The sequence below is a fragment of the Nostoc sp. CMAA1605 genome (assembly GCF_021596505.1).
Taxonomy (GTDB): Bacteria; Cyanobacteriota; Cyanobacteriia; order Cyanobacteriales; family Nostocaceae; genus Trichormus.
Genome location: NZ_PJIZ01000013.1, coordinates 57,672 through 103,995, shown reverse-complemented (window position 1 = coordinate 103,995; position 46,324 = coordinate 57,672). Strand labels below are relative to the sequence as shown.

Genomic DNA, 46,324 nt, shown 5'->3' with positions numbered 1-46,324 from the left:
TGACTAATGACTATTGACTAAAAATTATGAAACGTCGTGATTTTGTGAATTGGGTTGGTTTGGGTTTGTTAGCTAGTAGCTTACCTGTAGCGATCGCAGCTTGTACTAATCAAACAACCGCATCAGGCGAATGGCAAACAGTTGGTACTGTTGCAGACTTAGATAAGGCTGGGAAATTACTCAAGGAAAACTTACCTATTGGTTCTGTTTTAGTGGTGGGGACATCAAAATCAGCTAATTTAGTGGCTGTCAATCCCACCTGTACCCATAAAGGTTGTATTGTGGAATGGAAAGATGCCACCAAAAAATTTGTCTGCCCTTGTCATGGTGCAGAATATGGTGTTGATGGTACAGTACAAAAAGCTCCAGCTACGAAACCACTCAAAACTTACGCCGCCAAGATAGAGGGTGATTCGGTCGTAGTTAAGCCCAGTTAGTAGAAGCAAGGGGGCAGGGAGCAGGGGAGACACGGTAGACAAGGTAGAATTTTCCCAATCCCCAGTTCCCAATCCCCAATCCCCAATCCCCAATTTAAGAATTCAAGCAAGGTTTTGTGAATAATATCGGGCAGCTTTTGGTGCAAGCGCAGACAGCGCATAATGAGGCTGATTGGTCATCGCTAATTCAAGATTTACAACAATTGATTTTGGTTAATGACTCAAAACATTCAGAGACACTAAATCCAGAACATCTGTTGGAATTAGCATTAAAAATTCTAGAGATGGGAGATTTTCAGCAACGTTGGGATATTACCAAGGTGCTGACTCAATTGGGAACTATCGCCATTCCCTCATTGATTGCCATCTTAGAAGATGAAGATGCAGACGATGAATTACGCTGGTTTGCAGTGCGGATTTTAGGAGAGTATCAGCACCCAGATGCGATCGCTCCTTTAGTAGAATTATTACAAACTACTGAGGATGAAGAACTGCAAGCGATCGCCGCTACAGCACTGGGACGAATGGGAAATTTGGCGATTCCTTACCTTTGTGAACTTCTAAAGCAAGAAGATACTAGACTTTTAGCAGTGCGATCGCTTGCTTATATTCGCAAGCCAGAAACTATCACACCACTATTGAGTGTAGTTAAAGACCCCCAAGTCCCAGTCAGACAAGCCGCCTTAGAAGCCCTCAGCAGTTTTCATGATGAACGTCTACCACCCGTACTTTTGAATGCACTAGAAGATGTTGCTGCTAGTGTCAGATGTGTGGCTGTCAAAGGTTTAGGTTATCGTGCTGATTTAGCCACTCAATTAGATTTAGTGGCTAAATTACAGCCTCGACTCTATGATTTTCATATTGAGGTTTGTTGTACCACTGCTGTCACCTTGGCTCGAATAGGTGGCGATGTAGCGACTCAACATTTATTTACGGTTTTAATTTCACCCCATACACCGATTACTCTACAACTAGAAATCATCCGCGCCTTAATTTGGGTAGAAACATTATTAGGTTTGGAATGTTTACAAACAGCACTCAATCAACTAACTTCACCCACAATCTGGCAAGAAGTTGTCACAGTTTTAGGCAGAGTCAGAAAACCAGAATTAATCACTAAAGGGACACAAATTTTGCTGGAAATGCTGGAAACACAGCATCCAGCCACTAAAATTACTGCTGTGAAAAGTGCGATCGCACTATCTTTAGGTCAGTTGGGTTGTCAAGATGCTACGCCATTATTAACTGCTATGCTGGAAGATGAAGATGAATTTGTCAGACTTCATGCGATCGCTGCACTCACAAAACTAGGCATTCATAGTGTGTAAAAATTTATCGTTTCGCACCCAATTTCGCCATTATGATCAAAGAAAAAAGTAAAACAACATTAATTCAAGCTCCCAGATTTATCTGTGGAGTATTTAATTTTTAATTTTTAATTTTTAATTTTGAATTTTGAATTTTGAATTCGGAGCGAAGCGACGTGACTTTGACTGAACGTGTCTTGGAAGTCAAACAATTTTTACACAAGACACCAATTTTTCAAGATATTTTAGATGAACAATTGCAAGCACTAGCTCATATTGCGATTCCCCAAACTTATCAAAAAGGAGAAACTCTTTTTTGGGAAGGAGACACAGGAACAGGGTTTTTTATTGTCAAATCAGGCAGAATTAAAGTTTTTAAAGTAGCCAATGGAGGTAAAGAGCAAATTCTGCACATTTTTGGTGCAGAAGAACACTTTGCTGAAGTCCCTGCCTTCGATGGCGGAAATTTCCCCGCATCGGCCGCCGCTTTAGAAAATTCGGAAGTAGTATTTATCCCCAGAACAGCATTTTTGATGGTTTTGCAACAACATCCTACACTAGCGATCGCTATGTTGGGAACATTTGCCCGACATTTACGCCGATTAGCGCATTTAGTCGATACCCTTTCGTTTCAGGAAGTTCCAGAACGCTTGACAAAATATTTATTAATGTTGAGCGATCGCCAAGGCAACACTGATATAGTTGAACTCGATTTACCAAAAGGACAATTAGCTGCACTTCTAGGGACAATTCCCGAAACCCTTTCCCGCGCCTTTTATAAACTCTCTCAATCTGGCATGATTGAAATGAATGGCACAAAAATTAAGTTATCTCCTCAATTACGCCAACAATAAAATCAACAGGTTTGATGAAATCCTGTCTTTTTATCTACAAAGTTTCAATAGCTACAGGATGCCATATTTCACCATACTTTGCTTTTAAACCTTGCCAAGCTTCCACTTGTCCTGGTTCGTATTCACCTGGTTTACCCCACTGTAAAAATATACTCAAAGCAGGTTCTTGCTTTTCATCTAAAAAGCGAATTGCATAAGTTGTAAAATTACCTCTTTTTGCTTCTCCAGTTTCAAATTTCACTTGTGTAATTTTGTCCATATTCAAATGAAATTCAAAACCCTCTGTGTGCATATTGGCATATTTACCCTTAGGTAATTCTGCATAAAAGAGTTTTTCTATTTTTCCCCTTGCTTCTAAAACTGCTGCACTACTAGTCACAATTAACCGCAGTGTTCCCAAACTTTCACAAGCTTCTAAAAATTCTTTTAAATTAGACACCTTAATACCCTCTTCTATCAATTCAAAATTCAAAATTCAAAATACTCTACAAGAAAGCTTACGCCTGCAAAATTCAAGATTCTGTTCTCTGTTACCTGTTCCGTAATGACTAATGACTAATGACTAATGACTATTGACTAATGACTAATGACTAATGACTAATAACTACTGCTCATATTTTTCATACGCGCTGACAATGCGCTGTACTAAAGGATGACGCACAACATCTTTTTGCGTAAACTCCGAAAAAGCAATCCCTTCAACGTGCTTTAAAATTTGCAAAGCTACCGCTAAACCTGATTGTTGATTCATTGGTAAATCCGTTTGTGTGATGTCGCCTGTAATTACCATACGTGAACGGAAACCCAAACGAGTCAAAACCATTTTCATTTGCGCGGGTGTAGTGTTTTGGGCTTCATCCACAATCACAAAAGCATGGTTGAGAGTCCGTCCCCGCATATAAGCTAATGGCGCGACTTCAATAATTCCCCGTTCAATTAGGTTAGCTACTTTTTCTTGATCAACAAATTCATAAATGGCATCGTAAAGAGGACGCAGATAGGGGTCAATTTTCTGTTGTAAGTCTCCTGGTAAAAATCCCAGTCTCTCACCAGCTTCTACAGCCGGACGGGTTAAAATGAGTTTCTCAACTTGATTGGTGAGGAGTGCTTGAACTGCAATCACAACAGCTAAATAAGTCTTACCTGTCCCCGCAGGACCAGTACAGAAGGTTAAGTCATGCTTACGAATTTGGTCAATGTACTGGCGTTGTTTAAAGGTTTTGGCACGAACTTCATCGCCACGACGAGTTTTGGCTAATACATCTCGCTGTAATTGTTGCAGTTCTTCTTGGCGATTGGTGTCTAAAGCTTGACGTGCGGTTGCAATATCGGCACTGGAGATAATATTGCCATGAATCCAGATATTTTCTAGCGATCGCACTAATCTAGCGGCTAATTCTTTTTGTGCATCTGTACCAGAAATATATAATTCTTGCCCACGCAGGACTACGTTAGCTCCCGTTTGTTTGGCTAAGATTTTTAGGTTTTCTTCTCTATCACCTGCTAAAGCGATCGCACTGGGAACGTTAGGCAGCTGAATTATTAAGGCATCTGCCATAGTTATTATTTAATGTATGAGGGGCAATTTTTAACAACAGTTGATTAATTGCGTGAGTTTTTTATTATTTTAGTAAAGTCTATTTTTATACTATCTTACAATTAAAAATCTGGCTCATTTTTTAGTTTTATTTAGTTTAAATTTATGAATATTTTTACTATTAAATTCTGATATTTAGACAGTAGAGACGCGATCGCATCTCTACTTTACTTGAGGTTGCAACTAAATTAATTTAGTAGCGTCCACCTCTACGTGCTGTTTCTGCTTTGCGTTTACGGCGCAAGCTGGGTTTTTCGTATCGTTCCCGACGTTTAACTTCCGATAAAATGCCGGCTTTTTGAATTTTTCTTTTAAAACGTCTAATTGCTGAGTCAATAGACTCATTTTCACCTAAACGGACTTCAGCCACTCCCTGGTTTCACCTCCTGAGAGAGATTATCAGAGTTGTGTATCAGCATCACTAACTGTCTATAGTGGTAACTTTTGGAGGAAATTCTCAAAAGATTTTTTCGTCTTTAGAGTTTTCCTGTATTTTTTTGGAAGATTCTGAGCGGAGGCGAGTTAAAAAGGCAAAAGTTCAAGGGTAAAAGGCAAAATAAGAAGTAGTATCACCAGAGTTACAAACCCCTAATTTTATTTCAATTACCTAATTTTCATTACGGTAACTGTCTTTTTCCTTTTTCCTTTTTCCTTTTTCTTTTAACCGCTCAGGCTTCTTATTTATTTTTAACCTAACGGGAGCGGGGTTTAACAACAGGTCTTGATGAATTACGCCGTTCTCGTGTTCTGGGAGTTGGCGATCGCTCTGGCTGATCTTCTTCAGCAGACAAACCTTCCCGTCCAGGGTTGGTGTTGCCATAGATATCCAGGTAAACTGTTTGTTGCGACAGTTGCGCCGCCGCAGCAATCACTGTGCGAATTGCCTGAATATTTCTCCCTCCCCGGCCAAAGACTTTCCCTTTATCGGTACTTTCAAAGGCGATGCGAATCCAAACCCGGTTTAAGGTTTGAGAAATTTCACAATCAACACTTAAAGACTCTGGAAACTCTAAAAATGGCTGCATCAAAAATTTGACTAGCCCAACATAGTTAGGGCTAGCTGTTGCTGCTGTAGGATTATGATGCGGTTGTGGCACTGACCTGTTCAAAGACATTGGCTTTTTGTAAGATGCGACGTACTGTGTCAGTAGGTTGTGCGCCTTGCTGTAGTCGCTTGACGATGCCGGGGACATCCAACCGCACTTCATCTGTTCTGGGGTTATAGAAACCCAGTTCTTCTAAAGGACGGCCATCGCGGCGAGAGAGACTATTCATAGCGACAATGCGGTAGCTCGCTTCCCGCTTTTTACCGTATCGCTTCAAGCGCAATTTGATCATGGTTGAAGAATCATTCTCCTATTCGTGGATAATTTCAGGAAGCAACCCGTTTAAAGTCATAACTTCCCATACTGAAATGCTAATTTTAGCACTTGTCTATGGTTTACGGCTATGATTTCTCAGAGGAAATTAGGTATAGGGTACAGGGCATAGAGCATGGGGCATGGGGCATGGGGCATGGGGCATGGGGCATGGGGCATTAGGGTAAATTTTCCCCTACACCCTTACACCCTCATACCCCTACACCCTTAGCTTAAAGATTCCCAAACCCTTTTTTCTTCTTATCTTTGGGTTTTTTCTTCTTCGCGCCGCCGCCGTTATAGCCGCGCCAACCGGGGGCTGCGGGACGGCCGCCGCCCATACCAGCAAAGGCGTTACCCATACCGCCACCGCCGAACATTCCGGGCATTCCTGGGAAGCTACCTTGACCCATTTGCTGCATGAGCGATCGCATTTTTTGGAAATCAGCCACTAATTTACTTACGTCGGCTTCTCCATAGCCCGAACCTTTAGCAATTCGCCGCCTTCTACTTGGTGAACTCGCAAGTAAATCTGGGTCGCGGCGTTCTTCTATGGTCATGGAGTTGATCATGGATTCACAGCGTTTTAACTGAGTTTCGCCGTGTTTTAGCTGATCATCAGAAAGTTTGCCCATCCCTGGAATCATCTTGAGGATTCCCCCCAATGACCCCATATTTTTCAACAGGCGCAGTTGCTTGACGAAATCGGTAAAGTCAAACTTGGCTGACAGGATTTTCTCCTGCATTTTTTCTGCGTCTGCTAGGTCGATTTCTTCTTGGGCTTTTTCTACTAAGGTGAGAACGTCACCCATCCCCAAAATCCGGGAAGCCATACGGTCTGGGTAAAAGGGTTGTAGGGCTTCGACTTTTTCACCTACGCCCACAAATTTAATCGGCGCGCCGGAAATTTGCCGTACTGACAACGCTGCCCCACCACGGCTATCACCATCCATCTTGGTAAGGATTGCGCCAGTGATACCGATTTGTTCATGGAAGGTACGGGTAAGATTTGCTGCTTCTTGACCCGTCATGGAATCCACGACTAACAGAGTTTCATGGGGTTCGACTGTGGCTTTGATGCGGGCTAATTCCGCCATCATATCCGCGTCAATTTGCAGACGACCTGCGGTATCGATAATAACTGTGTTTACACCTTCCGCCTTGGCGCGTTCCACCCCTTGACGGGCAATTTCTACGGGGTCTGCATCGCTTCCCATGTCAAAAACAGGGACATCAATTTGTTTACCCAGGGTGATTAACTGGTCGATAGCGGCGGGACGATATACGTCTGTAGCTACTAACAAGCAACTACGCTCTAATTTGCGTAAATGTAAAGCTAACTTAGCGGTGGCTGTGGTTTTACCAGTACCTTGTAAACCAGCCATTAAAACGATAGTCGGCTTTTGTGCAGCTTCCGCTAGGGGAACATTCTCTTCCCCCATCACTTGCACTAACTCATCGTAAACAATTTTGATGAATTGCTGGTCAGGACGCACACCGCTAATGACTTCGGCCCCCTGCGCCTTGGCTTCAACTTCGCTAATAAAATCTTTGACTACCTGGAGGTTAACGTCTGCTTCCAACAGGGCGCGGCGCACTTCCCGCAAAGCATCTTGGATATTAGATTCCGAAATTTTATCTTGACCGCGTAGTTTCTTCCAGGCGGATTCTAAACGTTCAGCTAATGCGTCAAACATATCTTAGTTACAGTTATTGAGCCAATGGGGATGTCCGAATCACCGTTTGGGTGCGATTCAGAGGTTAGTGATTTTAATGTACTACTTACCAGCTTAGTAGTTTTTTCCCCAACTTGAGCCTACTGTGTACAAGCAAGTCCAAAATTTTCACGCTAAACCCAGATTCCCACTATCACTATGAAGCATCCCAATGAGTGCAAATTGACTAAGTTAGCAGTTAGTCATTGCGAATGGAGCGTTCGCCCTTGGTGTTCCCGTTCGCGTAGCGTCCCGCAGGGAAGGAGAAGGGTAGCGAAATGAAGCAATCGCAAAGTCTAAATGCTGCGATTGCTTCGCTTCATTTCATTACGCCCGCAATGACAAAATATGTTTTTACGCATTTGGGATGCTACCCTATCACTAAAAGTTCCGGACTAACAGCAAAAGTCTACAAAATGTGAGAGAGGATGTTTGAAAAGTCCCTACGTATGTAGCAAATACTTTCCTAATCTAATTTCTTGTTCACGTTTAATGTTTTCTTGTTTTTCTTTACCAAAAACTCTTCTTTGCTAGTTTTTCTTCTGCTTATTTTTTTGCTTCTTAGTTCGCTATTTTTATTATTTCTACCTGTAAATATTGGAAAAATACATTCCTGGAATTTATACTGCCACAAATCTAATAATTACACGAGTCAATCTCATAAAGAAATTCAACACCTTCTCAGCTTGAATTGCCGCATCAATATCTCGCTTGATGTTTTGCAGTTCGGCAATAATTTGGTCGTGATCTGGACTGATTAAAACTTGTCTCAATGTTGCTGCTGTCACCGCATTGAGTGCATCATCACATTGTTCAATAGCTTCAAAGAGCATATCGACAAATTCCCAATTATCTTCCTCTTGTGCTGACGCGAGTGCAAAGTTTAATTTGAAACTAATGTTTTTTAGAATTTTTTGTGCTTGTTGAAAGACTTGTAGATCGATGGGTTTACCAGGAGACAGACTTGCTATCGACTCAATGCTATTAATAATCTGTTTTATCTGTTCTTTAATTTGGTCGAGGCTAGTTGTGGTAATCATCTTAAACTATCTCCTAATGATGAACAATCGAGAAGTTGAGAATTGCTAGTTGTAGATGGGAAATTCTGTCTTTGTTTGTTTAAAATATCATTCAAGATTGGATCTGTCTGAATTGCTGTTTGAATCTCTTTAGTCCTGACATTTACAGCAGTAATATCTGACCCAAAACTAGAAGCTATTCCTAAAGTTGTGGTGATTTTAGCAACAATTTCGTCAAAGCTTAAGTCTTTGTAGGCTTCGATGAGTTGGGAAAGTTTTGCTCCTGTATCGGCTGTCAGCAAAAGTTTAGCTCTAGCTTGACAAATCATTGTTTTCTCTTGTGTATTAATGCTAAATAACTCATCTAAAAGTTGTTCCCCTTGATTGAATATTTCTGTTTTTTCAGCCTCAGAATTAGCATTCTGAAATTGCTCTCTGAGTTTGTGAAAGCGAGAAAGAATAAGAACTCGATCTGGATTTCTCGGTGAGGGTGGATCTTGAGCAATCAGTTCAGCTAGCAGTAGCATTTTCACGGTTAATCGCCTAGAAGGTTCAGCCGCTCTAGTAACTGCACCTGCTTCAGTGCCTAATAATCCAGCTTGTTCAATGTTGTTAAAAGTTTCGCCTGCTACGATATATTCTTGCTTGAGATCGTTGAGAACAGTATTAACAGGACTTGGTCGAGGATTTGTCCGCAGTTGTCTTTCAATTATTTGTGATACTTGGTCTATATCATCAAATTCTATATTGCGATCGCTTAATAGTCTTTTTACCAATATTCGACGCAGTTCAACTGTTGAACGTGGTAGAGGATTGAGTTGATAGATAGTTTTGACAGCTTCAATTGCATCATTTGCCTGACTTTTAAAGTTCAGTGCTGTCATTCGAAGTACAGCTCTTCTCTCTGGACTGCAACCACTGAGAACGATACTTGCTATCAATAAGATGAGAAAATTTTTTAACTGAACTGAATTTTTCATTAAGTAGCTTTAAATAGTATGGGAAAATTCAATTAGATAATCTGGGAAATAACTCAGCTAAATTTCATATTCACAAAGCTAATGCTGACGCATTCTGAAAAAAAATTTCTCGTTGACTGAAAATTGAGAGTAATTAATACTTGCTTACAGACATTCAATCGGATAGAAATTCCTGAAACTCCTTCACAGCATCGCGTTTTAACCAAGAATTGATTTCCTTGCGTTTCACCGGCCCGTTATGGTTGACGGTAAATCGAAGAAGTCTAGCACAATACTCAATAGCAAATTTGTGGTTACTTTTCGAGACTTTGATAAATGTTTCGCAATCTGTCTTACCCGAAACATCCTTAAGCAACTTTTTCAAACTAGGGTCGAAACCCATCGAATCACCTGAGCATTGAAAAATTCCAGCCTCTTCCGTACAAGGGGTGTTAGAGTTAGGATTGGTGCTATCCCTTCCTTCTTTCCAATTCCATGAACTCTCGAAACCACCAAGTACCCTCAGTACCTCTAGCATGACTGCTTTACGGTGAAGAAGACCATTCCAAGGATCGAGTTCTGGAGCAACACTGACATAAATATCGTTATTGTTATTCTCCTGAAATATTTCATCTGGAGCTTGCCTAGCCCAATCTATCAACTCATTCAGAAACGAATCTGGAGGAAGACCACGATTATAAACGGTTGCTTTACATTCGATAAATTTCCTAGTCATTTAAAGTGCCTCAATAGAATTAATTACCCACATTTGTGGCATTGCTGAATGACTCTCTCGATATCTTGTGGTCAAGTGTATAGTGTTTGATGAAGATTAATGATCTGTTTGCAGGACATTTCCCCATCTCACTTTCCACTAAATTCGAGAAAGCCATTTGAATTAAACCTATAAACCTAGTGCTTTGCGAGTATCAGGCCCAACAATGCCATCGTCAGTTAGCCCAACAGAACGCTGAAAAGCGATAACAGCTTGTCTTGTATTTTCGCCAAAATCACCATCTATTCTTCCAGGAGAAAAGCCTTTATCTGCGAGTTTTTGTTGAAGTTCGATCACATCTTGACCGATTGAACCTAGTTTAAGTAATGGTTGATCATCTTCAAGAGTAGTACCTAATTTATCAGCCACTTCTTGTCGTAAACGAGGTAATTGACTAAATAACCAGTCACCTGGACAATCTGTGTTACTAAACTCTCGATGTCCTCGAATATTCTTAGGATTAATATTGCAAGATTCACACAAAGAAACGCATAATTCAACTAAACTATCCCACTGCTTTTGTCCCATGTTAAAAGTCATGAAGTTGCCTTCATTTTCAATTCCAGGCGATTGATTACCACCAGCAAGTCTATTTCCATCTTGTTTAGCGTGGGCAGAACGAACGCACATTCCTTGTTTGACTGCATTAAGTGTTCCATGTCTTCCTTCTAGAAGAACTCCTCCAGTCGTATTCAAAAAATTATGTCCAGAATCGCTCCATCCGTTGCCATCTATGTGGAATTTCTGAATATCACGGGCTAATTTTTTTCCTCCTTCTACTGTCCCTTTGGAAGAATCATTAGGAGGATTTTGATTGTTGGTATGGTGAATAACTATAAATTTAGGAACTGTTCTTTCAAAAGATCTAGCAGATATTGCACCCCATTCTTCGGTTGTAATAACTTTGGCAGTAAAAGCCATTTCTTTCTTCTCCTGTTTAGAGTAATATAAATTAGAGATTTTAAAGTCCAAGTGCTTTTTTGGTTTTTTCACCAACAATGCCATCAATGGGTTCTAAATCTTCTTTTTCCTGAAATTTAATAACAGCATTAGCTGTTGTCTGTCCGAAGAATCCATCTGCACCGCTTGTACCCAAATCAAAACCCTTTTCAATTAATTTTTTTTGAATGGCTTTGACATCATCTCCTTGCATCAGAGGAGTAGTTAAAAAAAGCAATCTAGGACTAATTTCTGTTCTTATTCCAGGCTGTGTCAAGCCATTTAATTCTGATTGAATAATGGGAAATTTTTGTTTCCAAATATCAGGAATATTAATATTTAAGCCATCATCAATATGTACTGGATCACCAAAATCTCCTCCCCAACGTAAAACAGGATGCTTACGAATCGCTGTAATAAACGCTTGAATTGCTGGAGGTAGTGAATCAAAATTACTAAGCGCATCACTATTAAACAGTTTTCCTCCTATTTTGATATTCATGTCAATTGCATGACCAATAAAGTGATTAGACATCTTCGCCGGAGTAAACACTGCTCCCCCAACAGGAACATTCCAAGCACGAGTTGAGCTAGTCACAAAAATATTTAGTCCGTTGGTATCTGCAAAGTCATTAATTTTTTCGAGATGAGGAATAAATTCTATATCGGCTAAGACGGGTTTACCGATAAATTGAGAACCGATAAAAGTTTTGAGTTCAGTTGTCATAGAAAATTCTCCAGCTTATGTCATTTTGTTGCCAGATTTCTCATGAAAATTTTGCAGTTTGTTGTTGTATTGATGCTCAATCTGAGCATACCTGACCGCATACCTAGTACAACAAAGCATCTCTGAACTGTCTATAACATTTCAGTAAGATTATTGTTTGAGCTTGCCAAATTTCTACAACCAACACCAGCAAATTTTACAAATTTAAGAAAAAAGCTAACTATTTAGCACTAGTAAAGACCCAAAGACTTTATAAATATCGTTTTCAGCTTTCCAAAAGTTTAAACACTTTGTAAATATTAGTGAATTTCATTCTTAACTTTGGAAAAGCACCCAAGTTAAGAAAAATGTTCTGTTTAATTTCTTCAGAGATAATTCTGACCCCAAGGTACATTGAAAACAAAGTTGACTATTCAGCTAATTTTATATAACGGAGTGCTTAATGAAAAATAATTATGGACTATAGTTCTTGCGGCGACTGGTTTTGAAATTTTTAATAGTTTATGTAAAACTGCGATTTTAATGCTCCTGCATAGAAAAAGTAAGATAACATGATTTTTTTGTAATTGTATTTATAAGATTTGTAACTGTGCTGAATAATTTGGACAAGTGCATAAGTAATAACATTGTTCATTTATTCATCTATTACCAAGCACATTTTTATTTGATAGTTAAAATGCAATTACAATTTAAAAGTCATCTACGCCGACGGGGTGCGATTCTGACGGCTCAAGGTTTAAAAAAACTCAATCAGGCAAAGGCTCAGTTAGAAATTGAGCAAAACTTTAAGCGATACACTCTCGAAGACCTCAGTGAAAAAACAGGTTTAACCTCTAATACCCTTAGCAAAGTCTTTAATGGCTCAGTAGGAGTTGATAAGCGAACTTTGGAACGTTGTTTCAATGCCTTGAATCTGACCTTATTAAAGGACGATTATCTTTACCTGTTACCAGGACAAGACAATGTTGCAGAGATTGACTTAATGTCCTCGGTGGAAATCTGCTCAACCATCAAATCAATCTGCGATTCTCCGTTGAATATGCTGCATGATCGCAGCGATACCCCCCAAATCTACAAAATGGAGCAATTGCAAAACAATCCGCAACTTCTTCTGCTCACGCCACCAGGAGGGCTGATGCCTCTAGATTCATTCTTGTACATTGATCGTCCCATTCTCGAATCCCTCTGTTACGAAGGTATCCAGCAACCTGGTGCGCTGCTCAACATCTGCGCTCCTAAGCAAATGGGCAAAACCTCCCTCATGACCCGTATCTTGGCTTATGCTAACTCTTTGGGCGATCGCACTGTTTGTGTGAACTTACAACTGGTTAACGACGAGATTTTGCAGAATCTAGACCGCTTCCTACAATGGTTATGTACTAGGGTCAGTAAGCAGTTAGGCTTGCCAAATGGGATTGTTAATTTTTGGGATAATTCCCTGGGTAGCAAATCCAATACCACTGATTATTTCGAGGATGTGATCTTAAGTAACCTTGTTCGTGGAGAACCTGCGAGGAATAATCGTCTTCTAGTCATTGCATTTGATGAAATCAACCATCTTTTTACCTACCCCGACATTGCTAGTGAATTTCTCCAACTTCTGCGAACTTGGACAGAGCAAGCCAAACAAGGCAACGCCAACACTAATCCTTGGCAGAAGTTACGACTGGTGACGGTTCATTCTACACAAACTCTGATGCCTCCCTCGATTGATCCCTCTTTGTTGAATACTGGATTAGTGATTGAGCTACCTGAGTTTACATTTACTCAGGTACAGGATCTAGCAAATCGGTGCGAACAGGAGATAACCGCGCCACAAACCCAGCATCTGATGAATCTGTTGGGAGGACATCCCTATCGGTTGCAGTTGGCTTTTTATTACCTACAGCAACAGAGAATCAGCGTGGAAGAACTGTTAGAAAATTCTGATATCGTCTTTACCATCTACGTAGACCACCTAGAACAGCAATGGTGGAACTTGCAACGCTATCCCGATTTATTGCCATTGTTTACAGAAATCGTCAGTCAACCAAGTCCTGTAGATTGCGAGGTTGTACAAGGTTTGCAGTTGTGCAAGATGGGGTTAGTGCATCTGCATGGTCTTAAAGCAAGTTTAGCCTGCGAGTTATTTCGCCCGTTTTTTTGCGATCGCCTACAGCAAATCAACAGTTAGGTACTTAGTCGATACTGTTGGGGTGCAATTGCGGCTAACATACCTGGATGCAGGGGAGGATTTAAACTTAGGTAATTTCAGCCGAAGCGATCGCTTCTTTTTTTCCTCGATGAATAGTCGGGTTTTTGGTTGAAGGCATATTTCTATTGCCACATCTCAAGAATGTATTCTTTTAGAGTAAATTAACCCAAGTAAAAATATTTTTTGGGCAAAATCTCCAGCTTTAAAAAAATTATTGATTTTTTTGTAAAAAATTATGAAAACAGATAAAACACTTAAGTGAAAAATCTCAAAACACCACAGGACAGTTAGAACATTTAAAGGTTTTTTGTGACTTCATATACCATTATTCAATGAATCAGCATTATTGCCATTATTTTGTCAATTCGTACATTTAGTAAAAATAAATACGATTTTTTCTGTTTACAAATTTGGCAAATTATCTGATCATAGCCAAACAATAATCAAGACAAATAACTGCGCTTTATGTATTTCAAAACTTGAGTGCGTAAAGCTTTATTTGCAAATCTTTAACTCACTTTATGGGCAGTAAGAAATCTTGACAACACTTGTAATCTATCAAAAATGGAATTGCTTGGCGGATAAATCAATTTCAACGAAACTCTGCCACAAATAACTCCCGACTGATATCCATATTTTACCAGTTATCAACACATCCAACCAAAAAATCATCATGAAAGACTTTGATAATATTCAACTAGCAGAATTCCAGCAACCGATTCGTTGTTGTAATGTTACAGCCCTGGCTTATGCCATGACTTCTTTAGGTTTTACAGCTACAGTTGATGATATTTTCTATGTAACGAAACTACCGATCGCCTCCGTGTTAGATGATGGTATGACCTTGGCTGAAACCTACGACACCTGTGTGAAATATGTTGAAAATGCCAGTTTACCACTAACTGTGAATTTGGAGTATTTTGACAATCCATCAATGACGATGGAGAAGTTCACAGACATTGTAGAAAAGGCTGTGGTAGATGCCAATGATATTCATATTCTCAATTTCAATACTAAAATTGCTCACAATAACCCCAACTTAGAAGGGGGACATTTTTCACTGTTAGCAGACTATAACCCTAGTTCTCAAGAAATCACGATCGCAGATACTAATCCCAAGCGATACACTCGCTTTTGGAAATGTCCTATAGACCGGATGTATAAAGCTTGTGTGGATAAGGATTCAGCTTGCGATCGCTCCCGTGGGATGATCATTTTGCAAAAGGCTTCCCTGAACTAAAGTATCCCCTAGTAGTTCACCAATCCAAAATTGCTAGGCTAAGGCAAGCAGGGGGAGCAGGGGGAGCAGGGGGAGCAGGGGGAGAAAGAGATTTTTTTGCTGCTATTAACCTTGCAAAGTTCTCTTGGCAGACTACTAGCATAAGTCCAAAAACCTTTATTCATTAGGTACAAGCGGCCTTTTACCTACAATTTCAACAAGCAACTTGTACAACAACTACCCAATACAAAATAGAGAATATGACAACCATCCCAGATAAGACCCTAGAAGCGCGCAATCGTGTAATTGAATCTGCTAACCGCTTGGGTGTACAACTCAATGAGCAAGAATTAGAGCGTTGGATGAAGTCCATCACTGAAGCCACAGGGGACAGTGATATTGTGGTTGACGAAGAGACTGGTGTATTTGGTCACAAAGTCACCATGTTAGATTTCGACCCCAAAGAGTTAGAACGCTTTCGCGCCATAGGTAAAATTGTCGAATTTGATGATGTTCCTGGTGTTGTGGAAACCGCGCTGGCTCTTTCTGGTTCAGCCGCACAATCGAAAGTGCAAACTCACCCAGGAGACTGTGATTACTTCGAGAGAGTCAATATTATTGCTCCCACCAGAGCCGAAGCTTGTGAGATTCTGGCGAGAATTATGCGTGAGAAAGCACTCAGTAGTATGTCTGGGGTTAACTTTCAATTTATTGAACTCAAATTTGGTAGCTATTCCCAAAATGTAATTCGCCATAATCACACCTATCACAAAGGTTCACCAATCTCCTGGTCTCCTGATGAAGTTGTAGCCGGAGAAATTCAAGCCAAGGATAGCCAGGGAAATCCTCTAGTCATCACTTGGGATGCTGTAGCTCAAGAACCTGGTTGGTGCAAGCTAGACTGGGTAGTTGCAGATCAAGTGCGTGGTCAATTGTCCAACGCCAGCAATGTCTTAGATGTGACTTGGGAAGCTCCCGACGGTACAATTACACCCCTAGATGGCTATCTAGACGGCTACTTCCAAGAAGTTTACTTAGATGCTCAATCTGCACCCATCTTCTCTAAACTAGTCAAACAAGTTTCCACAGATGTCTTAGATGACTATGTGGCAATGTTAAAAAAAGAAGTCAAAAAATACGTTAGAGAAGACCATCTCAACTACGGTAAAGCTGCTAAACGTCTGTACAACATCTTCCGACTGAACGGTCAATATGAAGAAGCCGCCTTTTTGCGTGAACTGTTCGACGAGCCAGCCGCATTACTTTATCAAGTCCACTCCCTAGTCAAGACTGTCCAAGAGGCTACAGAAAAAGCCACTGTCTTTGATATCGAAAGTATTCTTGATCAGACTGATGAACTCATTATGTCAGTCATCAGGGTCTTGGAAGGAGAAGAGGAATTAGAAATTGTGCGCCATTTGCTGCGTTTATCTCGCTGTATCAGCCGTCAAAAACCAGACGTTCCCCTTGGCCCACAAGTGGAAGCAGCACAAGCTGAGGTAATGAATATCGTCAACAATTTCTTCTATGAAAAGATGACTGCATTACCTGCGATTAAGACTTATCTCGATAGTCTCAAAGCCTAAAAATTTGTTTTATTAACTTTCACGCTGTAGGTTGTTTTGCAATAGATTGCAGAACAACTTTCCTTGTTGAATAGCATCATCTAAAGCAATATGCGTTAAGGGTTTTTCCTCTAACCACTCTGTTGGGAGATTGCGCTTTCCAGATTCACTGTAGCTATTTTTCAAGAATGCCATTGCATAGGAACGGATATCTAATGCTGAATGCTGAAAAGGACTGTCTCCTACAAAGTTGATTAAATACCAATAAACAAACATAAAATCGTAGGCAGCAGGATAAGCAACAAAGATTGGTTGACCTGGTAATGCTTTTAACCAAGTGTGATATGCTTGCATTACTGATGCTGGAGGCTGTGGATCAACTCGGCAGACTGCCCAAGCTTCCGGCTGTTGTGACCACCATTTCATAGTTTGGGGATGACCTGATGCTCCTGGTAAGGTTTCCAGGTTGGCTGAAAAGGTAGCAATTAATTGCTTATCTGCGGTGTAAGCTGCTGAACCAATACTAAGCATGGAATGAGGCCCAGGAATAGGGCCATCTGCTTCAATATCCGTGCTGACGTAGATTTCGATTGTCACCTGTTTTTCCTACTAGTCCGCCACACAAATTATGATAGGTCATAGATACCCGACTTGTTTAAAAAGTCGGATATCTAAACATCTGCAACCTGTCAAAATCAATCGGGTAGAATGCTACTGGTCTGACGTATTAAATGATGAGGGGTTCATAGTTGTGATCTATCGCTTCAGTCAAGGGCTAAAGCTCAACGACAAACCTTTGTGATTCCTGAAATCATTTGCCCATAAAAAGGAATCAAATATGAGTCCTAGAGAAGTCAGAACTGTGATCGCTAAATCTGGACGTTGATATACTGTGGTTGATAATTTCGCACATAGTTCAAGAGTTGATCTAAATCTCTTGTGTTAGTCAGACCAATACATCCAGAGGTACCATCTTCCCCATTCTTCTTGTTATAAGATGGGTCTACATGAATACCCAAGTCAGTGCGACCAGTACGGAACCGAGGTGTTATTGGTAAAAACCGTTCTCCGGCTTCTGCAATAGTTCCACGAGTATAATTTTTTGCCACTGTATAGATGCCGTTGGGTAATGGTGCTTCTGTCCCGGAACGGTGGCGATTTTTATTTTGTGTATGGGTGCGTCCAGAGACTGCCAAAAAGCTCCCGACAGGCTGGTTATTGACGTATAGACGCAATTCAAAGAGTGGATTTCCTAAATCATTAGTTCTCCCAGACGGTGTGAGAGTCATGTAATTACCTGTCCCATTTTTTGTCCCAACGGAGACTCTTTGAGCTAGATAATTATTTTGTTCAATGTTGTGGCTATTCAATTGAATAGGATTGTTGTTTAATGATTCAGGTGATGAATATTCAACATTTGAACTGGGGTCATTATTGTTAGTAAAAATATCTTTACTACTTCTTTTTCCCTCCTTAACTGAAGATGGATTGTCTGGCAATATTTTTATGCTGCTTTGGTGTGGTATTTGACTTATCTGAGGAGATTTTATTGCTGTACTATTAGGACTACAACTTGTCAATAATAAGCAGCTAAAAGATATTAATCCGAGGCTATTTGGCATGAAATTATTGCCTACTTTTTCCTGTTTTTTCGACTTTAATTCCTGCCTCTAAGGGTAAACCTGCGAAGAAATGCTTATTTTTATGCCATTTTGTAAAATTCAGTATTAATTAGCATTAATTTTAATGGCTTCTTAAAGGATTATCTTGATATGTTCAAGTTTTCATGAAGTAATTATAAAGACTGTGTATTTTGATGAAGGATGTGGCTCTACTCAGTAATCAGTGTTTCTAGTTTTTAAACTAAATGTGACCTAATTTGATTAAATAACTTCGCAAATATAGATTTTGATTGTCTGTACTTAAGCAAAAGTTTTAAAGTTGGGTAATTACGGAAGAATTTTTTGACTGCAAAATCATCCCGCAAATAAGCAGTTCTTTGTTTTTACAGGAATTTGATTTGATTGCTGAAATTACTTAGGCTTGATTAACCCTCGGAATTTTAGATTTTAAATTTTGGATTGTTTTTGGTACAAGCCCCACTGTAGGTGGAACGGCATTGCTGATTGAGAAGTAGAGAAGACAGCCAATCTCAAATCCCCAAGCTGTATTCCTTTATGATTGTGGTCAATCTAAAATCCAAAATCTAAAATTGATTGACTAGGTTTTCTACAGCCTGGGCTTGATTGGGTAAGGCGGCTGTTAGGACTTCAGCACCTGTTGATGTCACTAAAATATCATCTTCAATGCGGATACCTCTGACATCAGCAAATTGTGAGAGACGTTCCCAATTCACGACGTTTTGATATTTTTCTCGGTGTTGGGGGTGATTTAAAATAGCTGGGACTTGATAGAAACCAGGTTCAATGGTGACTAACATTCCTGATTTTAAGGGACGATTTAAACGTAAGTAGCCTAAACCAAAGCGATCGCTTCTTTTTCTTTCTGCTTCATACCCGGCTAAATCCCCTAAATCTTCCATATCATGGACATCTAAGCCCAGTAAATGCCCGATACCGTGGGGGAAAAATAGGGCGTGGGCATCCATCTCTACTAAATCTTGGGGATTACCCTGTAAAATGCCTAAATTTACTAAACCTTCGGCGATGACTTGCGCCGCCAATAAATGAATATCCCGATATTCTACCCCTGGCTGTATCTTGGCAATACAAGCATCATGCGCCGCTAAGACAAGATCATAAATATCTCGTTGCGTAGCAGAAAATTTACCAGATACTGGCCAAGTCCTGGTGATATCACTAGCCCAACCCATAGGTGTTTCTGCACCGACATCAGCGAGAAGTAAATCTCCTGGTTGCAAGGGGTGGTGATAGGTTTCGTTATGCAGAACTTCACCATGAACTGTGACAATGCTGTTATAGGCGGTCGTCATATTGTGGGCGATGATCACCCCTTCCATTGCGGCGCGGACTTCGGCTTCGAGTTTAGCTTGGGGTGTGGCCGCCATGCCGGCTTTGTGCGCCTCAATACTAATAGCGGCGGCTTGGTGTAGTTCAGTGAGTGCGCCTGCATCGTGGGTGAGACGTAAAGTTGCGATCGCTGTTGCTAATTCTCGGTCTCTATCTTCTAAATCATAGGGTGAAGAGACAGTTCTTTGTAGAATTTGTGACTGTACTAAGGTAGTGCGATAATTCTGCACTGGAATTGATGCTGCGTCTTTACCTCGGTGTTTTAATTCTGACATGGTTTTGGCTACGTCAGCACCAATGATGGCGGCGATTTCTTCGCGTTTTGGTAGTTCTCCATGCCAGAGTGCGCTACTGGGTTCGGGGTCATCCATAAACAGTTCTAACTTTCCCGCTTCTAGACGAATGGCTGCATGGGGTAAAGGCACACCAGCAAAGTACAAAAAATGACTGCTAGCCCGAAATGGATAAGGGTTAGCAGGGAAATTGCGGGGGCTGTTGTGACCTGACCACAGAATGACGGGGAAATCAATTAAGGTGGCGAGTTTTTGTCTACGTTGTCGTAAAGTATCAGCCAGGGAACTAGAAATGTTGTGGATTACCATCACCATTCACACAACTTTGATTTATTCTTATTTTAATTGTTCTTGTCTTTGTCATCTTGATCAGCTTCATCCTGCTCATCTTCTTCGTCTTCTTTATCTGTTGTTGCATCTGTTGGGGCTGGGGAAGAATTACTCTCTACAGTTGGGCGTTCTATGCCGGTTGGAGATGTTTGACCGTTACCACAACTAACTAAACTGAGAAATATTAGCCCGAAAGAAATCGTTCTAAAAAGAGTTTTTAAAATTTTGATGGCAAGATTTTCTGCTTGATTGAACAACATATTTTTGATTTATCCTTAGATGCTGGCCTTAAACGCTTATTCTTAACTTCTTTCACTTGTTTTAGTTTGCCCAGAGCGATCGCCTTAGTATATACTTCTTCAGGATTATCTATATTTAAGCTGCAAATTGGCTAGTTTTCATTGCAGTGTCATTTTATGAGACAAATTATTACTCAGGTGGATGCGTTTACCGATAAACCCTTTGCAGGGAACCCAGCCGCCGTTTGTGTTTTAGCGACTCCGCAAACAGACGCTTGGATGCAGAATGTCGCCCAAGAAATGAATTTATCGGAGACGGCTTTTTTAGTAAAACTAGATGATGGCTTTAGTCTGCGCTGGTTTACGCCGACAACAGAAGTACCGCTTTGTGGTCATGCAACCTTAGCTAGTAGTCATGTGCTGTGGTCTGAAGGGCATTTATCAACCAATGAAGACGCACGTTTTCACACCAAAAGCGGTTTACTTATTGCTAAACGCCAAGGTGACTGGATTGAGTTAGATTTCCCTGTGATTCATTCTCAACCAACGACTGCACCGCCAGAACTGAGTCAGGCGTTAGGAGTACCGTTGCAAACAGTCATGCAGAATAGTTTGGGTTATTTAGTAGAGGTGGAATCAGAAGATTTAGTGCGACAGATGCAGCCCAACTTTCAGCAGATGAAAAGTTTACCGATGGCTGATGTGGTGGTGACAAGTCTTGCCAAAGCTAATTCTGAGTATGATTTTATTTCTCGCTTTTTCGCCCCAGGTTTAGGAATTAACGAAGATCCAGTTACGGGTGCTGCCCATTGTTGCTTGGCTGCATATTGGCGCGATCGCCTACGGTGGGGCGTAGCCCATCGCCTCCACAAAGATCAATTTCTAGCATACCAAGCATCCAGCCGTGGCGGAGTTGTGAAAGTCAATTATGTGGGTGGCGATCGCGTTTTGCTAGCAGGACAAGCTGTGACAGTCTTACGGGGAGAATTAATTCTTTAGTCCCCTAGTTGAGTTAATGCTTAAGGTTTAGCAACGCTAGTCACATTTTTACTCAAAGAAGCTAAAGCCGTTAATACTTTCTGTTTATTTGGTTTAGAAGATTTCAGACCTGCTTTAATCTCATCGGCTTGATCTTCAATGTCTTTGTAGGTATTAGGAGATTTAGCTTTGATTCCATCTTCAACCTTTGACCAGAAATCCTCGAATTTCTCAAATTCTCCTTTAGCTTTAGTAAAATTACCTGCTTCAACTGCTGTTTTAGTATTGGTAATTACACCTTCTAGACCTTTGAAATCTGTGGCTTCTGTGGAATTTGCTACTGTTTTAGTAGTATTTTCGCTAGGTGAAGCCTGTGTATTAGGTTGTTCAACCTTGTTACATCCCACTAAAGCCATGAGGCTGATAATAGTAACCATCATAACTGGTTGAAAACGCTTCATAATTAACTCCTCAAAAAAACTTGTATTTGTAATTGATGATGTGTGTTTAGATATCACACCTACCATAAACAGAAATATTTAAGATGATATTTCTGTTATTCAATTATTAAAGATGTCGAGAAAAAAGACTCGGAAATTAACTATATTTTTCTTTTGCTGAATTTTTTACCTACTGTGCAGTATCTTAGAACAGAGATCAGTAAAACTGCTCATAACAATTATTTACATCGAGTCTAAGCAAGTCAAACTAGATTCTTCTGGTCGTGTCTGCATTTTCAGTTATTAGCCAAAAAGTTTTCATCGATAACAGAACCACCATGAAACGTTCATTTCGTAAGTATCATCGGATTCTCGGCATAATTATATCTCTGCCACTGATTTTGACCGTATTGACAGGGATGCTAGCAACTTTTGTTCGTGAATGGTCGATTAGTATAGGAGTCCCTGCTAGCTTACTGTTGAGCATTCATACAGGAGAAATCTTCCATCTTGAGGGAATTTATCCGATTTTGAACGGATTAGGATGTTTGGGGTTATTAGCAACTGGATTGAGTATGTCTGGATTATTTTCTAAGAGGAATCGTTAATATTTGTGAGTTTAATGCCAAATTCTCAATGCTCAATTCCCAGATTTACAAGTCACAATATTAAAGGCAACTTATGTTAATTCTTCAAAATGCCTACTAAAGTAACGGCAACCAACAACCGAAGTACGATGCAATCCTGTGACTGGCCGATTGAACAGTTACCAGGATTGAGTCCAGAAGAACAATTACAATTACACAACTGTGGAATTCAAACCACCCTGGGGTTAGTTAAACAAGGCAAAACTACGCAAGACAGGCTAACTTTGTCCAGTAAGTTACAAGTTCACCTGCAATATGTCAATAAATGGATAGCCTTGGCTGATTTGGCGCGTGTTCCTAGTGTGGGAATACAGTATTGTGGTTTACTACTGCACGCAGGCGTTGGTTCAGTAGCACAATTAGCCCAAATTCCCACCCACAGATTACACAAACAGATTTTACGCCTGCAAGTAGCAACCATGCAGCGACGCGATTTGTGTCCAGCTGTTGAGTTAGTTCAACAGTGGAGTCAACAAGCGAGGAGAGTGCTGAGTGCTGAGTGCTGAGTTGTGAGTGCTGAGTTGAGAAATCAATTTTCCCTTGTCTACCCTGTCTCCCTTGTCTCCCTGCCCCCCTGCCCCCTGCCCTCAATCCTTCACCAATACCCCATTGAGAAAGATATCGGCTAAACCTTCGGCCATTTGCTGCATTTGTTGGGGGAAGCATCAGGTTGCATGAGGGTGTTGTTGGAAAAACCGGCGATCGCAAACATTCCTAAAAAGACTTTTGCGACTAAGTTGGCATCCATTTGGCGATAAATGCCTTTATCCATTGCGGTTTGGAAGAAGGCTTCGGCGACATCGGTCATTTTGTTGATGACTTCGATTTGAATGCGATCGCGCAAATCTGGATGAAACTGCACTTCCATAAAGCACACTCGCATTAAATCGGCATTTTTTTGCAAATTCCACATCCGGCGGCGCATTACCTGGGCTACAGCTTTATAGCTGCCCATTTCGCTTAATTCTGTCAGTAAATCTGTCAGAATCTCCACCCAGCCCGTAGTTGCTACCTCCACCAAAATCGCTTTTTTATTTGTAAAATGCCGAAATAAAGTCCCTTCTGCCACACCAGCTGCTTGTGCTAAGTCACGGGTGGTAGTACCATCAAATCCTTGAGATGCAAATAACCTGAGTGCTGCCTGTAAGATGCGGGAGCGCGTCTGTGCTTCTGAGGGTGGGGGAGAATTAAAAACTCGCATAATAGTTATTGTAAAATCTCCGGAACACGGTTTGTAGCATTATTGTCTAACGTCAGGTACTAAAAGCACAGAAAGCTTAATACAAGATTAACGCTCCTATGACTAAGTAACCTGCTACCTAAGTAGTGAAAATTTATTGTACTCGTTGCTTATGAATCAGTTCAGTCGCTCACACGCCCCAGATATGAAACATCCGTTATACATTCCCGCTTTTTTTAACAGGGATATCTCCCGCCGACTGTTAACAATTTTCTTAACACTATTAGTTGGCTGGTGGGGAATAGTACCATCAATGGCTTTAGCCCAGACTCAAACTCTATCACCTGTTGAAACTGCACTCCAACCAAGCAAAACTCCTACAACTAAAAGCTCGATTCAACCCTATCTAGACCGGGTAATTAAGAATCTCACAGAGTTTCGCTTGAGTAATGGCATGAAGTTTATTGTTTTAGAACGCCATCAAGCACCTGTAGTTTCCTTTCTCACCTACGCTGATGTGGGTGGTGTGGATGAGCCAGATGGTAAAACTGGTGTTGCCCACTTTCTAGAGCATTTGGCATTTAAAGGTACTACCAGTATCGGTACAACTGACTATAAAGCCGAAAAACCTCTGTTAGAGCGTTTAGAACAGTTGGATACTCAAATTAGAGCTGCAAAAGCTAGTGGGAAAAAAGATGAAGTCGCTAAGTTACAAGGGGAATTTCAAAAAGTTGAGGCACAAGCAGCTAAATTAGTCAAGCAAAATGAGTTAGGACAAATAGTTGAGCAAGCCGGCGGTGTAGGCTTAAATGCTAACACTTCCACAGAAGCGACTCGTTATTTCTATAGTTTTCCTTCTAATAAGTTAGAACTGTGGATGTCTTTAGAGTCTGACCGTTTTCTTGATCCTGTGATTCGGCGGGAGTTTTATAAAGAAAAAGATGTAATTTTAGAAGAACGACGGATGCGGGTGGAAAATTCCCCCATTGGCATGATGATTGAAAGGTTTATCGATGCCGCTTATAAAGTCCATCCTTACAGACGACCGGTGATTGGTTATGACGAAGATATTCGTAACCTCACACCCAAAGATGTACAGGATTTTTTTGACACTCACTATGTACCCAGCAATATCACAATTGCGGTGGTGGGTGATGTCAACCCAGCAGAGGTGAAAAAATTAGCACAGACTTACTTTGGTCGCTATCAGTCGAAACCCAAAGCCCAAGCAAAAATTCCTGTAGAACCAAAGCAAACTCAAACACGAGAAGTAACTTTAGAATTACCTTCCCAACCTTGGTATCTGGAAGGTTATCATCGTCCTGCTGGTACTCATCCTGATAACGCAGTTTATGACATCATTAGTGGTTTATTAAGTAACGGACGGACATCAAGATTGTATAAATCTTTGGTAGAACAAAAACGGGTAGCTTTAACTGCCCAAGGTTTTAGCGGTTTTCCTGGAGATAAATATCCCAACTTGATGCTATTTTATGCTTTGACTGCTCCTGGTCACAGTGTAGATGATGTGGCGACGGCTTTACGCCAAGAAATTGACAAATTGCAAACCCAACCTGTAGCCGTCTCCGAATTAGAACGGGTGAAAACCCAAGCACGAGCAGATTTACTCCGCAGCCTCGACTCTAATATGGGTATGGCACAGCAACTTTTAGAATATGAAGTCAAAACTGGCTCTTGGCGGAATCTGTTTAAACAATTGGATGAAATTGCGGCTGTGACTCCTGCCGATATTCAGCGCATAGCTAAGACAACATTCACAGCCGAAAATCGCACAATTGGCAAATTGCTGTCCAAACAAACTTGATGAAGAGTGGTGAGTGGTGAGTGCTGGGTGCTGAGTAAGAACACAAGTATTCATTACTCCAAGAAATTTCTAATCTAAAAGTATCAGGTGAGGGTTCACAGGTAAATGTCCAGGAAAATTCAACATGGTAAGCGACTGATTTACGCGTTAATGGTTGCTTGTACCTTTTTATTGGTAACTTTTAACTTTTCTCCGGTGGCGACAGCAGCAGCCAAGCATTACACGGAGTTGCAGTTTGCGCCGTTACCGGAAATTAAATTGCCCAAGTATGAGCGATTTGTACTGCAAAATGGTTTAGTTGTGTATCTAATGGAGGATCACGAATTACCTTTGGTGAGTGGTACAGCCTTAGTACGGACTGGTAGTCGTTGGGAAGATGGGAAGAAAGTCGGACTAGCGGCTTTGACGGGTACGGTGATGCGGGATGGGGGAACTAAAAAACATTCTGCCGATGATTTAAATGAAATTTTAGAACAACGGGCTGCATCTGTAGAAGCTAGTATCAGTGAAGGGTCGGGAAGTGCTAGTTTTGATGCTCTCAGCGAAGATGTAGAAACGGTGTTTGGGTTGTTTGCTGAGGTGTTAAGAGAGCCGATATTTGCTCAAGAAAAGCTAGATTTAGCCAAAACTCAAGCTAAAGGTGCGATTGCACGCCGGAATGATAATCCTGATGGTATCACCAGCCGGGAATTTCGCAAACTGATATATGGCAAAGATAGCCCCTATGCGCGGACTGTAGAATATGCCACGATAGATCGCATTACTCGTGAAGATTTAGTGCGCTTCCATGGCGATTTCTTTCACCCCAATAATACGATTTTAGGGATTGTGGGGGATTTTGATAGCAAAAAAATGCGATCGCTCATTCAAGCTAAACTGGGTGATTGGCCACGTAACCCCAAAATGATGAAATTGCCTTTACCAGAGGTAACACAGGCGAATACAGGGGGAGTATTTTTTGTTAACCAACCCCAGTTAACCCAAAGTAGTGTATTGGTGGGACATTTGGGAGGGAGGTTTGATAATCCTGATTATGCAGCTTTGGATGTGTTGAATGGGGTTTTGAATGGCTTTGGCGGCAGGTTGTTTAATGAATTGCGATCGCGCCAAGGTTTAGCATACTCTGTATACGGTGTATGGAGTCCCCGTTTTGATTACCCTGGAATGTTTATCACTGGGGGACAAACTCGCTCTGATGCTACTGTGCAGTTTGTCAAAGCTTTACAGGCAGAAATTAAACGCATCCAAGCACAACCAGTCACAGCACAAGAACTAACTCTTGCTAAGGAGTCTACTTTAAATTCCTTTGTCTTTAACTTTCAAGACCCTGCTCAAACCCTTTCACGGTTAATGCGCTACGAATATTACAACTATCCGGCTGATTTTCTCTTCCGCTATCAAAAAGCTGTCTCTGCAACCACAGCCGCCGATGTGCAACGGGTAGCGAAGCAATATCTCAAACCAGAAAATCTTGTAACTCTGGTAGTGGGTAATCAAACCGCTATTCAACCGCCATTAACACAACTAGCAACGCAAGTAACACCAATAGACGTGACTATTCCTGGTTCACAACCACAAGCTCAAAAGTAAATGCACTAGTTTGTAGTCAGTCCTTTAACTTGATTTTTGATCAGGATTAAAGCAATGACTGCCAATATAAATACCTTGACAGCTTGTCTGATAAAACCCTGGTTCATTTTATGAACTGGGGTTTTTCCTTTGCTCAAGACAAAAAACAGCAATATTATCAAAAATCCGGTTTAATAGACAAAACTTTCTTAATTCTGTCTGAAAATATCGGCAAAAAATGTTGCCTTCCACAAATAGAAAATCAAAATATAAGGGGACAATTCTAATTTTTGAGTTAGTTCTGTCTCTGTCCTGTACTGCTCTCAATAATATGACCGTATTTAAGGAGGCAAGCAAATGGTAAGGATAACAATCTCCGATCTTTCTCCTGACGACGAAAGTAAATTTATTAATGAACTGACGACGTGGGAGATGAAGACGATATATGCTGGCGCGGAAAGAAGCTATGGCAGAAGACAACCGGGGGAAAATACTCCCGAACAAACTAACACCCCAGGCACGGATGTAGACTCGATTCTTAATCGATGGATGAATAATCTAGAAATACAAGTTCAAGACTTACGAAGACAACTAGGTATTTCCAGATAGTTGTTGCTCAATAAATTGAATCTTCATGATTATCGTGTGTTTTAGTTCTGATTAAGATTATGCACACGGTTTTTTTATGGTAATTGTCATCTATCGCCGATATTAGAGATTTGTAGGCATTTTCAGATTGCGTCCGTATTTAGCTTAATCCAGCAAATCTTAGTTATTGAAAAGAATATGCTCTATTTTCAGACTTGCATAAACATAATGTTTCTACGTTTATCTTTTTTCTATCACAGAATATCAAAGAGAAAATAGACATATCTTATTAATATATGTCTAGCCAAACTAACTTTTAACCTTGATTTTCATGAGAAACATAAATAAAAATTGAATCAACGGTTAAGCAATCACTTAATCGCCTGCAAATCACAGTTCAAACAGAAATTGTTTTAGGAGTCTATCATGGCATTTATTGCTATTAACGAATTACGTGCTACTGGTGCAGAGTTGTTCCAAGATTCTGAAAGCTTCCTCAATGATTTGAACAATCTGGATAATTCTGTTGCTGGTGCTGGTGATGACTATTCCAATAGCACTGGTGCAGTTTTAGGTCTTGTTGAAAAGGGATTTGAGTTTGGTGTTATCGGTCTAGGCATCAATGGTATTGTTCACCTAGCTAAGTCCTTTAGCAGCAACGGTGGGCTTTACTACTAAATCTCAGCCTTTCCGATTAGCGACTGTGTAAAACAGAAGCAGAATAGTTCTGTTGAAATTGTGTCATTAGCGATTAAGCAATCTCAAAATCTGGGGCTTAGTTGCTAGAACTTTCTATCCAAAATTGAAATTGTTTTAGGAGTCTATCATGGCGTTTATTGCTATTAACGAATTACGTGCTACTGGTGCAGAATTGTTTCAAGATTCTGAAAGCTTCCTCAATGATTTGAACAATCTGGATAATTCTATTGCTGGTGCTGGTAGTGGCTATTCTAACACCGGTGGTACAGTTTTAGGATTAGCTGAAAAAGGATTTGAGTTTGGTGTGATCGGTCTGGGCATTGATGGCATTGTACACCTAGCTAAATCCTTTAGCAGCAACGGTGGGCTTTACTACTAAATCTCAGCCTTTCCGATTAGCAACTGTGTAAAACAGTAGCTTAATAGCTCTGTTGTAATTGTGGTTCAGCGATTAAGAAATCTCAAAATCTTGAGCTTAATCGCTGGCACTTTCTAGTCAAAACTAAATTTTTTTAGGAGTCTATCATGGCATCTATTAATCTGACCAACTTACAAGTAACTGGTGCAGAATTGTTTCAAGATTCTGAAAGCTTCCTCAACGATTTAAGCAATCTGGATAATTCCATTGCTGGTGCAGGTAGTGAATATTCTGATAGCAGTGCTACAGTTTTAGGTATTGTTGAGAAGGGATTTGAGTTTGGTGTCATTACTTTAGGTATTGATGGCATTGTACACCTAGTTAAGTCCTTTAGCAGTAACGATGGTCTTTATTAAATCTCATAATTTCTCATTAGTGACCATGTAAAACAGAAGCTTAATAGCTCTGTTGTAATTGTGGCATTAGCGATTAAGCAATCTCAAAGTCTTGGGCTTAATCGCTGGCATTTTCTACTAAACAGTGTTGAGTATATATGATAAATGTTTATTTTATACTCAACACTATTTTGAAAATCAAAAAACAGTTATGAATGTTGTTGCTTATCTTAAAACTATGCCACCACTGATTTTAAGTTCTCAAAACCTGTTTGAATATCTTACTTCGCTGAACTTGTGTACTTATGATGAGCAGTTAACAAGTACAGTTGAATTAAAAGCTGCTAAGAACTTTAATTTATTAGTTACCCTCCCAAAAGGTAGGAAGTTACTAGTTAAACAAGAACGTCACAACTTGGAAGGAAGAGCAAGTGGTGAGTTTTTACTAGAATGGCGCATTCATGATTTTTTACGCAATTTTCCAGAATTGGAAGATATTCGTGCCAGCATATCAGAAGTAGTATATTTCAATAGTGAAAATTCTATTATTATTTTCAATTATCTTGATAACTATCGAGATTTAATGGATTTCTACATCAAGGAAAGTCTAAAATTCTTTCCTGTCGAGATAGCCAAGGCGGTAGGGAATGCTTTAGCTTCCATTCATCGGATGACAATTAATCGTGAAGAGTATCGGGAGTTTTTTCAAGATAGTGATGCTCATCTCCTGAATCAAAGAAAGCTCAGTCTCAATCGTGGACTAGATAGACTGACACCAGAAATTTTTGGCAAAGTTCCGGCTGATGGACTGAAATTTTTTGCACTATATCAACGCTACGATAGTTTGGGGCAGGCGATCGCAGAATTAATTCATGCTTTTACCCCATGTTGTCTAACTCATAATGATTTGAAGTTAAATAATATACTTCTCTCTCTCGATTGGGAAACTGCATCTGATGATCAAATTATCCGCTTGATTGACTGGGAACGCGGTAACTGGGGAGATCCCGCCAATGATTTAGGAACAGTCATCGCCAGTTATCTGCAAATTTGGTTGTACAGCATGGTGACAGGTAAATCGATTGCAATTGATGAGTCGTTACGTTTAGCCTCAACCCCTTTGTATGTTCTGCAACCTTCGCTGCGAGAGTTGGTAAATGCTTACTTAACTCAGTTCCCTGAAATCTTAGAACAGCGTCCTGATTTCTTGCAACGAGTCATGCAATTTTGCGGTTTAGCCTTAATTACAGCAATTCAAGCACGACTGCAATATGAAAAAAGCTTTGGGAATATAGGTATTTGTATGCTACAAGTCGCCAAGAGTTTATTGTGTCGTCCCGAAGCATCTATCCCCACAATTTTTGGTGTAGAAGCAACAGACTTCTCAGCCGCGAACTTATCTCTTGCTTAAACCAAAATTATTGCTCTATCTCTTCATTTACAGGCTCATCTTTATGCAACTATTAGATCCCGTCCAATTGTCGGATATCTCAGAGTCACTGCAACTATCACTGCAAGATATTATTCATAACGTTGAGATTCAGTCCCAGTATTGTATTAAACATCCAAACTACAAACCCTTAGAATTACCAGAGGCTTCAGTTTCTCGCTTTCAAAAGCTGTCAATGGAGATACAAAATAATTATTTGAGTCAGCAGTTGCGTACTTTTCTCTATGGCATTTATTATAATGGCTCATTGAGAAGTGTTTTGTCCTCTGACGCAGAGATATCGAATTTAGCTGTTAATCAAAATTTAGAAAATAACACCTTTTTGGGTGTAGACCTAGCTTTTTACGATCGCCTACATGAAAATAACAGAGGTACAGGTTACTGGAGTTATGGTTGGCGGATAGTCAAAGAGGAAATAGATGGGACTGTCGCTGTACAACGTGATGGTTTAACTTTGTACGTTGAACCCCAAGGAATGCAAACATCTGAAAGCTTTGGTGATTTAGTGGCGATTAAAATGCCTAAGAATGTCGTGCAGAATGGATTTTATATGGCAGTTGCTAATGCAGGTGCATCACAATTTTACCAAGCAGCAGACAATACTTTGGTGCGTGTTTACTTTAATGTCACCCCAGATGGTGCAATTGCAGTCATGGATAGTTTGACAACACGACTCAATGCTATATCCTTAACTTTTACCTTTAAAGCTTTATACAACCCTTCTGATTATCAGCGTTATGACTCAGCAGTATTATATTTTGACAAAAATGACTATGAACGGGTTTCTCCCATCTTAGAAACGCTTTACATAGAGCATCAAGAGCATTTCCAAGAACAGATCCCCCTATTTACTAAACCCATTGCACCAGGATTAGCGATCGCAGAAGAACCAAAACAACGATTTAATGAAAATGAGAGTTTTGGTACACACCGTTGTCAAATTGTGGCGAATGGTTTGTTAGCCGCTTGGTTACAAGGCAATAATACCCCAGCCTCTAGAATGACATCAATTTTACAACAATTCTCTGCATTGAAGATTCAATTGCAGCGTCCGTATCTCAATGCTGATTCGGAAGATATATATACACCTTTTAAATAGGATAGATAACCTCGTGATCATGATATTTTGAGACGTTGCAAAGCAACGTCTTTTTACTATTTGCTTCAGATTTCTGGTTCAACACCAAGAGCGCGCAATTGAGCAATCAGGCGTTCATTGCGTTGGCGTTCTTGTTCGGCTCGTTGATGTTCTTGTTCGGCGCGTTGACGTTCCTGTTCGGCGCGTTGGTGTTCTTGTTCTGCTCTTTCTTCACCAGTCAGTAACAAATTACCCTCCGCATCCCACCAACGTAACCAGGGTAATTCTGCGTTTTGATATTCACCCTCCCATATACCTAACTCCACACCTAATGGATGTATGGGATAATGTCCCCGTTCATTGGTTGGCAATAGTTGATATTGTCCATCAGTTAAGTGATAAACTTCCACCCTGGCTTTATTTACTTCATAAATGCCATAAAAAGGAGGACGTATCACCTGCTCATAAATCCAAAATTTACCCTTCCAAGGTGTTCTATCTCGTTCTTCTGTACCATCCCCAGAGACAAATTCTAAAACAATCAATGGTGCAATAAATTCTCGCCAGAACACATAAGAACGTCGTGTTTGTCCATCAAGTAAAGGCGGGACATTTCCTACATAAAACCAATCAGGTGCTTCCGCGCCTTTTTCTGGGGGGTCAGTTAAACGCCAGTAAATGCCTAAGTCCTGACCAATACAATATTGACCATCAGGATGTAATTGTTTGAAGACGGGTGTAATTGAGTCCGTCAATAAAATACTTTGAGGATGTTCTTGCCAGTTTTTCACAAATGTGCCGTCGGACTCTGGTAGCTGCGTATGGTCAGGAAATGGGGTGAGGTCAGTGTCTAGATTAGTTGCAGAGGTCATAAGATTACCTTTGCAGAGGATAAGGGTTGTTGTTAAGTTTAACGTGAGTTAGTAGGGTGCGTCAGTTATGAATAATTTCTAGGTGTAGAGAGATTTTCTCACACTGACGCACCCTACCCTACTACCCTACTATTTTCTTCACAAAGCTCATTCAAGCGTTAACTCTCTCTTGTGTGAAAATGAGTACAAATATTTTGGGAGTTGCAAAGATGGCTTGGGTAGCAGGTGATCAGTTGCATGGTGGCAAATACACGATTGAAAAGGAATTAGGAAGGGGACGGTTTGGTATTACATATCTGGTAAACAATAGGAATAGCGATCGCTTAGTTATTAAAACCTTAAATGATAAGTTGCTGCAATCTCTCAGTCAGTCGGAGCGCGCACGGCTGGAAAATATGTTTTACAGTGAAGCCCTAAAGCTTCAAAAATGCCATCATCAGCATATTGTGCAGATTATAGAACTCTTTAGAGAAGGAGAATATCCTTGTTTAGTCATGGAATATCTTGGTGAAGATAGTTTAGCTAATCTTCGCCCAGCCATACTTTCGGAACAAGACGCACTGCGTTATATTCAACAAATTGGGGAAGCACTGATAATTGTACATAACAATGGACTGATTCATCGGGATGTACGCCCAGAAAATATCCTGTTGCGGAAGAGAGACGGGAATTTAGAAGCGGTGTTAATTGATTTTGGTTTAGCTCTTGATTTTGATTACATTTTAACCACAAGCCGGACTCAAGAAACTTCTGCCGGATTCACACCATCTGAGCTTTCTACTAAAGGTACTATAGCCAAGGCGTGTAGCGATGTTTATTCGCTAGCGGCTACTCTTTATAAACTGCTGACGGGGATAACACCTGTAGATGCGGTCAAGCGGAAATTAAACGATGAGCATTTAGTTTCCCCAAAAGAATACAATCCTCAAATTAGCGATCGCACCAACAGGGCAATTTTAACAGGGATGGAACTAGATCCTAAACAGCGATCGCAATCAATGCGGGAATGGCTAGATTTATTAGGGTTGACTCAGCCTGAGATAACTGTTATATCCGACACCAAGTCAAATTGGGAACGCAACATTCAGATTTGGGGAATTATTATAGCGGCAATCGCGGCTATTGGAACTTTACTTTCAGGTATAGTTGGCTGGATTCCATTTGTTAAAACCTCTCCATCTCCTAGCCCATCATTAGTGCCTTCTAGTCCATCATCTAGCCAAACTCCGTAGAATTAGCTAAACTCCTATCATAGTGCTGGCTTTGAACTAATTATTTTTACTCAGAGGTATTCATGCCTTGGACAGCAGGACAACAATTACAAAATGGTAAATATGTAATTGAGAAAGTCCTGGGACAAGGTGGATTTGGGATTACTTATAAAGCACAGCAAGTTGGGCTAAATCGTGCAGTCGTTATTAAAACACCAAACGAACATCTCAGCTATGATCCAGAGTATGAAAAATACATAGAGCGATTTATTCAAGAAGGGAAAATACTGGCACGTTTATCTCACGATCCGCATCCTCATATTGTGGGTGTAATTGACCTATTTCAAGAAGGTAACACCCACTGTCTAGTCATGGAATTTGTGGAAGGGGAAAATTTGTTTGAGGCTATAAAACGCAGAGGGGCCTTACCAGAATCCGAGATTGTGCGCTGTATCTGTCAAATTGGGGAAGCGTTGACGGTGGTACATCAAGCGGGGCTAGTACACCGAGATGCTCACCCAGGAAACATCATGTTGCGGAGTAATGGTAAAGCAGTTTTGATTGATTTTGGCATTGCTAAGGAACTCTTGCCCCAAACGTTGAGTTCAACGGGTAATGTAGGTAACAAAGGATTTGCACCCTATGAACAGATGACTAGAGGTAGTCGAGAGCCAACAGTTGATGTTTACTGTCTCACTGCCACACTTTATTATGCAGTCACAGGTCAAGCCCCAACAAATTCTCTGGCTCGTAAGTTAGATAATATTCCTCTCAAGCCACCCAAACAAATTATTCCCAGTATTAGCAATCCATTAAATCAAGCAATACTCAAGGGTATGGCACTGGAGGCAAAAGATCGTCCCCAGTCAATGCAGGCATGGTTGGCAATGTTAGAAGCACCACAAGCAAAACCTCCGCCTCCTGTTGAACCAGTTCATAGAAAAGAAGTTATTCATCCCAAAATCAAGGTAAAGTCAAAATCTACATCACCTAGAATTATTCCTTGGGGATGGTTGATTGGTGTGTTATCAGGTTATCTATTAATAGGCTACTTATTAGTTGCGTCTAATGCTCCCCTCTCGGTCTGGGCTGTGGCTGTGGCTGTGGCTGTGGCTGTGGCTGTGGCTGGGGTTGTGGCTGTGGCTGTGGCTATGACTGTGGCTGGGGCTGTGGTTATGGCTATGGCTATGGCTGGGGCTGGGGCTGTGGCTGTGAATGTGGCTTGGCCTGTGGCTGTGGCTGTGGCTGGGGCTGGAGATAAATTACAAGAATCCTTTAGCCGACTTCATACTTTTCTAATTTTAGTCGTTACTTCCTTGTTTGGCTTGGGTTTGGGGCTGCTAGCACACCGAGTTTTTAACGGAGCATCATAGCTTCATCAATATTAGAGTTTGTGAGGGAAAAAGAATTTCGTAGTAAGGACTTTAGTCCTTAGATGAGGACTGAAGTCCTCACTACAAACTAGCGTGAGTTCGGCGAATTTAAAAAACCCTCTCCAAACCTCTACCCTGCACGGAGAGAGGCTTTAAAACCTTCATTTGTCGTTGAGCTTTCCAGATATTTAAGCCCCTCTCCGCGTCGGAGAGGGGTTTGGGGAGAGGTCATCAAACTCACTACAAACAAGTGCTATCTCGCTCATCAACAGCATTATCATCTAATCAATATTCTGTCGTTACGGCATTAAGTTTTGATGCCATCACTCAATAAAGTTTACTTCAGGACAAAAGTAGTCTTGAGAATGTTGCAGTTCATTTGATGATCAAGCTCAATTTTTTGATACCATAACTGAATTTTTCCGTGGCTTAGATTCGCTATCTACATTAAATCACTGAAAATAATTTTATATTTTATACAATTTATAAAATATCAGAATTAGCTCTCTGTATTTTATTTAAACCTTGTGAAATCTAAGTTTTATTTAAATTTAATTATTTGCAAATTTTCTTTTCAATCTATTTACAAGTATAAGATTATACTTTATTATGAATAGTATGAGAAAGGCGATCGCCCCTCTAGCAAAGTCCGCGATCGCCTTTCTTTCAACCCCAAAACAGGAGTCGATTATTATCATGGCACAAGAAACCAAATTAAGAGATGCTCAAGCACTACTACAACAGTATTTGAGCAACGAAAATTCTGATACACCCACGATTCAACAATCTACTCAACAGCCATTACCCAACAGAGAACCCATTAAACATTTGTTGATTGGTTCTCCTAAAGCTGTCACCAGTACAATACATTATTTGCAGGCAGTTGGTTATGCCAATGTAGGAGATTGGAGTCCACTTTTACCAACGGAAAACCCTGACCAAGTAATGAGTATTTTAATCCGTCAAATTTTGGTTGTATAACACCACAAACACCCCGATTTTCGAGCAAAATCGGGGTTATGTTACATCTAATTATACTTCTGGTTCAACACCGAGAGCGCGCAGTTGAGCAATCAGGCGATCGTTGCGTTGACGTTCTTGTTCGGCTCTTTCTTCACCAGTCAGCAACAAATTACCCTCCGTATCCCACCAACGTAGCCAGGGTAATTGTGCATTTTGATATTCACCCTCCCATATACCTAACTCAACTCCCAAGGGTGTGATAGGATAACGTCCGCGTTCATTGGCTGATAGTATCTGATATCTACCACCAATTAATTCATAAACTTCTACACTGGCTTTATTTACTTCATAGATACCGTAAAAAGCTGGATGAATTACCTGCTCATAAATCCAAAATTTACCCTTCCAGGGTGTTCTATCTCGTTCTTCACTACCATCACCAGAAACAAATTCCAAAGCAATAGATGGGGAAATAAACTCACGCCACAACACATAAGATCGTCGTGTTTGTCCATCAAGTAAAGGCGGGACATTTCCTACATAAAACCAATCAGGTGCTTCCGCGCCTTTTTCTGGGGGGTCAGTTAAACGCCAGTAAATGCCTAAGTCTTGACCAATACAATATTGACCATCAGGATGTAACTGTTTGAGGACGGGTTGAATTGAGTCCGTCAATAAAATGCTTTGAGGATGTTCTTGCCAGTTTTTCACGAATGTACCATCGGACTCTGGTAGCTGCGTATGGTCAGGAAATGGGGTGAGGTCAGCGTCTAGATTGGTTGCAGAGGTCATAAGATTACCTTTGCACAGGGTAAGGGTTGTTTCTTAGTGTAGCAGTGAGAAAGGGAGGAGAAACGATACCAATCACCTCTCCTCCTCTGTACAACACAAATAAAATTGCCTTGTCTACTTCGCTAACACCTGATTAACTGGCGCAACTCCAGCTAAATCTAAGATTTTGGGAATCAAATCTTCCCGCTTGACTGCCATCATGTGGACACCGTGACATAATTGCCTTGCAATCTGCACTTGCTCGGCAGCAATTTTTACACCTTCTTCTAGGGGGTGTTTGGCTTGTGCTAACCTTTCAATGATGTGTTCAGGTATATTGACACCTGGAACGCATTTATTAATAAATTGAGCGTTTTTCGCTGATTTCAATAGAAAAATTCCCGCCAAAATGGGTTTATTATGGACTGATGCTATCTTGTCCATGAATTTTTCTAGTCTTTCAAAATCAGTAATTAACTGACTTTGAAAAAATTGCGCTCCGGCTTCAATTTTGCGTTCAAAGCGACTTTGCAAACCTGACCAACTAGCACACTGAGGATCTACGGCTGCACCTACAAATAAATCCGTTGCACCATCGGTCAAAGGTTTATCATTGCCATCGACACCTTGATTCATTTTCCGAATCAGTTGCAATAGTCGCACGGCTTCTAAATCAAATACGGCTTTGGCTTCAGGATGATCGCCTGCTTTTACTGGGTCGCCTGTCAAGGCTAAGATATTACGGATACCTAAAGCGTGCGCGCCCATCAAGTCGGCTTGTAATCCGATACGGTTGCGATCGCGGCAAGCCATCTGACAAATTGGTTCAATCCCATTTTGTAGCAAAATCACTGATGCTACCAATGAAGACATCCGTAACACAGCTCGGCTACCATCGGTAATATTGACAGCATGAACCCTCCCCTTAAGGGTCGCCGCCATTTCAATCATGTGGGTGGGATCTCCCCCTTTTGGTGGTGCTACCTCGGCGGTAACTAAAAATTCACCCGCTTGCGCGGCCTTACGGAAATTGTTCAGTGTACTGTAACTACAGCTATGGCTATGTTCCATAACATTCATAATTGGGTTCTCTTCAAGGGTATAACAAATTACACCTTAAAGAGAAGTCGGGGGATTGGGGAGGCAGGGGAGCAGGGGAGCAGGGGGAGCAGGGGGAGCAGGGGGAGCAGGGGAAGCAGGGGGAGCAGCTTTCAAGGGTAGGGGTTTAAGAAAGGGGCAGAAAAGCAGGTAAAATATACAACTGTTATCAAACCGCAAAAATCCGCAAGTCAGATAAAGCGAAGAATTGAGGGTGTCAGGGAGAATGCTGTTAGGAAAAAATGAGGAATTAAGGCAATGGACTAGAACAGTGATAGAAAAGATGCCCCATCTGTCCAAGTCGCAAGCATTGATACTAGCAATGTGGAGTTTTGGGATAGTGATGACCCAATCATGTGGACTGACAACAGTGTCAGTGTTCTTAGCAGAGTTATTGGGAAAAAAGGAAAATACAGTACGTCAGCAACTCAGAGAATGGTTAAGAGATGGGGAAGATAAAACAAAAGCAACAACAGGACGGGCAACACTAGATGTGACATTGTGTTTTAGACCTTTGTTGTTATGGATTCTGAGTCTGTGGCCACAAGAGGAAAAACGGTTGGCATTAGCAGCTGATGCCACAACATTGAGTGATAGATTTACAGTCTTAGCGATTAGTGTTGTTTATAGGGGTTGTGGAATTCCCATAGCCTGGAAAATAGTGGAGGCAACTAAACCAGGAAGTTGGAAACCGCACTGGCAAAAATTATTAAGCGACATCAGTGAGACTGTACCAGCAGATTGGTTTGTCATAGTGACAACAGACCGTGGACTGTATGCCGACTGGCTATATCAACAAATTCAATCCCTGGGTTGGCATCCATTTATGCGAATTAACCAAATTGGACAGTTCAAACCTCAAGGAACTGAATCTTGGCAACCTTTAAATACTTTGGTCTCGGAAGTTGGTCAGTCGTTCTCTGGTTTAGTTACTTGTTTCAAAACTAACTCTGTCAAATGTACTTTGGTAGCTCGCCATGATGAGGGTTATGCTGACCCTTGGTTAATTCTCACCGATTTACCACCGGAAATTGCGGATGCTTGCTGGTATACCATGCGCTGTTGGATTGAGTGTCTGTTTAAAGATGGCAAACGCGGCGGTTTTGGTTGGCATCGCACCAAAATTACTCACCCCAAACGCGCCGAGAGGCATTGGTTGGCGATGGCTGTTGCTACTCTGTGGCAAGTTAGCGTCGGTGGAGAAGTTGATGCCAATCTACCCATTAGTAGTTTAGATGAGCTACCACCCACTCATGTTGCTCGACGCAATTTCAAACATAGTGTTTTCCATCGTTGCTTGAGTTGTTTTCGGCGTGGATTTTTAGTCATTAAAGCTGCTGTTCTTAATCGAGAACCTTTACCCATCGGTAGCTTTTTCCCTCAACCTTGGCCTAACTTGACTCCACAACTTCATGTCTTGAAAATCACTCTCTCTACTGCCTGATTTTTAAACCCCTACCCTTAAAAGGGGGAGCAGGGGAGGCAGGGGACAAGGTAGATTTTAATCCCATACCCAATGCCCAATGCCCAATGCCCAATGCCCAATGCCCAATGCCCAATGCCCAATGCCCAATGCCCAATGCCCCATGCCCCATTCCCAAATTCACAAAGGCATTGAATAACCTAACGCAGCTTTCACGTCTTTGAGGGTTTGGTTGGCTATGGCTTCGGCTTTTTCTCTACCATCACGCAACACAGACTCTAAATAACCTTTGTCGTCCATGATTTGCTGATATTTGTCTTGGATGGGTTTGAGAGCGTTAATTGCTGTTTCGGTCAGTAATGGCTTAAATTGTCCCCAGCCCATGTCTTGACACTCAGCTGCTACTTCTTCCTTCGCCTTGCCTGACAATAACATATATAAAGTTAGCAAGTTGTTGCACTCTGGTCTTTCTGGGTCGTCAAAGATTAATCCCCGCACTGGGTCAGTTTTACAACGTTTAATTTTATTGGCAATCTGATCTGGTGGATCTAAAAGATTAATCCGGCTTAACTCTGAAGGGTCAGATTTAGACATTTTGCGCGTCCCATCGGTCAAACTCATCACCCTCGCGCCTTCTTTGCGAATTAAGGGGTCTGGTAGTTTGAGGACGGGCTGATCCTTGGCGAATTGGTGATTAAATCTGTTGACGATATCCCGTGTGAGTTCTAGGTGTTGTTTTTGGTCTTCACCTACCGGCACTTTATCGGCTTGATACAACAAAATATCAGCCGCCATCAGCACTGGGTAGATTAATAAACCTGCACCGACGTTTTCCCCTTGCTTGACGGCTTTCTCTTTAAACTGAATCATGTCTTGCAGCCAGTTCAGGGGTGTGATGCAGTTGAGCAACCAAGCTAGTTCACTGTGGGCGGAAATGTGGGATTGAATAAAGATATTCGAGTATTTTAAGTCAATACCACAGGCTAAATAAAGTGCGGCAATTGTGTAACTATCTGCTGCCAATGTCGCTGGATTATGCGGTACTGTAATCGCGTGTAAATCTACGACACAAAAGAAATTATCATACTGTTCTTGGATTTCTACCCAGTTGCGAATTGCGCCTAAGTAGTTACCCAAGTGTAAGTTACCAGTTGGTTGAACTCCAGAAAGAACACGCTGCTTACCCATAAATTACCAGTTTATTTATCTCAAATGCTCACTGTATCAAGTGGCGATGGCAAAACACATTTCATTTTGACATTTTCTCTTAGTCATTAGTCATTAGTCATTAGTCATTAGTCATTAGTCAACAGTCATTAGTCAATAGTCTAAAGTGTCATTTTCAAGCGAAGATTCTTATTTGCAGTTTACTTCTGTGCTTCATCTCCCTTGGGTGGTCAGTTAATCGTCATTCATTTTTCTGAACCGATGCGTTTGTAGTAAGGGCTTTAGCCCTGCTTTTGTTCAGCTTAAATGAATCTAACTTAGTTCAAGCAAATGTTAAGTTTGAGTTTTAGTCCCCTTATGGGGAAAGGTTGATGGAAACACCCACAACCCACCACCAGCACCAACGGCACGGACGCACGCGTTTCAGTCCCCTTGCGGGGAAAAGGTTAATGGAAACCTAAAGCAAAAATTTGCCCCTCCCCCAATCAAAGGGCAGTTTCAGTCCCCTTGCGGGGAAAAGGTTAATGGAAACCTGCATAAATTTAATTGCCTCGATGTCATTGTCTTGTTTCAGTCCCCTTGCGGGGAAAAGGTTAATGGAAACCTTGGATTTAGAACTGATTGGGATTTTAAACGATGAAGCGTTTCAGTCCCCTTGCGGGGAAAAGGTTAATGGAAACGTAACTTGAAAGCTAAGGGGAAAACTGATAAAGCGATGTTTCAGTCCCCTTGCGGGGAAAAGGTTAATGGAAACTTAGCGGATGAGTCAAACGTGGAGGCTGTTAATGGGGGGTTTCAGTCCCCTTGCGGGGAAAAGGTTAATGGAAACAATCCGCACATAAAAACTACGGAGTAAACAAATGACGTTTCAGTCCCCTTGCGGGGAAAAGGTTAATGGAAACAACCATCGCCCAGAAGGTTCAAGCCTAACTGTGATGGGTTTCAGTCCCCTTGCGGGGAAAAGGTTAATGGAAACCGAGAATTACTAGAGGATTACCAATCAAGAACAAGCGAACGTTTCAGTCCCCTTGCGGGGAAAAGGTTAATGGAAACCCCCAATAGTTCGTCCAAGCTTTCACCACAATTTTCGAGTTTCAGTCCCCTTGCGGGGAAAAGGTTAATGGAAACGGTGAATTGTTTCTATGTACCAGTTCCAAGTTTCTTGTTTCAGTCCCCTTGCGGGGAAAAGGTTAATGGAAACTCAAATTAAAGTAAAAGATAGCAGTGGTAAATGTTTCAGTCCCCTTGCGGGGAAAAGGTTAATGGAAACAAGCTTGGATGGTAACAAACTAGGAGAAATATGGCGTTTCAGTCCCCTTGCGGGGAAAAGGTTAATGGAAACGCCTTCTGCCTCCTGCCCTCTACCTTTCTTGCTAAAAGGTTTCAGTCCCCTTGCGGGGAAAAGGTTAATGGAAACTAACTGAGGAATAAATCTTACTGACTCTCACCTGTTGTTTCAGTCCCCTTGCGGGGAAAAGGTTAATGGAAACCATTGACCACAGCAACCTACTTATCGATGACCAATACACGTTTCAGTCCCCTTGCGGGGAAAAGGTTAATGGAAACTGCGATCGCTTCGATGTTGAGGTGAAACGTGATTAGTTTCAGTCCCCTTGCGGGGAAAAGGTTAATGGAAACCTTCTGCATCTTGCAAGGAAAAACAATTAAAGGTGAGAGTGCGTTTCAGTCCCCTTGCGGGGAAAAGGTTAATGGAAACAAACGTAAAAAACCCAAGGATGACTAGGCTATAAGCCAAGTGTTTCAGTCCCCTTGCGGGGAAAAGGTTAATGGAAACTTTACACCCGATGCCACCTTGGGAGATGCCCAAACCGCATTGTTTCAGTCCCCTTGCGGGGAAAAGGTTAATGGAAACTAGAAAATTTAATGAGCGACGGCAAGACTTTGCAAGTTTCAGTCCCCTTGCGGGGAAAAGGTTAATGGAAACAGGAATTATCATCTTTAACCACTAATCGATAGTGGGTTTCAGTCCCCTTGCGGGGAAAAGGTTAATGGAAACCGTCAAGAATGGGACGCTACCGCCGAATTTTTGAAAGGTTTCAGTCCCCTTGCGGGGAAAAGGTTAATGGAAACGTACGCCTTACCCAATGAAAAGTGAAGTTATTCGACTGGGTTTCAGTCCCCTTGCGGGGAAAAGGTTAATGGAAACACCCTCAACTCTGGGATTTTTAACAGCACGATGTCGAAGTTTCAGTCCCCTTGCGGGGAAAAGGTTAATGGAAACTGCTCGGTACTGAAACTTATATAGAGCAAGCTTCCTGGGAAGCATTTTGACGAGTCGCAAAATCAGGTCGATTCCAGCCCACCTTATTGCGATTAATTTGCAACTTCCCGAATTATTGAAACGCTGTAATTATTATGTTGTCAAGGTTCTGGCGATTTTGACGAATCCCCAGGGTTTTTGACCCCGCTTCGACTTGCCAAACATCAAGCTAATAAACTAATGATAAGATAGGGATTTTCAATTGTCGAGTGTTTGTTGCAGTTGTATTCTAAAATATACTGAACTTAATATGTGGGAATTAGATTTGATTCCTGAAAACATTCGCGTAGGAAGGAAACTCTCCACTGCTACCTATGCTCCGCGTTCCAGGAGAAGGGCTTGTTACCCCTGCTCCCTGCTTTCTTCCCCTCTGACTCTTCGGTGATAGGCGATCGCATTTTCATCTACCGCCTATGCTGCTTGTAATCCGAAAAATTTGATGGCAAATATTTGAAAAATCGCTAATTTCAAGCTTGATAATCTGTTTTACTAATTAATGTGAGCTTTTACACCATAAAACTACTCAAAGACTTATTTGTCTAAAAAAGATGAGTCTGGTTAGATGTACTGAAAGTTCCCTTTCAGTCTTTCAGACACCCTATTAATGATTCGCACGAAAATTCACAACTTTGTTTTAGGCACGTTGATTGTGTCGGGTGGAGTAGTGGCAATTGCTGCACCGGCTCACACTTACACACCACAATCTTTGCCCAAATCTGTTCAAAGTCGTCACATAGCACAATCTACAATTGACACCGCAGCTGTAGAAGCATCTGTGCATCGCCAAATTAATCAGTACCGCGCTTCTTTGGGTTTACCGGCGTTAACGCGGAATGAGTCTATAGATAGTCAAGCCAGGATTCATAGTCAGAGGATGGCTGATGCTCAAGCTGCATTTGGTCATTCTGGTTTTAATCAACGAGTCCAGGCGATAGGTATTTCTTACCAAGCGGCGGCGGAAAATGTGGCGACAAATCGGGGATATAGTGATCCTGCTACCCAATCTGTTCAAGGTTGGCTAACAAGTTCTGGACATCTCAACAACATTAAAGGTAATTACAACCTCACAGGTATTGGTGTTGCAGTTAATAGCAAGGGTGAAGTTTACATCACACAAATATTTGTGCTGTCATCTAGTCAAACTTCTACACCCACTAATCCCCAACCAACAACTTCTACAATCAAGACCGCAGATGTAGAAGCATCTGTGCATCGGCAAATTAATCAATACCGTGCTTCTCTGAGTTTACCAGCCTTAACGCGAAATTCGTCTATAGATAATCAAGCCAGAATTCATAGTCGAAACATGGCTAATGGTACTGTCCCATTTGGTCATACTGGTTTTAGTCAACGAGTCCAAGCGTCGGTGAGTTCTTACCAAGCGGCGGCGGAAAATGTGGCGACAAATCGCGGTTATAGTGATCCTGCAACCCAAGCTGTTCAAGGTTGGCTGAGAAGTTCTGGACATCTCAACAACATTAAAGGTAATTACAACCTGACAGGTATTGGTGTCGCAGTTAATAGCAAGGGTGAAGTTTACATCACGCAAATCTTCATCCGTAAACCTTGAGAGTGATGAAGTGCTGAGTAATGAGTGATGAGTGCTGAGTGGTGAGTGCTGAGTGCTGGGTAGTGGGTGATGAGTTGAGACATGAATTCTACCTTGTCTACCTTCCAATCCCCAATCCCCAATCCCCAGTCCCCAAATCAAACCAAATAACTAGTATTCGGCACGATCGCAAAGAAAGCATACTCATACCAAGCTGTCCAGATGAAACTGCGAATCCAGCGATCGCGTTTTTCTGGACTTAATTCATACTCAAATTTGCCCTGTGATAAGTCAATTGCTGAGAGGTGGGAGTTACAACCGCAACCATGCTGATAAGTAAAGCCATATTTGGAAGCGATACTCTGCACCTTCATTTGCATAGCAAATACTTTACACGCATGAAGCATGGCATCCCAGGGACGCTTGTGTTCAATGTCTCGCTTGTCAAATCTTAAGGCGCGTTCTTCAAACACATGATCTCGATAAATTGGTGCTAAATGCACATGATAAAAGCTGGCTGGCAATTCATAACCAAATTCATCGAACAGTTCTAAGCCAATTTTCGCCACTTTGATTTCATCTGCATAGTCAGACCCGTAACTCTCCAACTCTCGCAAAATTTCTGCAAAATTGGGATAGTTACAAGTCATGAAATCATGACCATAGAATTCTAAGGTTTCTCGTGCTAATTGCCCAAATAATTGACAAAATGATGGCTTCAGGTGGGTGAGTTCTGGACGTTCGTTAAATAAGTCAACATCACCCTGTTCTAACTTGTATAAAAATAACTGTGCCATCTCTACATAGATTTGTGGGTTACACAGTCCAGTTTTAACAGTACCCTGAGCAATATCTTGCCATACAGGAGGAAGTTGAGTCACAGCCACAGCGTTTTCTCCGGCTATAACTGCGACACTGGGAAATTCAAGAACCTGCATGAATCATCTCCGTCAGTAAGTTGAAGATTTATCTTGGTTGAAAATACTTACACGCGGCGTAAGCCATTGTAATTACTCCTGTCACAATAGCAGATTCATTGACTTCAAATTCAGGATGATGTAAGGGATGGTTGATAATTCGGTCTGAATAGCCTACACCTAAGCGAAACATTGCCCCAGGAACGTGTTCTAAATATACGGAAAAATCTTCTGCACCTAGAGAGGGTTCTGGTAAAACTTGGACGCGATCGCTTCCCCAAGCTTCTTCTCCGGCTGACTGAAATAGTTGTGTGAGTGCATAGTCATTATTTACACCTGGTACACCTTGGTGATAATTCACTTGATAACCTGCACCATAGGAATGACAAACATTAGCGACAATTTTTTCAATCCAGTTGGGGAGTTGAGCGCGGGTTTCTGGGTGGAGCGATCGCACTGTTCCTAATAACTGGACTTTATCAGCAATCACATTAGACGCTCGACCGCCGTTAATCTTTCCAATACTCAACACCACCGGACGCAAAGGGTTTTGAGTGCGGCTGATGGCTTGTTGCAAAGCGGTAATCACCTGTGCAGCAATCCAAATTGCGTCAATCGCTTCATGGGGACGCGCACCATGACCAGATTCGCCCATAATGATAATTTCTAAATCATCCGCCGCCGCCGTCAATGCCCCATAACGTACACCAATTGAACCAGCCGAAATAGAAGGGAAAACATGAACCCCTAAGATAGCCGCAACATTTTTCATTACTCCATCTTCAATCATCCAACTCGCGCCTTGGGCGATTTCCTCCGCAGGCTGAAATAAAAACCGCACATTTCCGCCTAACTCCTCCGCCATCTGGGAAAGTACCATTGCTGTTCCCAAACCCACTGTTGTATGCACATCATGTCCACAAGCGTGCATCACTCCTTCTTTGCGGGAAGCATATTCCAAGGCGGTAGATTCTT

General features: G+C 41.3%; 45 protein-coding genes, 2 pseudogenes and 1 CRISPR repeat array (1 of these 48 running past the window's edge). Of the genes and pseudogenes, 23 read left to right on the top strand and 24 right to left on the bottom strand.

Features of this window, described 5'->3' with window-relative positions; all coding sequences use genetic code 11:
• Positions 1–26: 26 nt before the first annotated feature.
• The 3 genes from CV014_RS07375 (at position 27) to CV014_RS07365 (ending at position 2,598) form a co-directional block, all read left to right on the top strand.
• Entirely contained in the window at positions 27–437 is a 411-nt protein-coding gene (locus tag CV014_RS07375; RefSeq protein WP_236141433.1) for a QcrA and Rieske domain-containing protein, read from the top strand.
• A 116-nt stretch (positions 438–553) separates the two neighbouring features.
• Positions 554–1,765 (top strand): HEAT repeat domain-containing protein, encoded by a 1,212-nt coding sequence (locus CV014_RS07370; protein ID WP_236141432.1) that lies wholly within the window; start codon positions 554–556, stop codon positions 1,763–1,765.
• 155 nt (positions 1,766–1,920) lie between these two features.
• Positions 1,921–2,598, top strand: a complete 678-nt coding sequence (locus tag CV014_RS07365; protein ID WP_236141431.1) for a Crp/Fnr family transcriptional regulator — start codon at positions 1,921–1,923, stop codon at positions 2,596–2,598.
• Between the two features lie 34 nt (positions 2,599–2,632).
• On the opposite strand, the gene CV014_RS07360 is transcribed toward CV014_RS07365, so the two are convergent.
• The 11 genes from CV014_RS07360 to CV014_RS07310 form a co-directional block, all read right to left on the bottom strand.
• On the bottom strand, positions 2,633–3,037 hold the full coding sequence (locus CV014_RS07360) for a ChuX/HutX family heme-like substrate-binding protein (RefSeq protein WP_236141430.1): 405 nt from the start codon (positions 3,035–3,037) through the stop codon (positions 2,633–2,635).
• A gap of 165 nt (positions 3,038–3,202) precedes the next feature.
• On the bottom strand, positions 3,203–4,156 hold the full coding sequence (locus tag CV014_RS07355) for a PhoH family protein (protein WP_236141429.1): 954 nt from the start codon (positions 4,154–4,156) through the stop codon (positions 3,203–3,205).
• A 232-nt stretch (positions 4,157–4,388) separates the two neighbouring features.
• Positions 4,389–4,565, bottom strand: a complete 177-nt coding sequence (gene rpsU, locus CV014_RS07350) for a 30S ribosomal protein S21 (RefSeq protein ID WP_103136576.1) — start codon at positions 4,563–4,565, stop codon at positions 4,389–4,391.
• 322 nt (positions 4,566–4,887) lie between these two features.
• Entirely contained in the window at positions 4,888–5,310 is a 423-nt protein-coding gene (locus tag CV014_RS07345) for a KH domain-containing protein (protein ID WP_236141428.1), read from the bottom strand.
• Positions 5,273–5,533 (bottom strand): 30S ribosomal protein S16, encoded by a 261-nt coding sequence (rpsP, locus tag CV014_RS07340; RefSeq protein WP_041555828.1) that lies wholly within the window; start codon positions 5,531–5,533, stop codon positions 5,273–5,275. Before rpsP ends, CV014_RS07345 begins: the two co-directional genes overlap by 38 nt.
• 253 nt (positions 5,534–5,786) lie before the next feature.
• The gene (ffh, locus tag CV014_RS07335) at positions 5,787–7,250 is read right to left on the bottom strand and encodes a signal recognition particle protein (protein ID WP_236141427.1); all 1,464 of its coding nucleotides are present in this window, start codon (positions 7,248–7,250) and stop codon (positions 5,787–5,789) included.
• Positions 7,251–7,888: 638 nt separating this feature from the next.
• Complete coding sequence (locus CV014_RS07330) at positions 7,889–8,308, bottom strand: hypothetical protein (protein WP_236141426.1); 420 nt, start codon at positions 8,306–8,308, stop codon at positions 7,889–7,891.
• Positions 8,305–9,171 (bottom strand): hypothetical protein, encoded by an 867-nt coding sequence (locus tag CV014_RS07325; protein WP_236141425.1) that lies wholly within the window; start codon positions 9,169–9,171, stop codon positions 8,305–8,307. Before CV014_RS07325 ends, CV014_RS07330 begins: the two co-directional genes overlap by 4 nt.
• Before the next feature lie 250 nt (positions 9,172–9,421).
• Positions 9,422–9,982, bottom strand: a complete 561-nt coding sequence (locus tag CV014_RS07320) for a hypothetical protein (protein WP_236141424.1) — start codon at positions 9,980–9,982, stop codon at positions 9,422–9,424.
• Between the two features lie 168 nt (positions 9,983–10,150).
• Positions 10,151–10,942 (bottom strand): peptidoglycan recognition protein family protein, encoded by a 792-nt coding sequence (locus CV014_RS07315; RefSeq protein WP_236141423.1) that lies wholly within the window; start codon positions 10,940–10,942, stop codon positions 10,151–10,153.
• Between the two features lie 40 nt (positions 10,943–10,982).
• A complete protein-coding gene (locus CV014_RS07310; protein WP_236141422.1) occupies positions 10,983–11,687 on the bottom strand; it encodes a peptidoglycan-binding protein in 705 nt (234 codons plus the stop codon).
• 676 nt (positions 11,688–12,363) lie between these two features.
• On the opposite strand from CV014_RS07310, the gene CV014_RS07305 reads away from it, so the two are divergent.
• From CV014_RS07305 to CV014_RS07295, 3 genes are all read left to right on the top strand, one after another.
• Complete coding sequence (locus CV014_RS07305; RefSeq protein WP_236141421.1) at positions 12,364–13,860, top strand: AAA-like domain-containing protein; 1,497 nt, start codon at positions 12,364–12,366, stop codon at positions 13,858–13,860.
• A gap of 694 nt (positions 13,861–14,554) precedes the next feature.
• The gene (locus tag CV014_RS07300) at positions 14,555–15,121 is read left to right on the top strand and encodes a phytochelatin synthase family protein (RefSeq protein ID WP_236141420.1); all 567 of its coding nucleotides are present in this window, start codon (positions 14,555–14,557) and stop codon (positions 15,119–15,121) included.
• A 239-nt stretch (positions 15,122–15,360) separates the two neighbouring features.
• A complete protein-coding gene (locus tag CV014_RS07295; RefSeq protein ID WP_236141419.1) occupies positions 15,361–16,686 on the top strand; it encodes a hypothetical protein in 1,326 nt (441 codons plus the stop codon).
• A gap of 12 nt (positions 16,687–16,698) precedes the next feature.
• Here CV014_RS07295 and CV014_RS07290 read toward each other — a convergent pair whose 3' ends face one another.
• The 4 genes from CV014_RS07290 to CV014_RS07275 form a co-directional block, all read right to left on the bottom strand.
• The gene (locus tag CV014_RS07290; protein ID WP_236141418.1) at positions 16,699–17,262 is read right to left on the bottom strand and encodes a 3'-5' exoribonuclease domain-containing protein; all 564 of its coding nucleotides are present in this window, start codon (positions 17,260–17,262) and stop codon (positions 16,699–16,701) included.
• Between the two features lie 272 nt (positions 17,263–17,534).
• A complete protein-coding gene (locus tag CV014_RS07285; protein WP_236141417.1) occupies positions 17,535–18,164 on the bottom strand; it encodes a L,D-transpeptidase in 630 nt (209 codons plus the stop codon).
• A gap of 707 nt (positions 18,165–18,871) precedes the next feature.
• Complete coding sequence (locus CV014_RS07280) at positions 18,872–20,257, bottom strand: aminopeptidase P family protein (protein WP_236141440.1); 1,386 nt, start codon at positions 20,255–20,257, stop codon at positions 18,872–18,874.
• A 32-nt stretch (positions 20,258–20,289) separates the two neighbouring features.
• Entirely contained in the window at positions 20,290–20,538 is a 249-nt protein-coding gene (locus CV014_RS07275; protein WP_236141416.1) for a hypothetical protein, read from the bottom strand.
• Positions 20,539–20,694: 156 nt separating this feature from the next.
• Between CV014_RS07275 and CV014_RS07270 the strand changes: the two genes are divergently transcribed.
• Entirely contained in the window at positions 20,695–21,516 is an 822-nt protein-coding gene (locus CV014_RS07270; protein ID WP_236141415.1) for a PhzF family phenazine biosynthesis protein, read from the top strand.
• A 20-nt stretch (positions 21,517–21,536) separates the two neighbouring features.
• On the opposite strand, the gene CV014_RS07265 is transcribed toward CV014_RS07270, so the two are convergent.
• Positions 21,537–21,956: a DUF4363 domain-containing protein gene (locus CV014_RS07265; RefSeq protein WP_236141414.1), complete on the bottom strand. Its 420-nt coding sequence runs from the start codon at positions 21,954–21,956 to the stop codon at positions 21,537–21,539.
• A 317-nt stretch (positions 21,957–22,273) separates the two neighbouring features.
• Between CV014_RS07265 and CV014_RS07260 the strand changes: the two genes are divergently transcribed.
• Both CV014_RS07260 and CV014_RS07255 read left to right on the top strand, forming a co-directional pair.
• Positions 22,274–22,543: a peptidase gene (locus tag CV014_RS07260; RefSeq protein ID WP_236141413.1), complete on the top strand. Its 270-nt coding sequence runs from the start codon at positions 22,274–22,276 to the stop codon at positions 22,541–22,543.
• Positions 22,544–22,671: 128 nt separating this feature from the next.
• On the top strand, positions 22,672–23,088 hold the full coding sequence (locus CV014_RS07255) for a DUF4332 domain-containing protein (protein WP_236141412.1): 417 nt from the start codon (positions 22,672–22,674) through the stop codon (positions 23,086–23,088).
• An 81-nt stretch (positions 23,089–23,169) separates the two neighbouring features.
• Here CV014_RS07255 and CV014_RS07250 read toward each other — a convergent pair.
• Positions 23,170–23,783 (bottom strand): annotated as a pseudogene (locus CV014_RS07250) (TetR/AcrR family transcriptional regulator).
• 184 nt (positions 23,784–23,967) lie between these two features.
• On the opposite strand from CV014_RS07250, the gene CV014_RS07245 reads away from it, so the two are divergent.
• The 8 genes from CV014_RS07245 to CV014_RS07210 all read left to right on the top strand — a co-directional run bounded on the left by CV014_RS07245 (position 23,968) and on the right by CV014_RS07210 (position 31,745).
• Positions 23,968–25,587, top strand: a complete 1,620-nt coding sequence (locus CV014_RS07245; protein WP_236141411.1) for a M16 family metallopeptidase — start codon at positions 23,968–23,970, stop codon at positions 25,585–25,587.
• Between the two features lie 105 nt (positions 25,588–25,692).
• Complete coding sequence (locus CV014_RS07240; RefSeq protein ID WP_236141410.1) at positions 25,693–27,177, top strand: M16 family metallopeptidase; 1,485 nt, start codon at positions 25,693–25,695, stop codon at positions 27,175–27,177.
• Positions 27,178–27,513: 336 nt separating this feature from the next.
• The gene (locus CV014_RS07235; protein WP_236141409.1) at positions 27,514–27,765 is read left to right on the top strand and encodes a hypothetical protein; all 252 of its coding nucleotides are present in this window, start codon (positions 27,514–27,516) and stop codon (positions 27,763–27,765) included.
• Between the two features lie 405 nt (positions 27,766–28,170).
• Positions 28,171–28,422, top strand: a complete 252-nt coding sequence (locus CV014_RS07230) for a hypothetical protein (RefSeq protein ID WP_236141408.1) — start codon at positions 28,171–28,173, stop codon at positions 28,420–28,422.
• Between the two features lie 148 nt (positions 28,423–28,570).
• Positions 28,571–28,822, top strand: a complete 252-nt coding sequence (locus CV014_RS07225) for a hypothetical protein (protein WP_236141407.1) — start codon at positions 28,571–28,573, stop codon at positions 28,820–28,822.
• Positions 28,823–28,968: 146 nt separating this feature from the next.
• Positions 28,969–29,217 (top strand): hypothetical protein, encoded by a 249-nt coding sequence (locus CV014_RS07220; RefSeq protein ID WP_236141406.1) that lies wholly within the window; start codon positions 28,969–28,971, stop codon positions 29,215–29,217.
• Positions 29,218–29,434: 217 nt separating this feature from the next.
• Positions 29,435–30,607 (top strand): phosphotransferase family protein, encoded by a 1,173-nt coding sequence (locus CV014_RS07215; RefSeq protein ID WP_236141439.1) that lies wholly within the window; start codon positions 29,435–29,437, stop codon positions 30,605–30,607.
• Positions 30,608–30,650: 43 nt separating this feature from the next.
• Complete coding sequence (locus CV014_RS07210) at positions 30,651–31,745, top strand: T3SS effector HopA1 family protein (RefSeq protein WP_236141405.1); 1,095 nt, start codon at positions 30,651–30,653, stop codon at positions 31,743–31,745.
• A gap of 65 nt (positions 31,746–31,810) precedes the next feature.
• Here CV014_RS07210 and CV014_RS07205 read toward each other — a convergent pair whose 3' ends face one another.
• Positions 31,811–32,596 carry a Uma2 family endonuclease gene (locus CV014_RS07205; RefSeq protein WP_236141404.1) on the bottom strand — a complete coding sequence of 262 codons (786 nt, stop codon included), beginning with the start codon at positions 32,594–32,596 and terminating at the stop codon, positions 31,811–31,813.
• Between the two features lie 209 nt (positions 32,597–32,805).
• Here CV014_RS07205 and CV014_RS07200 point away from each other — a divergent pair, with 209 nt between their 5' ends.
• From CV014_RS07200 to CV014_RS07190, 3 genes are all read left to right on the top strand, one after another.
• Complete coding sequence (locus CV014_RS07200) at positions 32,806–33,828, top strand: serine/threonine protein kinase (RefSeq protein ID WP_236141403.1); 1,023 nt, start codon at positions 32,806–32,808, stop codon at positions 33,826–33,828.
• A gap of 62 nt (positions 33,829–33,890) precedes the next feature.
• The gene (locus CV014_RS07195; RefSeq protein ID WP_236141402.1) at positions 33,891–35,180 is read left to right on the top strand and encodes a serine/threonine protein kinase; all 1,290 of its coding nucleotides are present in this window, start codon (positions 33,891–33,893) and stop codon (positions 35,178–35,180) included.
• A gap of 696 nt (positions 35,181–35,876) precedes the next feature.
• On the top strand, positions 35,877–36,161 hold the full coding sequence (locus CV014_RS07190) for a hypothetical protein (protein WP_236141438.1): 285 nt from the start codon (positions 35,877–35,879) through the stop codon (positions 36,159–36,161).
• A gap of 51 nt (positions 36,162–36,212) precedes the next feature.
• On the opposite strand, the gene CV014_RS07185 is transcribed toward CV014_RS07190, so the two are convergent.
• Positions 36,213–36,935, bottom strand: a complete 723-nt coding sequence (locus CV014_RS07185; protein ID WP_236141401.1) for a Uma2 family endonuclease — start codon at positions 36,933–36,935, stop codon at positions 36,213–36,215.
• A gap of 114 nt (positions 36,936–37,049) precedes the next feature.
• On the bottom strand, positions 37,050–37,985 hold the full coding sequence (locus CV014_RS07180; RefSeq protein WP_236141437.1) for a methylenetetrahydrofolate reductase: 936 nt from the start codon (positions 37,983–37,985) through the stop codon (positions 37,050–37,052).
• 397 nt (positions 37,986–38,382) lie between these two features.
• On the opposite strand from CV014_RS07180, the gene CV014_RS07175 reads away from it, so the two are divergent.
• The gene (locus CV014_RS07175) at positions 38,383–39,456 is read left to right on the top strand and encodes a transposase (RefSeq protein WP_236141400.1); all 1,074 of its coding nucleotides are present in this window, start codon (positions 38,383–38,385) and stop codon (positions 39,454–39,456) included.
• Between the two features lie 159 nt (positions 39,457–39,615).
• Here the strand turns inward: CV014_RS07175 and trpS are convergent, their stop codons facing one another.
• Complete coding sequence (trpS, locus tag CV014_RS07170) at positions 39,616–40,623, bottom strand: tryptophan--tRNA ligase (protein ID WP_236141399.1); 1,008 nt, start codon at positions 40,621–40,623, stop codon at positions 39,616–39,618.
• Positions 40,624–41,022: 399 nt separating this feature from the next.
• Positions 41,023–42,844: direct repeats of the CRISPR family, unit length 37 nt; unit sequence GTTTCAGTCCCCTTGCGGGGAAAAGGTTAATGGAAAC.
• 643 nt (positions 42,845–43,487) lie between these two features.
• Between trpS and CV014_RS30590 the strand changes: the two are divergent.
• Positions 43,488–43,994: pseudogene (locus CV014_RS30590) on the top strand (CAP domain-containing protein); the annotation flags it as partial.
• A gap of 15 nt (positions 43,995–44,009) precedes the next feature.
• A complete protein-coding gene (locus tag CV014_RS30585) occupies positions 44,010–44,453 on the top strand; it encodes a CAP domain-containing protein (protein ID WP_268964540.1) in 444 nt (147 codons plus the stop codon).
• Here the strand turns inward: CV014_RS30585 and CV014_RS07155 are convergent.
• The 3 genes in view from CV014_RS07155 to CV014_RS07145 are tightly spaced (at most 28 nt apart) and all read right to left on the bottom strand, a layout consistent with a single transcriptional unit that may run on beyond the window.
• Positions 44,420–44,575, bottom strand: a complete 156-nt coding sequence (locus CV014_RS07155) for a hypothetical protein (protein ID WP_236141398.1) — start codon at positions 44,573–44,575, stop codon at positions 44,420–44,422. The two genes, CV014_RS30585 and CV014_RS07155, sit on opposite strands and share 34 nt — an antisense overlap.
• A 15-nt stretch (positions 44,576–44,590) precedes the next feature.
• Positions 44,591–45,370 carry a hypothetical protein gene (locus CV014_RS07150; RefSeq protein WP_236141397.1) on the bottom strand — a complete coding sequence of 260 codons (780 nt, stop codon included), beginning with the start codon at positions 45,368–45,370 and terminating at the stop codon, positions 44,591–44,593.
• A 28-nt stretch (positions 45,371–45,398) separates the two neighbouring features.
• Positions 45,399–46,324, bottom strand: the 3' portion of a protein-coding gene (locus tag CV014_RS07145) for a M20 family metallopeptidase (protein ID WP_236141396.1). Its footprint extends 256 nt past the window's final position; the window shows 926 of its 1,182 coding nt (coding positions 257–1,182); its start codon lies beyond the right edge, outside the window; its stop codon occupies positions 45,399–45,401.

What these genes read in the sequence shown, in the direction of transcription:
- CV014_RS07375 (WP_236141433.1), top strand. Translation starts at nt 27, where the DNA reads ATGAAACGTCGTGATTTTGTGAATTGGGTTGGTTTGGGTTTGTTAGCT.
- CV014_RS07355 (WP_236141429.1), bottom strand. Translation starts at nt 4,156, where the DNA reads ATGGCAGATGCCTTAATAATTCAGCTGCCTAACGTTCCCAGTGCGATC.
- CV014_RS07345 (WP_236141428.1), bottom strand. Translation starts at nt 5,310, where the DNA reads ATGTCTTTGAACAGGTCAGTGCCACAACCGCATCATAATCCTACAGCA.
- rpsP (WP_041555828.1), bottom strand. Translation starts at nt 5,533, where the DNA reads ATGATCAAATTGCGCTTGAAGCGATACGGTAAAAAGCGGGAAGCGAGC.
- ffh (WP_236141427.1), bottom strand. Translation starts at nt 7,250, where the DNA reads ATGTTTGACGCATTAGCTGAACGTTTAGAATCCGCCTGGAAGAAACTA.
- CV014_RS07330 (WP_236141426.1), bottom strand. Translation starts at nt 8,308, where the DNA reads ATGATTACCACAACTAGCCTCGACCAAATTAAAGAACAGATAAAACAG.
- CV014_RS07325 (WP_236141425.1), bottom strand. Translation starts at nt 9,171, where the DNA reads ATGACAGCACTGAACTTTAAAAGTCAGGCAAATGATGCAATTGAAGCT.
- CV014_RS07320 (WP_236141424.1), bottom strand. Translation starts at nt 9,982, where the DNA reads ATGACTAGGAAATTTATCGAATGTAAAGCAACCGTTTATAATCGTGGT.
- CV014_RS07315 (WP_236141423.1), bottom strand. Translation starts at nt 10,942, where the DNA reads ATGGCTTTTACTGCCAAAGTTATTACAACCGAAGAATGGGGTGCAATA.
- CV014_RS07310 (WP_236141422.1), bottom strand. Translation starts at nt 11,687, where the DNA reads ATGACAACTGAACTCAAAACTTTTATCGGTTCTCAATTTATCGGTAAA.
- CV014_RS07305 (WP_236141421.1), top strand. Translation starts at nt 12,364, where the DNA reads ATGCAATTACAATTTAAAAGTCATCTACGCCGACGGGGTGCGATTCTG.
- CV014_RS07300 (WP_236141420.1), top strand. Translation starts at nt 14,555, where the DNA reads ATGAAAGACTTTGATAATATTCAACTAGCAGAATTCCAGCAACCGATT.
- CV014_RS07295 (WP_236141419.1), top strand. Translation starts at nt 15,361, where the DNA reads ATGACAACCATCCCAGATAAGACCCTAGAAGCGCGCAATCGTGTAATT.
- CV014_RS07280 (WP_236141440.1), bottom strand. Translation starts at nt 20,257, where the DNA reads ATGGTAATCCACAACATTTCTAGTTCCCTGGCTGATACTTTACGACAA.
- CV014_RS07275 (WP_236141416.1), bottom strand. Translation starts at nt 20,538, where the DNA reads ATGTTGTTCAATCAAGCAGAAAATCTTGCCATCAAAATTTTAAAAACT.
- CV014_RS07270 (WP_236141415.1), top strand. Translation starts at nt 20,695, where the DNA reads ATGAGACAAATTATTACTCAGGTGGATGCGTTTACCGATAAACCCTTT.
- CV014_RS07265 (WP_236141414.1), bottom strand. Translation starts at nt 21,956, where the DNA reads ATGAAGCGTTTTCAACCAGTTATGATGGTTACTATTATCAGCCTCATG.
- CV014_RS07260 (WP_236141413.1), top strand. Translation starts at nt 22,274, where the DNA reads ATGAAACGTTCATTTCGTAAGTATCATCGGATTCTCGGCATAATTATA.
- CV014_RS07255 (WP_236141412.1), top strand. Translation starts at nt 22,672, where the DNA reads ATGCAATCCTGTGACTGGCCGATTGAACAGTTACCAGGATTGAGTCCA.
- CV014_RS07245 (WP_236141411.1), top strand. Translation starts at nt 23,968, where the DNA reads ATGAAACATCCGTTATACATTCCCGCTTTTTTTAACAGGGATATCTCC.
- CV014_RS07240 (WP_236141410.1), top strand. Translation starts at nt 25,693, where the DNA reads ATGTCCAGGAAAATTCAACATGGTAAGCGACTGATTTACGCGTTAATG.
- CV014_RS07235 (WP_236141409.1), top strand. Translation starts at nt 27,514, where the DNA reads ATGGTAAGGATAACAATCTCCGATCTTTCTCCTGACGACGAAAGTAAA.
- CV014_RS07230 (WP_236141408.1), top strand. Translation starts at nt 28,171, where the DNA reads ATGGCATTTATTGCTATTAACGAATTACGTGCTACTGGTGCAGAGTTG.
- CV014_RS07225 (WP_236141407.1), top strand. Translation starts at nt 28,571, where the DNA reads ATGGCGTTTATTGCTATTAACGAATTACGTGCTACTGGTGCAGAATTG.
- CV014_RS07220 (WP_236141406.1), top strand. Translation starts at nt 28,969, where the DNA reads ATGGCATCTATTAATCTGACCAACTTACAAGTAACTGGTGCAGAATTG.
- CV014_RS07215 (WP_236141439.1), top strand. Translation starts at nt 29,435, where the DNA reads ATGCCACCACTGATTTTAAGTTCTCAAAACCTGTTTGAATATCTTACT.
- CV014_RS07210 (WP_236141405.1), top strand. Translation starts at nt 30,651, where the DNA reads ATGCAACTATTAGATCCCGTCCAATTGTCGGATATCTCAGAGTCACTG.
- CV014_RS07205 (WP_236141404.1), bottom strand. Translation starts at nt 32,596, where the DNA reads ATGACCTCTGCAACTAATCTAGACACTGACCTCACCCCATTTCCTGAC.
- CV014_RS07200 (WP_236141403.1), top strand. Translation starts at nt 32,806, where the DNA reads ATGGCTTGGGTAGCAGGTGATCAGTTGCATGGTGGCAAATACACGATT.
- CV014_RS07195 (WP_236141402.1), top strand. Translation starts at nt 33,891, where the DNA reads ATGCCTTGGACAGCAGGACAACAATTACAAAATGGTAAATATGTAATT.
- CV014_RS07190 (WP_236141438.1), top strand. Translation starts at nt 35,877, where the DNA reads ATGGCACAAGAAACCAAATTAAGAGATGCTCAAGCACTACTACAACAG.
- CV014_RS07185 (WP_236141401.1), bottom strand. Translation starts at nt 36,935, where the DNA reads ATGACCTCTGCAACCAATCTAGACGCTGACCTCACCCCATTTCCTGAC.
- CV014_RS07180 (WP_236141437.1), bottom strand. Translation starts at nt 37,985, where the DNA reads ATGGAACATAGCCATAGCTGTAGTTACAGTACACTGAACAATTTCCGT.
- trpS (WP_236141399.1), bottom strand. Translation starts at nt 40,623, where the DNA reads ATGGGTAAGCAGCGTGTTCTTTCTGGAGTTCAACCAACTGGTAACTTA.
- CV014_RS07150 (WP_236141397.1), bottom strand. Translation starts at nt 45,370, where the DNA reads ATGCAGGTTCTTGAATTTCCCAGTGTCGCAGTTATAGCCGGAGAAAAC.